Annotated in this window: 43 protein-coding genes, 3 tRNA genes and 2 rRNA genes (2 of these 48 running past the window's edge); 27 read left to right on the top strand and 21 right to left on the bottom strand. The window is 37.4% G+C overall.

The features are described from left to right. The 3 genes in view from EG346_RS03085 to EG346_RS03075 are tightly spaced (at most 53 nt apart) and all read left to right on the top strand, a layout consistent with a single transcriptional unit that may run on beyond the window. On the top strand, positions 1-931 hold the 3' portion of the coding sequence (locus tag EG346_RS03085) for a DUF4153 domain-containing protein (RefSeq protein ID WP_123876957.1). 443 nt of this gene lie to the left of the window's left edge; only the last 931 of its 1,374 coding nucleotides appear in the window; its start codon lies off the left edge, out of view; the stop codon is at positions 929-931. A gap of 5 nt (positions 932-936) precedes the next feature. Further along, positions 937-1,476 (top strand): hypothetical protein, encoded by a 540-nt coding sequence (locus EG346_RS03080; RefSeq protein WP_123876956.1) that lies wholly within the window; start codon positions 937-939, stop codon positions 1,474-1,476. A gap of 53 nt (positions 1,477-1,529) precedes the next feature. Continuing rightward, on the top strand, positions 1,530-2,042 hold the full coding sequence (locus EG346_RS03075; protein ID WP_073335546.1) for a hypothetical protein: 513 nt from the start codon (positions 1,530-1,532) through the stop codon (positions 2,040-2,042). Between the two features lie 66 nt (positions 2,043-2,108). On the opposite strand, the gene EG346_RS03070 is transcribed toward EG346_RS03075, so the two are convergent. From EG346_RS03070 to EG346_RS03055, 4 genes are all read right to left on the bottom strand, one after another. Beyond that, positions 2,109-3,764 carry a S8 family peptidase gene (locus EG346_RS03070; RefSeq protein WP_123876955.1) on the bottom strand — a complete coding sequence of 552 codons (1,656 nt, stop codon included), beginning with the start codon at positions 3,762-3,764 and terminating at the stop codon, positions 2,109-2,111. 237 nt (positions 3,765-4,001) lie between these two features. Continuing rightward, a complete protein-coding gene (locus tag EG346_RS03065) occupies positions 4,002-5,129 on the bottom strand; it encodes a serine hydrolase domain-containing protein (RefSeq protein ID WP_123876954.1) in 1,128 nt (375 codons plus the stop codon). A 74-nt stretch (positions 5,130-5,203) separates the two neighbouring features. After that, positions 5,204-5,653: a D-aminoacyl-tRNA deacylase gene (dtd, locus tag EG346_RS03060; protein WP_123876953.1), complete on the bottom strand. Its 450-nt coding sequence runs from the start codon at positions 5,651-5,653 to the stop codon at positions 5,204-5,206. A 1-nt stretch (position 5,654) separates the two neighbouring features. Then, positions 5,655-6,110, bottom strand: coding sequence for a Rieske (2Fe-2S) protein (locus tag EG346_RS03055; protein WP_123876952.1), 456 nt, complete (start codon positions 6,108-6,110; stop codon positions 5,655-5,657). A gap of 109 nt (positions 6,111-6,219) precedes the next feature. Between EG346_RS03055 and greA the strand changes: the two genes are divergently transcribed. The 7 genes from greA (at position 6,220) to EG346_RS03020 (ending at position 12,078) form a co-directional block, all read left to right on the top strand. Then, a complete protein-coding gene (gene greA / locus EG346_RS03050; protein WP_073335551.1) occupies positions 6,220-6,690 on the top strand; it encodes a transcription elongation factor GreA in 471 nt (156 codons plus the stop codon). 37 nt (positions 6,691-6,727) lie between these two features. After that, positions 6,728-7,117 (top strand): HIT family protein, encoded by a 390-nt coding sequence (locus EG346_RS03045; RefSeq protein WP_073335552.1) that lies wholly within the window; start codon positions 6,728-6,730, stop codon positions 7,115-7,117. A 60-nt stretch (positions 7,118-7,177) separates the two neighbouring features. After that, complete coding sequence (gene clpX, locus EG346_RS03040; RefSeq protein WP_073335553.1) at positions 7,178-8,368, top strand: ATP-dependent Clp protease ATP-binding subunit ClpX; 1,191 nt, start codon at positions 7,178-7,180, stop codon at positions 8,366-8,368. A gap of 76 nt (positions 8,369-8,444) precedes the next feature. Continuing rightward, the gene (locus tag EG346_RS03035) at positions 8,445-10,379 is read left to right on the top strand and encodes a T9SS type A sorting domain-containing protein (protein WP_123876951.1); all 1,935 of its coding nucleotides are present in this window, start codon (positions 8,445-8,447) and stop codon (positions 10,377-10,379) included. Between the two features lie 5 nt (positions 10,380-10,384). Continuing rightward, a complete protein-coding gene (locus EG346_RS03030; protein ID WP_073335554.1) occupies positions 10,385-10,606 on the top strand; it encodes an Fjoh_0651 family PID-CTERM protein in 222 nt (73 codons plus the stop codon). 61 nt (positions 10,607-10,667) lie between these two features. Continuing rightward, positions 10,668-11,960: a TlpA family protein disulfide reductase gene (locus EG346_RS03025; RefSeq protein ID WP_073335555.1), complete on the top strand. Its 1,293-nt coding sequence runs from the start codon at positions 10,668-10,670 to the stop codon at positions 11,958-11,960. A 44-nt stretch (positions 11,961-12,004) separates the two neighbouring features. Beyond that, positions 12,005-12,078 (top strand) — tRNA-Met (locus EG346_RS03020). A gap of 184 nt (positions 12,079-12,262) precedes the next feature. On the opposite strand, the gene EG346_RS03015 is transcribed toward EG346_RS03020, so the two are convergent. The 9 genes from EG346_RS03015 to EG346_RS02975 all read right to left on the bottom strand — a co-directional run bounded on the left by EG346_RS03015 (position 12,263) and on the right by EG346_RS02975 (position 23,543). Further along, the gene (locus EG346_RS03015) at positions 12,263-14,464 is read right to left on the bottom strand and encodes a peptidase domain-containing ABC transporter (RefSeq protein WP_073335556.1); all 2,202 of its coding nucleotides are present in this window, start codon (positions 14,462-14,464) and stop codon (positions 12,263-12,265) included. A 5-nt stretch (positions 14,465-14,469) separates the two neighbouring features. Beyond that, entirely contained in the window at positions 14,470-15,510 is a 1,041-nt protein-coding gene (locus EG346_RS03010) for a hypothetical protein (protein WP_123876950.1), read from the bottom strand. A gap of 4 nt (positions 15,511-15,514) precedes the next feature. Continuing rightward, positions 15,515-16,708 carry a lanthionine synthetase LanC family protein gene (locus EG346_RS03005; RefSeq protein WP_123876949.1) on the bottom strand — a complete coding sequence of 398 codons (1,194 nt, stop codon included), beginning with the start codon at positions 16,706-16,708 and terminating at the stop codon, positions 15,515-15,517. Beyond that, a complete protein-coding gene (locus tag EG346_RS03000) occupies positions 16,705-19,878 on the bottom strand; it encodes a lantibiotic dehydratase (protein ID WP_123876948.1) in 3,174 nt (1,057 codons plus the stop codon). The genes EG346_RS03005 and EG346_RS03000 overlap by 4 nt, the downstream gene beginning before the upstream one ends. A gap of 65 nt (positions 19,879-19,943) precedes the next feature. Further along, positions 19,944-20,183 (bottom strand): class I lanthipeptide, encoded by a 240-nt coding sequence (locus tag EG346_RS02995; RefSeq protein ID WP_073335560.1) that lies wholly within the window; start codon positions 20,181-20,183, stop codon positions 19,944-19,946. A 63-nt stretch (positions 20,184-20,246) separates the two neighbouring features. After that, positions 20,247-20,468, bottom strand: a complete 222-nt coding sequence (locus EG346_RS02990) for a class I lanthipeptide (protein WP_073335561.1) — start codon at positions 20,466-20,468, stop codon at positions 20,247-20,249. Positions 20,469-20,625: 157 nt separating this feature from the next. After that, positions 20,626-20,853, bottom strand: a complete 228-nt coding sequence (locus EG346_RS02985) for a class I lanthipeptide (RefSeq protein ID WP_073335562.1) — start codon at positions 20,851-20,853, stop codon at positions 20,626-20,628. Between the two features lie 85 nt (positions 20,854-20,938). Continuing rightward, entirely contained in the window at positions 20,939-21,142 is a 204-nt protein-coding gene (locus EG346_RS02980) for a class I lanthipeptide (RefSeq protein WP_073335563.1), read from the bottom strand. A gap of 49 nt (positions 21,143-21,191) precedes the next feature. Continuing rightward, entirely contained in the window at positions 21,192-23,543 is a 2,352-nt protein-coding gene (locus EG346_RS02975; RefSeq protein WP_123876947.1) for an outer membrane beta-barrel family protein, read from the bottom strand. Between the two features lie 535 nt (positions 23,544-24,078). Between EG346_RS02975 and EG346_RS02970 the strand changes: the two genes are divergently transcribed. The 4 genes from EG346_RS02970 (at position 24,079) to EG346_RS02955 (ending at position 29,872) form a co-directional block, all read left to right on the top strand. After that, positions 24,079-25,593, top strand: a complete 1,515-nt coding sequence (locus EG346_RS02970; protein WP_123876946.1) for a tyrosinase family protein — start codon at positions 24,079-24,081, stop codon at positions 25,591-25,593. Beyond that, the gene (locus EG346_RS02965; RefSeq protein WP_073335565.1) at positions 25,590-26,357 is read left to right on the top strand and encodes a DUF2182 domain-containing protein; all 768 of its coding nucleotides are present in this window, start codon (positions 25,590-25,592) and stop codon (positions 26,355-26,357) included. The genes EG346_RS02970 and EG346_RS02965 overlap by 4 nt, the downstream gene beginning before the upstream one ends. 408 nt (positions 26,358-26,765) lie before the next feature. Further along, entirely contained in the window at positions 26,766-28,502 is a 1,737-nt protein-coding gene (locus tag EG346_RS02960; RefSeq protein ID WP_123876945.1) for a DUF8225 domain-containing protein, read from the top strand. Further along, a complete protein-coding gene (locus EG346_RS02955) occupies positions 28,499-29,872 on the top strand; it encodes a hypothetical protein (RefSeq protein ID WP_123876944.1) in 1,374 nt (457 codons plus the stop codon). The genes EG346_RS02960 and EG346_RS02955 overlap by 4 nt, the downstream gene beginning before the upstream one ends. 100 nt (positions 29,873-29,972) lie before the next feature. Here EG346_RS02955 and EG346_RS02950 read toward each other — a convergent pair whose 3' ends face one another. The 8 genes from EG346_RS02950 to EG346_RS02915 all read right to left on the bottom strand — a co-directional run bounded on the left by EG346_RS02950 (position 29,973) and on the right by EG346_RS02915 (position 40,290). Continuing rightward, the gene (locus EG346_RS02950) at positions 29,973-31,271 is read right to left on the bottom strand and encodes an HlyD family secretion protein (RefSeq protein ID WP_123876943.1); all 1,299 of its coding nucleotides are present in this window, start codon (positions 31,269-31,271) and stop codon (positions 29,973-29,975) included. A 43-nt stretch (positions 31,272-31,314) separates the two neighbouring features. After that, complete coding sequence (locus EG346_RS02945) at positions 31,315-33,507, bottom strand: peptidase domain-containing ABC transporter (protein WP_073335569.1); 2,193 nt, start codon at positions 33,505-33,507, stop codon at positions 31,315-31,317. Positions 33,508-33,670: 163 nt separating this feature from the next. Beyond that, positions 33,671-33,865, bottom strand: a complete 195-nt coding sequence (locus tag EG346_RS02940; RefSeq protein ID WP_123876942.1) for a bacteriocin-like protein — start codon at positions 33,863-33,865, stop codon at positions 33,671-33,673. Between the two features lie 65 nt (positions 33,866-33,930). After that, positions 33,931-35,475, bottom strand: a complete 1,545-nt coding sequence (locus tag EG346_RS02935) for a vitamin K epoxide reductase family protein (protein WP_123876941.1) — start codon at positions 35,473-35,475, stop codon at positions 33,931-33,933. 764 nt (positions 35,476-36,239) lie between these two features. After that, the gene (locus EG346_RS02930) at positions 36,240-37,199 is read right to left on the bottom strand and encodes a DUF3810 domain-containing protein (protein WP_228426565.1); all 960 of its coding nucleotides are present in this window, start codon (positions 37,197-37,199) and stop codon (positions 36,240-36,242) included. A 91-nt stretch (positions 37,200-37,290) separates the two neighbouring features. Then, positions 37,291-39,060, bottom strand: a complete 1,770-nt coding sequence (locus tag EG346_RS02925; protein ID WP_073335572.1) for an MFS transporter — start codon at positions 39,058-39,060, stop codon at positions 37,291-37,293. 39 nt (positions 39,061-39,099) lie between these two features. Then, on the bottom strand, positions 39,100-39,828 hold the full coding sequence (locus tag EG346_RS02920) for a lysophospholipid acyltransferase family protein (RefSeq protein ID WP_073335573.1): 729 nt from the start codon (positions 39,826-39,828) through the stop codon (positions 39,100-39,102). Between the two features lie 3 nt (positions 39,829-39,831). Continuing rightward, complete coding sequence (locus EG346_RS02915; protein WP_073335574.1) at positions 39,832-40,290, bottom strand: GtrA family protein; 459 nt, start codon at positions 40,288-40,290, stop codon at positions 39,832-39,834. A gap of 514 nt (positions 40,291-40,804) precedes the next feature. Here EG346_RS02915 and EG346_RS02910 point away from each other — a divergent pair. The 13 genes from EG346_RS02910 to EG346_RS02855 all read left to right on the top strand — a co-directional run. Beyond that, the gene (locus EG346_RS02910) at positions 40,805-41,068 is read left to right on the top strand and encodes a hypothetical protein (RefSeq protein ID WP_073335575.1); all 264 of its coding nucleotides are present in this window, start codon (positions 40,805-40,807) and stop codon (positions 41,066-41,068) included. A 75-nt stretch (positions 41,069-41,143) separates the two neighbouring features. Then, on the top strand, positions 41,144-41,995 hold the full coding sequence (locus EG346_RS02905) for a BadF/BadG/BcrA/BcrD ATPase family protein (protein WP_123876939.1): 852 nt from the start codon (positions 41,144-41,146) through the stop codon (positions 41,993-41,995). 16 nt (positions 41,996-42,011) lie between these two features. Next, complete coding sequence (locus tag EG346_RS02900; protein WP_123876938.1) at positions 42,012-44,300, top strand: NADP-dependent malic enzyme; 2,289 nt, start codon at positions 42,012-42,014, stop codon at positions 44,298-44,300. Between the two features lie 232 nt (positions 44,301-44,532). After that, positions 44,533-44,730, top strand: coding sequence for a bacteriocin-like protein (locus EG346_RS25515; RefSeq protein ID WP_407919916.1), 198 nt, complete (start codon positions 44,533-44,535; stop codon positions 44,728-44,730). Positions 44,731-44,916: 186 nt separating this feature from the next. After that, the gene (gene ruvA / locus EG346_RS02895) at positions 44,917-45,501 is read left to right on the top strand and encodes a Holliday junction branch migration protein RuvA (RefSeq protein ID WP_123876937.1); all 585 of its coding nucleotides are present in this window, start codon (positions 44,917-44,919) and stop codon (positions 45,499-45,501) included. 57 nt (positions 45,502-45,558) lie between these two features. Next, positions 45,559-52,527 carry a T9SS outer membrane translocon Sov/SprA gene (gene sov, locus EG346_RS02890; RefSeq protein WP_123882549.1) on the top strand — a complete coding sequence of 2,323 codons (6,969 nt, stop codon included), beginning with the start codon at positions 45,559-45,561 and terminating at the stop codon, positions 52,525-52,527. A gap of 128 nt (positions 52,528-52,655) precedes the next feature. Then, on the top strand, positions 52,656-53,858 hold the full coding sequence (locus EG346_RS25020) for a hypothetical protein (RefSeq protein WP_228426563.1): 1,203 nt from the start codon (positions 52,656-52,658) through the stop codon (positions 53,856-53,858). A gap of 130 nt (positions 53,859-53,988) precedes the next feature. Next, entirely contained in the window at positions 53,989-54,366 is a 378-nt protein-coding gene (gcvH, locus tag EG346_RS02880) for a glycine cleavage system protein GcvH (RefSeq protein ID WP_073336995.1), read from the top strand. A 25-nt stretch (positions 54,367-54,391) separates the two neighbouring features. Next, entirely contained in the window at positions 54,392-54,718 is a 327-nt protein-coding gene (locus tag EG346_RS02875) for a VanZ family protein (RefSeq protein ID WP_262487943.1), read from the top strand. Positions 54,719-55,299: 581 nt separating this feature from the next. Then, positions 55,300-56,816 (top strand): 16S ribosomal RNA (locus EG346_RS02870). Between the two features lie 218 nt (positions 56,817-57,034). Then, positions 57,035-57,108: transfer RNA gene (locus tag EG346_RS02865), tRNA-Ile, on the top strand. 86 nt (positions 57,109-57,194) lie between these two features. Beyond that, positions 57,195-57,268 (top strand) — tRNA-Ala (locus tag EG346_RS02860). A gap of 158 nt (positions 57,269-57,426) precedes the next feature. Continuing rightward, a 23S ribosomal RNA gene (locus EG346_RS02855) occupies positions 57,427-57,671 on the top strand; it runs 2,517 nt beyond the window's last position. Together the 16S and 23S rRNA genes with 2 tRNA genes alongside form the textbook arrangement of a ribosomal RNA operon.

The raw sequence follows: 57,671 nt of genomic DNA, 5'->3' as shown, positions 1-57,671 counted from the left end.
AATTTACTCTGCGGGAAGTGATCACTTTGCAGCACTTTTCAGAGATTATGAGTTGGATATTAATGTATGGCAACTGTTATGTATTTCGGTGCTGGGCTTTTTTATTGCGTTCAATTACTGGAATTATGCAGTGGAAAGATTCATTTATAAAAAGAATCATTGGCTGGATGATGACTTTCAAGATCAATCTAAAATTCAGAAGTCTACCTATTCCTTCCTTGATCTCGATTCAGAAAGGACAAGTGGGGTTATCTCTTTCTTTTGCCTGAATATTTTATTGGTGTTTTTTATTATCACTTACAATTATGAACAGTTTTATGAGGTATCGAAAACTCCCGTTCAGCTTTCCGAAGAAACCCATGAAAGAGTCAATGCGGTGATCCTATCGATTGTGATGGCGGTTTTGGTCATTATGTTCTATTTTAAATCAGGTTTTAATTTTGATCCTAAGGCAAAGCTGATGAAAATGCTGGCCGGAATCTGGATTGTTTTAAATGCAATTCTTGTTCTGTCCGCAGTCGTAAAAAACTACGAGTATATCATCAGTTACGGATGGACTTATAAGAGGCTGGGCGTATTTGCTTTTCTCCTTTTGGCCCTCATTGGTCTGGCTCTTACCTTTATTAAAATTCAGAGGAAAAAAAGAAATGCATTCCTGTTCAATGCCATGACCTGGTATTTTTATGGAACAATTTTGGCTTGCAGTTATGTCAACTGGGGTGGAATCATTACCTACCAGAATATGAAACGTAAAGATTTTGTGATGAACTATCACCTTGAGCAAATCAGTTTCAGTGAAAGAGGGCTGCTGAAGTATGCGGATGAAAAGAAAGATCCGCAACTTAAAAAGAAAGTACTGGTAAAAATTAAAGAAGAAAAGTCCAGGCCCTTCCTTTCAAAAATCCTTTACTATGAAACATTAAAAGATTAGTTATTATGAAAAAATCCTTATTGTTAATTCCATTGATTATTATTTCGTGTAAAAAAGAGGTGAACGTATCCGAAACTCCGAACAGGGACTCTGCTGTGGTCACAGAAATGCCTGATTCCGCTACAAAAACAGATTCAGCTCAACTTAGAAAGCAAGATTCAATTATTAACAATGCTCCTGTTACCAAAGAAGTACTCCGCAAAGGAGTTATGAGAAGCGAAAAAGAAGGTCAGATTATCCGTACGGCAGATGCAACTCAGCTTCCTTTTACCCTGGGAGAAGAATTCACAAAAGACGGTCAGGAACTTGTCTTAAAACTGACTCACTATGACAAACCTACGATTAAAGCAAAAATTTCAACAAATGAAAAAGACTTTAATATCAGGTTCAATCAGATCAAGCTTCCCAACGGAGATTATGATGGCCCTTTTAGCAGAGAAATTACTTACCAGACCAAAGGAAAAGGAGAAGTATGGCTGATTATCGGGAAAAGCAATATGGCTTCAGGCAATACCATCGGAAGTTTTAATGTAAGTGTAGAATAAGTTTTATCCATTTGGTATAATTTGTGCAAACTCATTACTAAAGTTTAAAAGTTATGAAAAATATATGGTTAATGACGGCGGCAGTTTCAGCAGTAGTAGTAAGCTGTGGAACAGTACAGTCGCTGGTTCAGAATACATTCCCTTACACCGCCAATGTCCTGGTATCTACGGGAGTTCCGGCTGATAAAGAGGTTTCTTCCACATCTACGGCTACCAATGTGCAGACATGGTTTGGAGGAAATAATAATGCAAAAATCAAGGATGTAAGAATTTCTGATGCTAAAATTTCTGTAGTTTCTCCTTCAGGTGGAAATTTAAGTGCGGTGAAATCCGTAAAAGTATATGTTTCTTCCAGCGGAACAGGGGAGAAGTTGGTCGCATCACGTTCCAATATTACAACAGACTCCTCAAGTTTAAATCTGGATCTTAATGATACGGGGTATTTAGATGAGGTAGTAAAAAGTTCAGGACTTACTGTAAGAACAGTCTACGAGTTGAAAAACCAGACGACTTCAGATATGAATCTTAAAATAGCGCTTAATTTCAACAGCGTTCCTGCAAACTGACTTTTTTATAAAATAATCAAAAAACGTCTTTCAGGAGCTGAAAGACGTTTTTCTATTGATATTGGATTATAATTTCGTGAATTTCTCAATCACTCTTCGTTGTCCTTCGGTAATATTAATGATATATTGTCCCGTAGGAAGATTTGAAGTATTGATCTTTTCATCAGGGGAAACAGATCCTTTTGTCAAGGTTCTTCCATGCATATTGATTATTTCGAAATCAAGTTTTTTATCCTCATTGCTGTGAATTGCGACAGAGCTGGTAACAGGATTAGGATAGATTTTAATTTCCAGAGGAGCCTGCACCTTAGTTTTAGCGGCAAAACTGCCTTCCAGCTGTAATATGGCATTTTTTACATTTGGAAATGGGCCTATTTTCTGATTGACAACAGTTCCGCCCTGAGGGATTCCTGTAGAGATCAATAAGTTTTTCATCGCAGCCGGAGTCAGATACTGACCCGTATTCTGATAATAATAAGACTGGATCAGTGTGGCTGCAGAAGCGACTACAGGAGTTGCAGAACTTGTTCCGCTGAAATAATTATAGGTTCTGTTGTTATCGTTATCATACTTTTGGTAAGAGCCATATCCTGCTGCAAGAACATTGCTTCCCCAACCCTGAACATCCACTCTGTTTCCAAAAGTACTGAAGCTCAGTTTGGAGTGGGTTGTATTAGGAGAACCTGCTCCCACAATGATGGCGCCACTGTTTCCTCTTGCTCTGTATGCCGCATAAAAAGGATCATCAAGATTTTGATTTCCGTTTCCGGCTGCTGCAATGACGATGATTCCGGAATCAGTAGCTGCTTTCGTTAGATCCCAGATCACACTGTCATATTCAGCAGGACAGTACTGACCATCTTTTCCTCCCGTCTGCATTTCATATAAAATGATATCACCGGCCTGAGAGGCATTGATTGATCTGCTCACTGCTGAAGCTCTGTTATATCCAACTGTAGTCCATTCCATATAGCCTTTGATTTGGGAAGCACTGTAAGCCGCTCCTGAAAGGCCAATATTATCCTTTACAGATCCTAAAATACTTACCACAGCCGTTCCGTGATCGCGGTAATTGTTATTGGCCAATCCTGCATTAGGACTGTATCCGGGTTCCAATTGTATAGAATTTTGATTGGAAAGCATTTCGTGAGTTTTATAAAAACCATATTCTACATCACGGATTCTGATATTTTGCCCTGTAATTCCTCTTGACCAGGCATATTTGGCATTGATTCCGGGATTGTCGTTGAGGTAGGTTTGAAGACTCTCTAAATCGGGAGTTGCAACAAATGCTTTAACCAATGGAGGTTCGATAGGAGTACTGCTCATCACAGAAACATACTCTACCTCAGGAAATTTTTCAAGGGTACTAGCCAGTCTTTCTGCTGCTTCTGTGCTTTGATGGGGAATATTGACCCTGAATATTCGTTTTAATTTTTCAACAGATTCTCCCGAGTTACCGTTTGCTCTGCTGTCTTTGATCATTTCTTCAAGTTTTTGGTCACTAAAACCAAGATCATTAATCAATGAAATGTCATTGATTTTTATAAACTCTGCTAATTCCGGATTTCGGCTGAGGGCTGCCTTCTCAGAAGTAATGCTTTTTGAAAAGCATAAATAAATGTTTGCGCTAAGCTTATCACTTTTATCTGACGGATTCTGGCCCAAAGAAAGGAAAAAGCTGAAAATAAATAAGGTGAAAAGTCTAATTTCTGTTTTCATATTATTTTATTAAATGGTTGTAAATCAAATTTATAATTTAAAATACAAAAAACATAGAATAAGAATATTAATAAACATATTTGCTTGCGAGGTTGATAATTATAAATGGTGAATAGTGTAAATGTGAATAATATTAATTTAAATCACGTTTTTGTGAAATTAAATTCTTGCTGAAATTAAAAGCGCTTTATCTCACATCATAAAAATTATCATAAAAAAGAGGATGTCGAATGCTGTTTAGTCAAGATATTTCATCTTAAGAAGGATTCTCCTGATGTGGCCAGTAATAAATTTGTTATTGTTGGTCAGCCAGATAATGGAAATATTTTTTTCAGGAATCATGATGAGGTGAGATTTGAAGCCTCCCTGATCACCGGCATGCTCAATCACATTCACCGTTTCTTCTGTTTTGGTATCCGCATAGAAACCTTGATGAACAAACCAGGTTCCTGTATGATAGATTGGTTTTTCACCCTTCCAGCCGGATGGATTATATATCGTTTCTGAGGCTTTAATAACCGAACAGTCCGTAAATTTACATTGGTTAATCGCGGTAATGTATTTTTTCAGGTCCTCAATAGAACTCCATACCCCTCCGTTGCCTGCTGCTGCAAAAGTAGGGCATTCGCCATAATCATATTCCTGATAGGTCTTATCCTTCAAAATATAACCGTGAGCTACATTTTTATCAGGAAAGCTGCCATCTGTAATCCGGCTGTTTTTCATTCCCGAAGGTTTAAAAATATTTTGATCGACGAAGCGCTGCCATTTCATCCCGCTTGTCTTCTCAATGATCATTGCCAGACCGTTGTACGCCGGATTGGAATATTCGAATTTCGTGCCCGGTTCAAAATCCAGCGAGTCCGCGGACTTTAATGGTGTGAAATTTTCTTCATCCTTTGCTGTAAGATAAAATAGACTGTCCTTCTCCACATTTCTCAGATCAGGAAGCCCGGAACTGTGGGCGAGAATGTGACGGAGCTTAATCCTGGCAGCAATATCCTTATTCTTGAAATCAGGAAAGAATGTAAGCAGATTGTCATCCGTTGAGAGCTGATGTCGGTCCTGAAGGATCAGGATTCCGTATGACACAAAGGTTTTAGAAATAGAACCCAGATTTGAAACGGTTTTGCTCGTAAACTTATTTTTGGTCTTCAGATCAGCCAGCCCGAAAGCATTTTCATACAAAACCTTATTTCCCTGTTGAATTAAAATAGCACCTCCCGGTTCATCCGCTTTGAATAATTCTGAAAAGGCTGAGTCTAGTTTTGATTTTAAAAGTTCGTCACGACTCTGTGTGTGGCCTGTGAAATAGATACTCAACGTTATTAAAAATCCGGATATTAATTTAAAATTCGGGTGCATGATTAGGAATTTTTATTTCAAATAGGAAGGTTCTTGAAACCTTATTTAGAGAAGTATTTCTTTTCGTTTTAGCTTTAGCTTTTTGTGATGGAATCCATGACGATCGTTACAGGTCCGTCATTGATGAGGGAAACATTCATATCTGCCCCGAAAATTCCACTTTCTGTTTTCAGTCCTGATTTGGCTAATTCTTCTCTGAAATAATCGAACAGGGGAATTGCCTGATCCGGTTTTGCGGCTTTAATAAAAGAAGGACGGTTTCCTTTTCTGTAATCAGCAATCAGCGTAAACTGACTGATGCAAAGGATTTCTCCCGAAATATCCTTTACTGAAAGATTAAGTTTGTCATCTTCATCACCGAATATTCTTAAGTTTAAGATTTTCTGTACAAGCCAGTCTGCATCAGCTTTTTCATCATTCTCATCAATTCCGGTCAGCAGCATTAATCCTTTTCCGATTTCCCCGACAGTTTTTCCATCTACTTTTACGCTGGCCTCAGAAACTCTCTGTATAACGATCTTCATTTTAATAGTAAATATTTAGATTTTTAGTGGCAAAGTCATAATTGTAAGGATAGGTTTTAGGCGGAAGGGATGTTTTCGCTCCTGTTTCCGGCTGACCTGTTCTCAGGATCCATCGGGTATTGTCCTTAGGGCAAAGAACACTGATATTGTCTTTAACTTCAAGCGTTGTATTGGCATCCGGGCAAATGTGGGGTGCATTTCTGTCGTATACTTTGAAGGTGTCTCCCGCACGGACTACAATAAGTCCTCTTGTTCCGGACTGCTGCTCATTCACATAAATCCAGCTTCCGTCATAGTTAAGAGCATTATAAGCAGGAAGGTTAAGGTTTAAAGATACATTAATAGGGTTGTTGGGAAAGCAGCTTACGGTGTCTTCTCTGCTTCCACATGAGTTTATAGTTAAATTACTGAAAATCAGTAGAGTTAAAATAGAGACGATTGAAAAAGTTTTTTTCATTTCAATTTAAATTTTTATATATTTGTAAAAGTTAAACGATATAACACGTAATACATTGTCCGGCAAATGTCGGATTATTTTTTTATACCAAACCTAAATTTTGAAAATTATGGCAAGCTATGTAACAAAGGAGGGACAAGAGAAAATGAAAGCTGAGCTGGAACAGTTAGAAACTGTGGAAAGACCAAAAATCACCCAGCAGATTGCAGAAGCAAGAGATAAAGGAGATTTATCTGAAAATGCTGAATATGATGCGGCTAAAGAGGCTCAGGGTATGCTTGAAATGAGAATTTCAAAGCTTAAAGATATTATTTCAACTTCCAAAATCATAGATGAAAGTCAATTAGATACTTCAAAGGTTTCGATCCTTACAACGGTAAGACTTAAAAACAATGCAACCAATCAGGAGCAGGTGTTTACCTTGGTGCCTGATAATGAAAGCGACCTTAAGACAGGAAGAATTTCTGTGAATACACCCATCGCAAAAGGATTGCTTGGAAAAGTAATCGGTGAAACAGCAGATATTACATTACCAAACGGAAACAAACTGTCTTTCGAAGTATTAGAAATTACTCTATAATCTAAGTAAGAAATCCGGAATTTTAACTTCTAAAAATATGAGCAGTATATTCACAAAAATCATTAACGGCGAAATCCCCTCATACAAAATTGCAGAGGATGACAATTTTATAGCATTCCTTGACGCAATGCCTCTAGTGAAAGGACATACGCTGATTGTTCCTAAAAAAGAAGTTGACCTGATCTTTGATCTGGAAAACGAAGAATATAAAAACCTTTGGGGATTTGCACAGCAGATCGCCAAAAAGATTAAAAATGCAGTGCCCTGCGTAAGAGTAGGAGTGGCTGTAGTAGGACTTGAAGTTCCTCATGCCCACATTCATCTTATTCCCTTAAACAATGTGGAAGATATGAACTTCAAAAATGAAAGATTGAAATTAACAGACGAAGAATATAAAGAGATCCAACACTCAATTATTAATTCTTAAAAAGCATAAAATCGTAAAAAAGAAATTTTTTACGATTTTCTTTAACCTATATAATATAGTATGAATTCAAATCAATGTTCATTCTGCGGCAGAAAAAGAAATGAAGTGCAAATGCTTATTTCTGGGCAGAGCGGATTTATCTGTGAAAACTGCATAGAACAGGCACACGTTATTGTAAAAGACAGTGTTTCCAAGCCAGGATCTTCTGGTCCTGCAGAAAGTATAGAAGAACTTAAGAAACCGAAAGAAATCAAGGAATTTCTTAACCAATATGTTATTGGACAGGATCAGGCAAAAAAACAGCTTTCGATTGCGGTATACAACCATTATAAAAGACTGCTTCACGCCAAAGATGAAAACAGGGAAGTAGAGCTGGAAAAATCCAATATCATTATGATAGGAGAGACCGGTACAGGAAAAACTCTTTTGGCAAAAACCATTGCAAGAGAGCTTAATGTCCCTTTCTGTATTGTAGATGCTACGATTCTTACGGAAGCAGGTTATGTAGGAGAGGATGTGGAAAGTATCCTTTCAAGACTTCTTATGGTGGCTGATTATGATGTGGAAAAAGCTGAAAGAGGAATTGTATTTATTGATGAGATCGATAAAATTGCAAGAAAATCAGACAACCCAAGTCTTACAAGAGACGTTTCCGGAGAAGGAGTACAGCAGGGATTGCTAAAACTTCTGGAAGGAAGCATTGTCAATGTTCCGCCTCAGGGAGGAAGAAAACATCCGGATCAGAAATATATTCAGGTGAATACTCAGAACATCCTTTTTATTGCAGGAGGTGCTTTTGACGGGATTAAGGAGATCATTGAAAGAAGGATGAACAAGCAGGCGATAGGATTCAGTTCTGAAAAAATCAATAAAGCGGATGAAGACGAATATATCCTGACCCATATTAATGCCATTGATCTTCGTACTTTTGGATTAATTCCAGAGCTTTTAGGTCGATTTCCGATCATTACTTACCTTGATAAACTCACTAAAGAGACCATGGTAAGAATCATGAAAGAACCTAAGAATTCGATCATCAATCAATTTGTAGAACTGTTCAAAATGGACGGTGCCCATTTGGTTTTCACAGACGGTGCCATTGAAAAGATCGTAGAAGAAACAATTGAAAAGGGCTTAGGCGCCAGAGGATTAAGAGGAACCACTGAAAAGGTACTGGAGGATTATATGTTTTCAATAGGCGAAGAGAAAGAAATAATATTAACGGAGGAGAATATTTTTGTTAATAAATAAAATATTTTTTTTTCTAATAAAAAAAAATCTTACCTTTGCGGGTGAAGATTGTATTAACACACAAATAATTTATACAATGAGAAAAAGTTTATTTGCTATAGGTCTTTTAGCAATTAGTTATTCTGTTCAGGCGCAGATACTATGTCACGTTGACACTAATGCTAATATGTATGTGAGCGAAGGCACCCTTGTTTATAGTGGTGGAGGTGTTCAGACAAGAGGCAGTGGCCTTTTGGATGTACACGGAAACGTCATGGTTGTAGGTGCAGCTGGAGATGCTTTTAAAACAATAGACACTGGCGGTGGAGATAAAACCGACGGTGGAAATATTGTTTTAAGACTTAATACTCCAACGGCTACCGACGACGTATCTACTTACGGACAGTTATATGTTGATGGTTTAAGCCAGGGACAGATTACTGGAATTGTAAGTAAAGAATTCAGAACCAAGAAACATGGTAATGGAGATTTTTATCAGCAGGTAGCGATGCCTTTTTCTGGTAAAGTCTTGAACACTTTATCTACTGAACTTGGTAAAACATTTGGAACAGTACGAAGAAGTAAAAATGAAATCTTAAAAGCAAACAACACAGCAGCTGTTGCAGATTTTACGGATTTATCTATTCCTACAAGTGATGCTACCGCATATTATATGCTGGGATCTGCCAATAATAATTTGGACACAAGCAGCGCGCTTCATACGATTAATGGTCGTCCTTATACTACACTGGCAAGCAGCACAACTCTTCAAAACGGAGGAAATGTTAATTTCGGTGCAGGGGGGAATGCCATCAATGGTTATAATGAAAGATATAATACCTATCTACAGGATCAGTTTGAAGTTTCAATTACGCCTTGGGGAAACACGTATGGTAAAAATATTTATCAATTTGGAAACCCGTTCTTAACCAATCTTGATTTATCGAGAATTGGATATGTAGAAAATGTAGGAACTACTGATGGAAATAACATCTCTAATATCTGGGGTGTAAGATACGATCCCGGAACTGTTACTGTAGGGTCTCAGGGAAATGCATACAGTTCAGGAGCATTAATTCAGACTTATACTACTCCAGCAGGAGTTCCTGTGGGAGATATTGGTATGATTATCAAGCCAATGCAGACTTTTGTGTTGAAATTAAGAACATCTGCTGCACAGACATTGAACTTTAATACCCTTAGAAGATTTAATCAGACCGTAAGAGCTGCAGCAACTGATTACAGCGTTACTGCTGCTAAAAACGGGATGAAAAGTATTGAAGGAACTGTAAAGCAATTGGGGGTAATTGGTTTAGATGCTAATGGGAACGAAATTGCAAGAACATATTATGTCGTTTCACCTAATTTTACTACAGGTCACCAGACTTCTGTAGCAACGACTGTTCAGGCAACATCTACAAGCGAAAATATGATCGGTACATTTGAAGAAGCTTTAAATGGAGGATATGATACAAACTATACAGGTCAGTATTGGTTATATATCAATGAAGCCAATGAAAGTAACTTTAAAGGTAAAAATGTTAAACTTGTAAATTATAAGACTGATAAAGTTAAATCTTACAAGTTCGAAATAAGAGAAAATGGAGAGTTAGTTCCAGCTGGAACTCACTTACTGTCTGCAGGTGTCGGCTTCTACTATAAAGCATCAAACGGTACTGTACAGCAGGCAACACAAGGCGGTATTGCCCCTAACGCTGTTGCATCTTATGATTTATATTACGGTGAACCCAATAATGTGGTGTTAGCAACTAAAGACGATAAAGCTACACCTTCAAGAACAATGGTAGTATATAATCCTGAGATTACCAACTACATTGTTAGATTTGATCCAAACTGGAAAAAAGCAGATATTGAAGTTTATGATATGAGCGGTAAACTGGTTATCTCTAAAAAGGCAGTTGATGCATCTAGGGATTTTGTAATTGAGCTTAACGGCGCTGTTAAAAATTCTTATGTTGTAAAAATTGTCTCTGATAAAGGAGAAACCGTTAACACTAAAATCTTAAAATAAATATTATGAAAACTATTAATAAACTAGTATTCGCTCTTTTCTTATTCGGAACATTTCTGGTCAAGGCTGATGATGAAATTCCACCGGTACCGGGAGGAGGTGGTACGGGAACAGTAGGACCTGGAGGTGCCGCATCACCTATTGATATGTATGTATATCTGCTATCTGTAGTTGCCATTGCACTTATTATATTCTATACAAAGAAATTAAAAAGCGTAAAAGCCTAAAATTTTATTAAAATAACATTAAACTCTCTGATTAATCAGAGAGTTTTTTTATTTTTACTCTATGAAAAAGATATATATATTATCTGCAGTATTAGCTGCATTTTCTTTGCAGGCCCAGTTTACAGTTACAGTACAGGCTCCTGCCGAATTTAAAGATAAGGATGCCATTCTATATACATTAAACGGTTCAAAAGATATAATCGTTACCAAAGAACAGAATAAGAATAATACATGGACCTTCAAGTACCCAAGCCATTATATGGGGATGATGAAAGTGTATTTTCCTGATTCAAATAATGCGGTGAGCTTTATTTCCGAAAATAAAAACATCAGCGTAAAACTTGATGTGCAAAATAATAAGATCAAAGACGTAGCTTATCTTGATGAAGCCAATGATCTTATGAGCAGACAACAGGAAGGTTCTCAAAAGAAAGAACTTATTCTTCCGGCATTAGCTCAGATCAAAGAATATTATAAGGACAATACTGATTTCGGAAAGGCACTTAAAATAGAAATAGAAAGACTTTCCGGAACAAACAATACTATTGATGCGTCAAAGCATCCTTTTATTTCTTATTACAATACCAATTATAGCAAGTTCTTATCTAATTCTACAGATCCTGCTAAAAAGGTCACTCCTGATGATATTGTCAACTTCCTGGATAAGTCTAATGATATGCTTGAGTCTTCGTCCCTTTTAAGGCCTGTTTTGGTATCCTATCTTAATTCGGGAGGGAACACGAATGTTGCAGGTTCAGTAGATACCCTTTTAGACCGTTTAAAGGTTGAAACTCCAAGAGGTCAAACGGTGCTTTCAGAACTTATTGATATTTTTGATGCATACGATATGGAAGAGTTTAAAACCAAATATCTTACACTGGCAAAAAACCTTAAGTGTACCATTAATGACAGATTGGCGACGACATTAAAATCTAATGCTAATGTTGAAATGGGAGCCACATTTCCTAATGTGAAATTTCAGTCGGCGGCCAATACATCTGCCAAGTCTCTGTATGACGTGAAAGCGGATAAGAAAATTATTGTTTTCTGGTCGTCCACATGCTCACACTGTGAAAGCGAATTGCCGAAACTATTGGAAAAATACAATGAGTTAAAAGCGAAGAATATTCAGATTGTCGGTCTTTCTTTAGATACCGACAAAGCTTCATATACTCAAAAAATTGCTGCGTTTCCCTGGATCAATGATTCCGAATTAAGAGGATGGAACAGTAGCTACGTCGATACTTACAATGTTCATGCAACTCCGACGTATTTTATTTTAGATGCTAACAATAAGATAATCAATAAACCAGACCACGTGGGGAATGTTTTAGAATATTTTAAGTTAAAATAATTTTGGTGGTAAACAAATATTTTCTATATTTGCACCACCAAAACGGCGAGGTAGCTCAGTTGGTTAGAGCGCAGGATTCATAACCCTGAGGTCACGGGTTCAATTCCCGTCTTCGCTACAATAAAGGGAAAGTAATATCTATTACTTTCCCTTTTTTATTTTTGTGATTTATCATTTAAAATTTTAGAATGGGTAAATAAAGGTTACTTACGATAAGTCTATGTAACTTATTTTGCACATTAAATTTTCAATACTGAACATTTTGTAATGAGATTAGAATCTGATAATGTAAGAAATCTTTCTTATAACCCAAGCTCTAATTGATTTTTTACCAGATTGAAATATTCAGTCCTTTCACTCACTAATTGCTGATGGTTTCCTTTTTCTATAAGTTCTCCGTTTTTAAGCACCAAGATCTGATCTGCATTCTTTACAGTAGAAAGTCTATGAGCAATAATTACAACTGTTTTTCCTTTAAAAAATTCCTGAAGATTATCATGAATTATTTTTTCATTTTCTGAATCTAGAGCTGACGTAGCTTCATCGAAAAATATATAATGAGGATTTTTATACACAGCACGTGCAATAAGAATACGCTGTTTCTGTCCACCTGAAATTCCATTGCCGGAAGCTCCGATCTTGGTTTCGTATCTTAATGGAAGGGATTCAATAAACTCTTCTATATTGGCCGTTTTTACAGCCTGTCTCAGTTTGCTCTCATCTGCATTTTTTTCACCGGTTATAATATTTCTTTCTATACTGTCAGAGAATATATATCCATCCTGCATTACCACACCACAGCTGCTTCTTAAATTTTCGGGAGATATATCATTAATATTGATATCGTCGTATGAAATTTTACCTTCAGTGGGTTCATAAAACTTTAACAGAAGCTTCATCAAAGTTGTCTTCCCACTGCCGCTTGCGCCTACGATGGCTGTTATTTTTCCTTCGGGAATAAAGAGATTGATATTTTTTAATACATAGGGAGATTTACTGCCCGCATATTGAAAACTTACATCGTCAAATCTGATTCCTTTAAATTCATAATTATTTTGTGTATACAATGGTAAGGCTACCTGTCCAGAACTCTCTTCAGCAGGGTAGCTTTGTACTTCGTTCAGTCTTTCTAAGCTGAGTTTTGCATCCTGAAGTGACCGGAAAAAACTGATAAGTTGATTAACGGGTGAATTCATCTGCCCGATAATGTAGGAGACGCTGAGTAATCCTCCTAAAGTCATTTTATCATTTACCACAAGAGTTGCAGCCAGAAAAGTAACAAGAATATTTTTCAACTGATTCATAAATTCAAAACCGGATAACTGAATCTGATTCAGCTTGAGAATTCTGATATTTACTTTAAATAATTTTTGTTGTACTTCTTCCCATTGACTGCGTTTGAAATCTTCAAACTGGTTGAGTTTCATTTCTGTAACTCCCTTAATGATTTCAAATACGGATTCCTGATTTTCTGCCCGCTGCTGGAAACGAAGATAATCTAAAACTTTCCTTTTTTTCAGCCAGTAATAAGACCATCCTATAGAGAGCACCGTAAGAATAAGGTAAACAGTAAGAATTGTATAATTATAATAAAGAAGAACGCCAAAGAAAACCGAAAAGTTAATAATGGAGAAAAAGGTAAGTAAACTCTGAGAAGTAAGAAATTCTTCGATTCTCTCATTATCCTGTATTCTCTGATTAAAATCGCCCATTTTTTTTGTGTCAAAAAACCTTATGGGAAGCTGAAGCATCTTTTTTAAATAATCGGAAATAATGGTAATACTCAGTTTGGTACCTATAAAAAGCATAAGCCAGTTTCTGACCACTTCTATTGTTATTGATCCCAGAAATAATCCTAATTGTGAAAGAAGAATTAATGCAATAAGATTAAGATTTTTGGCGCTTACTCCATCATCTATCAATGCCTGGGTTAAAAATGGAAAGGCAAGTGTGACAGCACTTCCTGCCAGCAATAAAAAGAACATTAATATCAGTTGCCTTTTGTAGGGAGTAAGATATTGCAGGATATAATTCAGCGTTATTTTCTTTTCTTTAGGGACCTGGATGTTGAAAAATTCTTCTGAGGGCTTTAAAAACAAAGCTATTCCCATACTATCATTAGAGATCCAGTATTTTTTAAATTCCTGTTCTTTGATAGAGATCAATCCATGTGCCGGATCTGCAATCTGAAAAGTATAGTCTGAGGATAAGAATTTTTTAGATACTTTCTTTAGTACAACAAAGTGATTTTTACCCCAGTAAAGGATACAAGGGAAAGATTCATGTGAACTGATCAGTTTCTCTATGGTTAGTTTTACCGGAAATGTTTCAAAACCGATCTTTTTTGCTGCTTCAACGATACCGAACATAGATACCCCTTCTTTCGTGATAAATGAATTGTCACGAAGGTATTGAAGGCTGTAGTTTTTTCCATAATTGCTGGCTACCATAGCAAGACATGCCGGGCCGCAATCCATCTGATCATGCTGAATAATAATTTTCATATACGTTATGCTTTGAAAATATTTTTTATAAGAAGTGAACGGATAGACTGGTTGAAGTATAATTTATTTTCCATAAAATCAATTATTCCCAGGGTCAGAGTTGTAGTGTAGGCGGGGGTATTTTTCTCTACAAATTTATAAAGATCGAGAAGCAGAGCGATTTTCAGAATATCATAAAACTGATTATACGGCTGCTGGAAATAATAAATTAAACCTTGAAAGTAATCTGTATAATTAGAATCTCGAAGCTGTTTGTTTATATAGATCCAGTTATATATAATTTGTCTGTCCGGAGTGTTGACCTCAAAGTCTAAACCTGAGTACCAATCATCGGGCAGAAATTCTGTGCTGTGAATATTAAATCTGATCATATCTTCAGTAATCATCGTGAAAAGCTCATAGGCATAAGTTTCTCTTATAATGGGTACTTTCATCCAGTACTCCTTTTGGCTGAAAATATTTCCAAAAAGATTTTCATTGACTCCGTTCAGCAAATAGTTAATAAGGTTAAATATGAGCTGGTATCCCGAATCTTCCTGATGATTTCTGAAATATATTCTTGAAATGTTTTTATTCTGCTCAAAGCATCTCAAATTTAACGTATAAATACCCTGCTGAACAAGATAGTCATTCAGAACCAAACATTCTAAAGTGAAGGTCACAGCTTTGGGGAAATCTTTTATTTTATAGTAATAAAGTGATTTCACAGACAGAGCCCCTTGCTTGGCATACATATAAAGATTTCCTGAAAAAGAGTTTTCAATCTTCTTTTCAATGTCTAAATACTCTTTTAATGACTGATCAAGATCAGTTTCTTTAAGCAGGTCGGAAACAATTTTTCCTAATTCGCGATCGGTACGGTCTATTGAATCAAACTGTTCTTCATCTGTATTGCATATTTCGAATACTTCCTTTTTTTGTAAGATTTTAATTAATTTACCAGTGTCATACTCAAACGTTGAATTGAAAGAGGATGCCGGGAAAGAAGACATCGCATTTGCAAATTCTTCCAGTTCTTTATAATAGGTTACCATTTCTTTTTCCATAACATTATGCGATAAAGGTTAAATCTGCAAATGATGGCAGGGAGGCATCATCAAAATACATGAGCGTCATACCAATTCCTAAAATTCCCCATCCAAAAGATACCTGCCATAGAATATTATCTTCAAGCAGGCGGCTTTTGAACCCTGCAAAATCATTGGAATGCGTTGCATATGTCAGAATCTGTTGGTTCCAGTAATCTGCTCTTTGGACATATCTGATATCACCAGATAGTGTTCCCAGTTTATCAAATGTAATGGCAAGACCGGAAGCTCCATAAAATATTCCTGCATCCAGCGTGAGATTATCTTCTTTGGTCCTCAGCAGACAGTCATTTAATATGACATTGGCAAAGTCTGCAGTATCGCTGTCTTTCAGTAGTTGTGAAGCTCTGAGAAGCGCATATCCGATTCCGAGATCTCCATAGCATAATGCAAACTGCATCGGTTCTATCGCATCTCCGATCATGTTGGGAAATAGTCCTTTATAATCTGACTCTCTATATTGTTTAATAAGAAATGCAGTTGCTTTTCTGATGATCTTTTCACATAATTGGATTTCTAATCCTGCTTCATATACTGAAGTAAGAAATGAAATGATCAGTGATGAACCATGCGAAATTCCCAGATATATCCTGTCATACAAAGATGGACATTTCCAGTAATAATCTCCCGTATCATCTTGAAATGCAGCTTCATCAATACTGTTAATAAGAAATATGAGCTGTTCCTGAACATCCGAGCCACTTTTTAAACGCGCCAGATAATAGTACCCTGCGGCAAGAGCTCCCGTACCCGAATCGAAATCTTTAATATTGATTTTACTCTTCATGAGACCGAAAAGGATCTGGTCCAGATTTAAAAGATATTCTTCACTTGAAACAGATAACAAACCGTTGTTTTCGCAGAAAATTAAATACCTCCCGATATGAGCAAGATGAGCATCCAACGAATCGGTACCATGTACCCTTTGAAAGGTCTTGGGATTAAAACTGGCCAGGCCTTTGTTAAAATATTCCTCAGCAGTAGTGGTGTATTTTTGATCACCGGTATATTTGGATAAGTATAAATAATAAAGAGAATATCCTAACAGACCTGTTTCATAGGAAACATTTTTTAATACCTCTTCGTCAGAATACTTGTCCAGAGATTCTGTTATTTTATCAATGAGTTGTCTATGTTTAGTTTGATCTTTTATCATATGGATATATTATTTTTTGCTTTCGCAATCTCCGATTCGTAAAACTTCTTTAAGAAATAATAGATAACAAGCTCATGTCTTCGCTGATTTACCATAAATAAACGGTTTAAGGTCATATGAATATAGCTCATGATCAGATGGTCTTTAGTTTCCTGTGGCAGTTCAGGATACCGGGATAATTCAGTGGCAATATTTTCACTTCTTTTGTTGAAGCATTCGTATGCTTCATGATATTCAACTTTGTCTTTTTCAAAAATAATATCAGAAATTTCTTTTTTAAGTTCCCTGTGTCTGGTACTCAATGTTCTCGACAGCGCTACATAATTATCAGCATTGTTGAAACTGAATTCATTAGTAAAATTCTCACATAAAGTACCGATGACTTTGATTTTATCTTTTACAGAATATTTAAAATCATCCAGGAGCTTGTCTACATTAACTAGTGCAAACTTCCATCTTAATTGTTCGCCTTCATTACCATGAATAAGATTGAGAAACTCAGAAACGGCTGTGCTGTCATAGTAAAAGATATTTTCGCTCAGTTCCATGGTATGGTCACCGTATCTTTCCAGTTCTCTTACATAAGTATCTATCGTTATTCTTAAAGCTTGCTCTTCAGGGATAAATTCGTGGATAGCCTTTTGTAGGTTTTCTGATATAAGATACCATTCTTCCTTTTTCTTGTCGGGATTAAAACAGTGAAATCTGACCCGTATATGATGGTCGGGATCATTATATTTGATAAAGAACCACTTGTCAATGATTTTTTTGTTTAAAAGGTCAACGGCAAAGTCGGAAATTACTTCTGTAAGGATGTCCTCAACATTTTTACTTCCTGAATAGATTTTTATGTAAAACCACTCGCTTCCTGGAGGGAATATTCTTTTAATCTTGGGGATTGAGACATGCTGGATGGATGGCAGATAAACTGTCCTTTTGTTAAGAAGCGGAATTACTACTTCATTCGCGTAGCTGTTATCCCCTTCCTTGATAAAACAATTTTCTTTAGTATGAATATTTTCATATACAATAACATTTTGCTGGCTGATTTCTTTCAGCAGAATAGCCTGGCCTATTTTATTGTCCAGATCTATAAGAAGTTCGTTGTCTCCGGAGGATAAAACGACATACTGGGGCAGATTATATTGTATTTTTAGATCTGCTATTGCTGCTTCTGCAGCTTGTTCATTTCTGTAATCTGTTTTTATTTTTTTCATGAACCAGCGTGCCCGGCTGATGATGATTTTTTTGTATTCAATTCTGGGCAGGAAAGGTTCATTCTGGTATATTCCCCAATCCCAAAAATAACCCAGTCTCATATTTTGACTTCCCACATCGGCAAGAAATTTATACAGTGGCTGTGCAAGTGTCGTATTATATGTATTGGAAAGGCATGGAATAATTTCTTTATTCAGTTTTTTTGATCGTAAGACTACTTTTCCGTTTCTTACAGAAACCAGAAGGTCATCGGCATGGATCTGGTGATCTTTGCTTAATTTTGAATTGGATAGAAATGGGATTTCATAATCCCTGATGGTAGAATATAAGGTGATATTGGCATAGTTGTCATCCGGAATGGTGAGTACCTCAGCCATAATAACATCGGGATTTGTTTTTTGCTCAAAATCGGCTATTTTTTTTACCTGGTTTTTCAGCTGATTATTTCCGTGGGTGAAGCGTGTCAGTAATCTGGCAGCAAAAGGGGCGTGGCATTGAGTTGGGAAAAATTTATAATCACCATTATCCAGTGCTTCTGCAGATGGGGATAGAATTCTTCCGAATATGTAAGCACTCGGAGCTTCTCCTTCACGGGAAAGTTGTGGTTTTTTGGATAAGTAATTTTTGAAATCTTCATCAGCATAGATAACACTTTCGCCTGTTTTACAATATTGTTTGAATATTTTGTCCCTAAGCATTTCAAATCCACCATAAATGATTCTTGTCTCGCTCCGTGAATCAGACATTACAGGAATGCCGTCTAAAAGAGGAGTGTATTCAGCGTTGCCGGATACAACTTTTTCATATCCAATACCATAATTAGTATCTAATACCTGTACCAACGGGAGTTCCCTATCTTCATATCTCGAGGCAAAGGCGTTTACAAAATGGCTCAATGCTAAAGAAGTTCTCTGCGAAAACAGATGCATGACCTCATAAGATGTATCATTGATCTCGTTCAGGATTTTTTTATTTAAATTTCCCTTTTGCAGATTGTAAAAAAGGTCCAGCTTGTAGAAGTCCCTTGATATGATATTACTGTCTGAATTATTTTTAATATAAGTCCTGAAAAGATCAATATCATCAACAGAAGATATATTTCTGATAATATGGTCGATCTCTTTTAATTCATTGATCTCCTCAATATTTATTTCTTTTTCGTCTATAGTATTTATTAAATCTTCAATGAAATTTTCTGTAGAAACGCTTGGAAGGAGCTGGCTCACTAGGATTTGAGACTGGATAATATTTTTTATAAAATTTTGTTTCTGTTCCAGGGTGATTGCAGGATTTGATATTTTGTCAGCCATTTCAGCTACTGTTGCTCCCTGTTCTGCACATTGCAGAATAATCTTTACATATTCACTGAGTCTTATGGAGGTAAGATTGGATGCTATATATCGGCCATTATCAAATTGCTCAACAAAATAAGCTTTGTTTCCTAAGGTATAAAGGGTATTGTTTTTGTAGTATTTGATTTTGTTGATAAGCTCATTATTCAGGGGGTCAATACTGCGGATCAGTTTGGTCAGGCTATGAATATTGAGCTGGCATACAAGTCTGTATCTGTTATTATCAAACTTGATATTAGTGGGCTCATCAATTATACCTGCTGAAGATGTGCCGGAAAAAAGGCCGTATGGGGTAGACCTGTTCGACATTCTTGAGAAGTATTTATAGAATGTAATTAGGAAGCGCTTAGCTGCATCTTTGTTGGCGAAATTATTTTCTTTCAGTTCTAAAAAAGTTTCATATAAGTCTTTGGAGGCAATGTAAACTGCTTCTTTGTAATAGGTATTTGAAAAAATATGATTTAAAACTTGTACAAGTTCTTCATGATTTTCCAGGCTAATATTTTTAATATTCTCATTAAAGTCCAAAAAGGCTTCAATAGAATGAGAAGGGATTCTCAGACAGCAGTGATCAAGTAAAAAATATTTGTTATTCTCCATTAGTGTAGACGCGATATTAGGTAATTTAAAGAAAAGGGCTGTAAAAAATACAGCCCTGCTTGTTGTTATCCAGCTGTTGACTGTGCAGAACAAGTACTACCTCCGGAACCGCATCCTGTAGATCCTCCTCCGGTGCTAATAGTTGTTGTTTGTGCAGCACCGCAAGTACTGCCTCCTGTACCGCATCCTGTGGATGTTCCCGGAGCTACAGCTTTACCGCCGATAATTTCCATCAACTGCTTTTCATCTAATAAAGCAATTGTTTCCTTGTCTAATGACAATGGGTCTAGTTCTAATTTTTTCATAATAAAAAAGATATGATGTTTTGTTGCCTACTCTTTAAAGGTTTTTCGGCTTCCCCCTTGTCTTTATTTTATAGCTACTTCTGCCTGTGATACACAAGTACTTCCTCCTGAACCGCATCCTGTAGAACCGCCGCCGGCACCACATCCGCTACCTCCTGATCCACATCCTGTAGATGTTCCCGGAGCTGCAGCCTGTCCGCCAACGATTTCTTGCAGTTGCTTTTCATCTAGTAAAGCAATGGTTTCCTTGTCTAATGATAATGGGTCTAATTCTAATTTTTTCATAATAAAAAGATTTAATTTTTCTGTCTGTTTTAAAGATTTTTTCAGGAATTATCTCTTTATACTTACTGGAGATTAAAATAATCCCTGTATTTTCATTGATTAGAAGAATAAGGGCAATTTTTATACATGAAAAATTACCCTTATGAAAATTCGAAGATTAGTTTGCGCTGATCGTATCTGTAACACTGCAGGTACTGCCTCCTGATCCACATCCTGTAGATGCCCCTGTTCCGGTATTGTCACAAGTACTACCTCCGGTACCACATCCTGTAGATCCTGCCGGGGCAGCTCCTTTTCCTCCAATAATTTCCATTAACTGCTTCTCATCTAATAAAGCAATGGTTTCTTTGTCCAATGACAATGGGTCTAATTCTAATTTTTTCATATTAAAAAAGTTTTTATAAGCGCCTACTCTTTAAAGGTTGTTCGGCTTCCACCTATTTGTATCTCGGTTATTGATAATTATGATTTTAGCTTTGTACAGGACATGCAGAGGTACCTGCTCCACATCCTGTAGAACCTCCCCCGCTACCGTTTGGGTCGCAGGTAGTAGCTCCTGCCGGACACGGAGAAAATCCGGTTTTGCCACCTTTAATTTCCTGAAGCTGTTTTTCGTCCAATAAAGCAATGGTTTGCTTGTCCAGTGACAACGGGTTTAATTTTAATTTTTTCATGGTATTAATATTGAGTATATAGTTTTTTTTGTTTTTGGATGTCCACCCTTTAATTTGCCCTGCTTTTTTCCTCCAACTGTATCTGTTTGTTATTTGTTTTTACATTCTTGTTTCCAAACGTATAAGTCATATTCAGAGTGAAACGTCTGGTATCATAATAATTGTTGTAGAATTGCGTAAATTCATCGTAAAAGATCTTGCCTTTGCTTTGGGTTCCTCTGAAAATATCTTCTACCATCATGTTGACTCTCAGCTTTTTTTCCATTAATGAAAACCTAAAACCGGCAGAAAGGTTTGAAATATTTCCGATATAGGTATTGCCTTGTTTGTTAGGTAAATAGTGGTAAAAATTTAATAAAAACAACACCGATTTTTCTTTATTTATCGTGAAAGTATTATTGATGGTATAGTACATTGATACGCCTTTTTGAGGAACAACTTCAGGAATGGATGATTCTGACTCAGAATAAAAGGAAACAATGTTGGTATTGTTTTCCCACCATTTGGTCACATTGGTATAAAGGCTTGCATTTAACCCTGCATCATATTGTGTAAGGTAATTTTTATAATTTACTTCTTTAATTCCTTGGGTTAAAGAAGTAATCCTTCCATACCCGTTAATCAGCTTCTGCCCATATACCGTAACGGAAAATCTGTTTTTATAAAGATAGGAGAGCTCTACATTATGATTGTAGGATGGAGAAAGAAATGGATTTCCTGTATAAAAAGAATAAGGATTAGAATACCACCTGAAGGGGTTTAAAGCAGTAAAGTTAGGACGATTGATTCTTTTTGAATAATTGATTGATAAGGTATTATTCTCATTGGCTTTGTACTCCAGATAGGCTGAAGGAAACAGACGTCCGTATTCATTTTTATTTCTTTCGCCTGCAGTTTCTGAATACCCGTCAATGGTTGAATATTCGTAGCGCAGACCTGCTTTTGCAGACCATTTTTCGCCCAGACTTTTATAAACACTCACATAGGCAGCAGCATTGTTTTCTTTATATTCGAAATAATTACTTCGGCTTGGGTCTATAGTATATTCATCATTTTTAAATGAAAAATATTTGATATTGGAACCATTCAGAAAATGAGTGAATTTCAGTCCGGTTTCGAGAGTTCCCCATTTGAAAGGAAGATAAAGATCTGCCTGACCTGATAATATCTGATAATCCAGATTGCTCAGGTTTCTGATTTTCTGAGTACCGGGAGTATAGTCGGAAATGGTCTGAAAATTCACCTCCGCATCTGGACTGTTTGAAAAATAATTTCCGGCAATATTCAATTTTTTTCCTAAAGAATCAATTTTATAATCATAGTATGCATTTAATGAATGGGTAACTATTGGTTTTCTATGTTCCGAAGAAGTAGTTAATAGAGAATCCTGAATACTATTTGTCTGGTAGATGGATCTATTAAAGATATCCATATCAGAATGAGATTTGGAAATATCGTAGATGACTCCGATATTGGAATTTTGATTCAGTTTGTAATCAAAACTGAAATTGGCTCCCGCTCCTTTGAATTTATCTTTTCGTTTATCTGCACTTAAAATGGAATTGGTTCCGATAATATCGATAAGTTCCACGGCTTTTGATGGTCTGTCAAACTGTCTCAATCGTAACGAACTTGTAATTTTGTTGGAATTGTAGTTTAAAGTAAGGTTATTGGCATTTCCTACATAGGTAGTCTGTATATATGAGGAACTTAGGATACCGTTCCATCCTAATTTTGTGTTTTTCTTCAAGATAATATTGAGGATTCCACTATTTCCCTGTGCTTCATATTTTGCCGGTGGAGTAGTTATAATTTCAACTCTGGAAACATCATCAGAACGGAGTGAGCGCAGATAATTGATCAAATCTGTACCACTAAGATTCAGAAGTTTGTCATTGACCATTACTGCAACGCCGCTTTTCCCAACAATGGAGACCGAATTATCGCTAACTGACAGCATTGGAGTCCCAGATAAAACCTGTGCCAGATCTGCACCGCTGGAAAATATAGAATTTTCAACGTTGAATACGGTCCTGTCTATTTTTTTCTCAATCAGCTTCTTTTTCTTTTCAATGATAACCTCTTTAATCTGTTGTATATCTACAAGCTTTATTTCATTTAAACGGAGATTGTTTTCAAGTTTTATCTTTTTGGAGTATAAGATACCTTTAAACCTTTTTACCTGTAATATATATGAATCTTTGGGAGCATCGATAGTGAACATACCATTAGCATTGGTAATTTCACTTCTTATTTTGACAGAGTCATTTTTCAGAAGAATTACTTCAGCAAACTCTACAGGAGAATTTTCATTGTTTAAAATTCTTCCTGTAATTTGGACGTTTTGTGATAAGAATATTTGGCTGCAAAAGATCAAGACAACCAATATTATATTTCTCATGGATTAGAATTATATAACGTAAATATAAAAATAAATCAAAAATATTCATCTAGTAGAGAATAATATTTTTAATTTAGAATCAATATAAATAGAGGATTTATGGAACTTAATAATTTATTTTAAAGAATTTAATAATGGCCTCTTTTTTAAATTTTAGGCCCTTATAAATTTAATTTTTAACTAATGTTTTGTTATTTATTGTAATGTTAATCAGTGTTTTAATATTTTATTGGGATTGTTTTTTTTATTCAATACATAATTTAACCGAATGAAAATAATTTTATAATTTTAAATGAAAATATATTATTTTTTCAAATTGTATATTTTACAATATTGAACTTTATGGTGACTTCAATTATACTTTTTTACGATCTTTCAAGGTTTAATTTTCACTTTAAAGGGATAATTACGTATAAATACGTAATCCTTTTTCCTTGCATGTTCCTAGATTTGTGGTATACATCAAAAACTGTTTTTTAAAACAATCGTTTTTGATAAAAAATGTATAATAACCAGAAATCAAAAAATTAATTTTATGGCTAAGTTTACAAGAAAAAATGCGTGGGAAGAAAACGGAACTTTTGATAATCCGGATCTTCTCTGGTATGCAAAAGCAGTTGGCGTGATGCAGTCACGGGCTTTAAATGATGAGAACAGCTGGTGGTTTTTTGCAGCGATGCATGGTGAGCAAATGGGTGGAGAAAAATTTCCTAATTGGAATGTTCTTCCCGGCCCTCCCAATGTTCCTACAACTCCGCTTCCTGATTCAGCTACTGTTGCTAAATATTGGAACCAGTGCCAGCATCAGAGTTGGTATTTCGCACCCTGGCATCGTGGTTATCTTATTGCTCTGGAAGAACAGATTCGCCAGGCTGTGATCAGCTTAGGAGGACCCGCTGATTGGGCCCTCCCATATTGGAATTATCTTGGTTCAGGAGATCAATATAAAATACCGCCCGCTTTCACACAGAAAACCCTTCCGGACGGAACTCCTAACCCTTTATATGTAACCGCAAGATACGGTCCTAAAAATGACGGAAACATTTATGTTGAAATTCCACCGCTATCAGAGGCTTGTCAGGGAAATACGATCTATACGGGAAGTAACTCTGCTACATCTAAACCTGGCTATGGCGGACCGGAAACCAGATTCTCACACGACGGAGCATTGAGTGGTAACCTTGAAAGTAATCCTCATAATCTGGTGCATGTACAGGTAGGCGGACAAGACGGATTAATGTCAGATCCCGATTCTGCAGGACTTGATCCTATTTTCTATCTTCATCACTGCAATATAGACAGAATGTGGGCTGCCTGGAATGTGAAAAATCATAATCCTATCAATCCGCTGTGGCTTGGAGGACCTGCACTCTATGGTGAAAGAGAATTTATTATGCCTTTACCGGATAACAAAGCCTGGGTGTATACTCCTGAAGAAATGACTAGCTTAGCGAAGTTAGATTATACCTATGATGATTTAGCACCAACAACAGCTCCTCTGGTTGAAAAAACACTTTCTCAAAGATTAACTAAACTAGGAGCAAAATCAGTAGGAACAGAACCTTTGGAAGAACAGAATATGGATTTAGGAAACAACTCAGAACTTGTTGGCGCCAATGCGGGACAAATTCTATTAGATGGGTCAGGAGCGAAAACCACTGTAAAGTTAGAAAGCAGCTCCTGGAAAAATGTACCCAACAGCCTGATGAAAGCATCTTCTACCCAATTACCGGATCAGGTGTATCTTCAGCTGGAGAATGTAAAAGGAACCAGGGATGCCAATATTCTGAGTGTTTCTGTCAACCATCAGCTTGCAGGACATGTTTCTCTGTTCGGACTGCGAAACGCTTCAGATAAAGAGGGTCATAATGGTGGAACAGGATTGACATTTATCCTTAATATTACAGACATTATAGATAATCTGTTTATTAATAATGAGCTTGATATTAATTCTCTGGACGTCACCATACTTCCTGATAATGTCATTCCATCGGATGAAAAAATTACGGTAGGCCGCGTCAGCATCTATCGTGAAGAACAACAGCTATGAAAACCTCGAAAAGGATCCGTTATTCAATAAGTATATCGATTCTGGCAGTAAGTGCTGTATTTTGGGTGATCCTGTTATTTAATCCAGGGGGCATTATGACGGTAAAACATTGTCATGTAACTCTTGAAGGTCCATCGAAGGCATCTCTTCAGATGATGCTTCAGATGAATCCTGTATCCGATCTTATGATCGGCTGGACATTGATGGTGCTTGCCATGATGCTTCCGAAATTGATTACGCCCGTTCAGTATATTTATGACCGAAGTTTCAAAAGCCGGCGTTTAGGGTCTGCATTACTTTTCATATCAGGATATACTGCAGTATGGATTGTTATGGGATTTTTTATGAATGCTTTGATCGTTGGATTGAATCTATTGTTGCCCAATTCTTACATTCCGGCTATAGCAATTGGAGTTATTGCAGTGATATGGCAGTTTTCTCCAGTTAAACAGCGCTGTCTGAATCGTGGACATGATCATGTTTCACTGGCTGCTTTCGGTTCCGAGGCAAATCGGGATGCCTTCATGTTCGGAATGATGCACGGAGTCTGGTGTGTAGGAGCAGGGTGGGCACTGATGCTTTTCCCTATGCTACTTCCTTCGGGACATAACGTGGCCATGATGGTGGTTACCTTCATCATGATCAGCGAACATATGGAGCACCCAAAGTTTCCAAAGTGGTATTTCACTTTTCGGCTGAAGCTTCTGCGTGTTATCATTGCCCAGACAAAGGTCAATATGAAGAAAGCATTGAATTTAAACTGAATACTTTTGTTTTCTACTATATTCTACTTCACCGGACTTATTTAAGAAGTTAAAATAAGGGTGAGCAACTACCGCACTTGAGGGTGCGGTTTTTTTGTGTATAAAAATAATCAGTACATTTTTAGGATTTTAATTTTTTTTCTTAACTAAAAGGGACGCAGCTTAAGTATAAACTTTGAAAAATAAAAATGCGTAGAAATACGTAAAGAATATCAAAGGATTAGATCTAGCTTTGAGTATCATCATTTATTTTTCATATAAGCATCAGTAAGAACGATTACTTTTTAATGATGCTTTTTGACATCAGACCTTCACTGCACGTTTCCGTGCTGATATATTGAGGATGCACATTCCTACTGTCATGACTTCAATTTCATAAAAACCGATACCCTATTAAAAATTAACACCATGAAAAAATTTGACACACCTGCCTATCAGGCGGAAAAAGATTTTAAAGACCAGCCGGATCTGAAAATCCAGATTGAGAATGCCTGGAGTGATTATGTAAAATACTGTACGATTAATTCACAAATGGGAAATCCATGGTCAAGCAGCTATGACCATCCCAGAAGCTGGTACTATAATCCTCTTGTAACGCCTGTGACTCCCATTAAAAATAATACAGTTCCAATACAATGGGGTGCTTTTCCAAATAGAATCAATCATTATTTCACGGATTTATTTACTCAGAAGTTTGGAAAAGCTGATGCTACAGACAAATTGCATGAACTTGCCGATATAGGCCCGGATGCTTTCAGCAAAAAATATGACATTACATTAACGGTTACTAAAAATCCATGTGATCCCAATAATACTGCTACAAAACCTTTCGGACCTTCCGGCCCCAGAGGCTGGCAGGATGAATACTGTGAATGGGCAGTGACAAGAGATACAAACGGAGATATCATTGCAGTAGATTTTACCCATGAAAATCCGGAATACTGGTTTCACATGTGGAAAGTATCTCCGGATATGGTTGTTTCACTTTATCAGGAAATTCTGAACAATTCAAATGTAAAGAAGGAAGATCTTTATCTTTTAGACGAGCAGAACAATCCGGTTATTGTAAGAGAGACAGGGCTGCCTGCATATAATCCCATCAATAAGTGGAACAATGGTTCATCAGCAACTACAGCGGGTGGGGGAGCAGTGCATCTTACAAGTCCGCCCAATTCTTTAGGTGCAGAAATTTATCTTGGAGCCGCGGCAACAATTTTAAGAGCAGTCAATGGAAAGGTAATCACAGATGCCAATGCACTGATCTGTGCTGCACAATACGGACAGATCTACAGAAACAGTGATCCACGCATCGGGCAGAATGTCAATTCACTTGTTTATCATAATAAAGTTAAAATATCGTTGACCAATCCTATTGCATTGTATGGTCAGTTACCGGATTTCACCCAGTTTACAATGCCGGCTTCAGCGGAAGGTTATAAGATTGAAGACTGCTATAAAATTATCAGAGGAAGAGATATCAATCCGGGAACTGCTTTTTATCCTAATAATATGGTTCTGCACTCAAGATTTGAGGTGCCAGCCGGGGCTAATTTCAAACTCAGCGAGATTCTGGTCCAAAATCAGCCTCTAAAATGGGGTTCTCAGATTGCAGATGTTTTTAAAGTACAGTTGGCAGGAACGGGAATTCCGGGAGGTGGAGAAAAACCTCAGGAATATCCTCCGGTTGGAGATCCGGATGTGACTTTACCAAGCGTGCAGTATCTTCTGGATAATAGTTTACTTCAAGCCAGTCTTTACAATAAGTTGAATACATTTTCTAACTTAACTTCATGCATTACACAGATTGAAGCAGGAACTACCACAATGGGGATTGCCGTATTGGCCAGTGATGCAAACAAGGAGACCGAATTTGACTTTGGAGCGGGAATCAATGCTTCTGTAACGGATTTTCAGGATCTGGGTAATGATAATCAGCTTTTCATTATAGATATTACAGCGCAATCCGATGCAGTATTAGGTGAAAAACCACTTGCGCTCTACAATAGTGCTTCAGACCCTAAATATACGATATCAGGTGTGTTGGAAGTTGTAGCAGCGGGTTCACTTCCTAAGCTGAATATGATGCCCAACCATACACTACTTTCTGATCAGCAAATCCAACAGGTTCAAAAAATACTGAAATGAGAACATTATTATTTTCCTTTTTTCTATTGAGTTTAATTTCAATTTCATGTGAATCCGGAAAAAAGGATAAAAAATTAAACTCAAGATTGGGCTTTTCCAAAGAAATGGCAGATATAGATTGTGGTGCTTTTTGTGATCCGCCTACTGTGGGGTATCAATTGCCCGCTGACTCAACCTGTGGACATAGTTCTCAAAGTGTGCTGAATTGTTTTGCTTGGAAAAATTTTCTCGCACTAAACTGGAGAGCTTCAGATGAAAGAGGTCTTCCTGATACTACTGCCGTTGCTGCTGATTATGGGATGCCGGGAGATTACAGTCCCACCGTATGGGAAAGTTACTTAAGTGCAGATGATGTATTTGCTGCCAAACAACCGGAACAATGGAATCTTAAAAGTAAAAACGGCTACATAAAATACATCAATGAAATCAATAAGTTCACTGATATAAATGCAAGTCTTCCAAAACCGAAGCTGAGAGCAATGCTCGGGGGTAATGTAGATGAAATCATGCAGGCTAAAGGAGCGTGGCTGACAGATCAAAGTGGAAACATCGTTTGGTATGAAATCAGAATGAACAGCATTGAAAGTGATTTTATAAGGAAAAATAAACTCTATAGTTCTGAAAATTTAAATGCTTTTGCAGCCAAAAACCAGGGCGTCTGGCTTCCAATGGAATCTATTGAGATCAAAGCAGCATGGCGGGTTATTCCTGAGAATCAGTTGGAATCATTAAAGAATTTTTATAAAATATCTAAAGCTATGGTTCCGGAAATTAAAGGTTTTGATAAAAATAACCAGCCGATCTATGGAAAATACACGCAGAAATATTTAGGATTGGTAGGCCTTCATATCATCCGAAAAACCAATCAGTCACCCCAGTTTACCTGGATGACCTTTGAGCATGTGAATAATGCTCCAACAGAAGGGCAGGTAGATCCTTCCGTTAAATACTGTTTTTATAATCCGAAAAGTACGGATAAACCCAACCAGTCTCCGGTACCCGGCAAGGACAGTTTGAGTAAGCCGGTCCAGGTCATACGTATTGCCAACAATGCCATTACGCCGGAGATACAAAATCTGAATAAGCAAATCAGAGATATGATTAAAGCCAGCAATCCTAAATCCGTATGGCAATATTATCAGCTGGTCAATGTACAATGGCCGGAAAACCCAATTCAGGACGGGAATAATAATAAGACAGCTCCGCTGATGGATGGTGGGATCACTCCGAATAATATAGCCAATGTTACCATGGAAACCTATATTCAGGAGAAACAATGTATGGATTGCCATAAGAATGCTTCAGTAGGAGCACAGAAATATCCTACGGATTACAGTTTTATATTTTTAAAGGTTAAACAGGCGAAATAAATGGTAGGTTACAATCTATCTGCAGTAACTTCAATGGTATAAAAGGCAAAACCGCAGCTTACATGAGCTGCGGTTTTATTTGATATCTGTATGGAATATATTAACTCTGGTATCCCAATAATTTTCTGATTTGGTAGAAGAATCTTTCGATAAGTCGGAGATCCTGAGTTACAATCTCCGCATTACCTCTTAGTTCTTTGTCAAAAACCAATTTTTTATTATAGCTGGTTTTTAATCCTTTAGGAAGAGTAATATCAACATAATAGTTTCCTTTATCATCGGGTATTAGAGATATGTTCTGTACTTTCCCTTCTACAATACCATATTCCTGGAAACGGTAGTTATCAAGTTTGATCAATACCTTCTGACCGGTAAGGACTTTTCCTGAATTAACGGTAGGGACAGACATTCTGCCTACCAGCTTCTCTTTGTTTGTCGGAAGTATGGAAAGGATAGGCTCTGCCGCTTTTACAAACTGGTTTTCACCGAAGAATTGTTGAAAACTGGCCATCCCATCTGTAGAAGAAATCACAAGATAATTCTGTTCCCATTGTTTCAAAGATTTACGAAGTTGCTCGAAAAGCTGTAAACTCTGCGAAGAATAGGTGATCTTATCTTTTTCTGTATTAATGGCTGTTCCGCTTTTTGTTTTATTAAGATTAGAAATACCTTCATCCATTTGGGAGATAGAAATATTAAGATTTTCAAGATTTTGCTGAGCCTGAAGATATTTTATTTTTTCGTTTTCAAGTTCCACAGATGCAATTACTCCCTGGTTGAATAATTCCTGAGATCTCTGATAGCTTTTCTTTGATAAATCATATTTAGCCAGTTCCAGACTTTTCTGCTGTTTTAGTGTAGCAATTCTTCCCCTGTATTCTGAAATACTTTGGTTAGCAGCTATATTTTCCGGTGCATACGGCTGAAGTCTTGTAAAAAGTTCCTCATCCTGAAAAGCTTTTGCAAAACTGTTATAATCTCCCTGCAATTCACCAAGTTTAAATCTTGAGGTCTTAGCAATCGGGAAATTTTGCAGCTGTTGAGGCGAAATAGAATCCACCAGCTTTTTCAGTTCCAAAACATCTTTATAATTGGCCGTAGACTGCATGACCATCAGGACATCATTTTTCTTCACTTCCTGATGATCCTTGATAAAGATTTTTTCAATTTTTGAGCTCATCCGGGCCTCAATTTTCTCAGGGGGATTTTGTGAGGTAACGATCACCGGAGCAGAAACAAATTCCGGATATTTGATGATGTAGCTCATCACAAGGATAAGCAGAAGGATAACTAAAATAACGCTGTTTCCCCAGCGTATCATCCAATGAGGAGGCTGGGTGAGGATGTCCTGAACACTTTCCGAGCGGAGTTCAATATTGTCTAAGATGTCTTCTTTCATGTTTCTAAGATAGAATTTCCTCCATGTTTCAGAGGAAATAAAATTAATTTCCTAATTCCAGTTGATTTTTTACCAATCTGTAGTATTCTCCTTTTAAAGCCACAAGGTCAGCATGGCTGCCTTCTTCTACTACTTTACCTTTATCCAGAACGATAATTTTATCAGCATGTTTTACCGTGGATAATCTGTGGGCAATGACGATAGCTGTCTTACCTTTAAAGAACTGCTCCAGGTTTTCCATAATGACTTTTTCATTATTGGCATCCAATGCTGAAGTCGCTTCATCAAAAAATATAAAATCCGGAGATTTGTAAACCGCTCTGGCAATGAATAGTCTTTGCTTCTGACCACCACTGACTCCCACACCCTCGTTTCCTATTTTTGTATTGTAGCTTAAAGGCAGACTCTCAATAAAATCTTTAATGTTGGCAATTTCCACGGCACGTCTCAATTTCTGTTTATCAACGTAATCTTCTCCTACCGCCACATTATTGGCTATCGTATCATTAAATACATATCCTTCCTGCATCACCACTCCGCAATGATCTCTCCAGAATCTTGGGGAAATATTTCTGAGCTGAGTATTTCCAAGTCTGATTTCTCCCGCCGTTGGTTCATAAAATTTCATCAGAAGTTTGAGTAGTGTTGTCTTTCCACTTCCGCTGGCCCCTACAATCGCCGTTGTCTTTTGATAAGGGATGCTGAGACTGAGGTCTTCAAATACAGGAACATCAGATCCTATATACCTGAATGATATATTGCTGACGTCAATGTCTTTCTGCGGAATTTCTCCGGCATACTGCTCATTTTTGTCCTCTTCATCTTCTTTGTCGTGAATCTCTCCCAATCTTTCAAGAGAGATTTTAGCATCCTGAGTTTGCTTGATAAAATCGATAAGCTGTAACAACGGACTATTCAGCTGGCCAATGATGTACTGTACAGAAAGCATCATCCCTAAAGTCAGATTTCCTTCTAATACGAGTTTGGCTGAAAGGAAACTTACCAGAATATCCTTCATCTGATTAATGAAGTTTCCTCCCACAGACTGCCACTGTTCAAGAGAAAGAGATTTTATTCTTATTTTAAATAATTTTACCTGCAGGAATTCCCAGTCCCAACGCTTCTGCTTTTCCGCGTTGTGCATTTTAATTTCCTGCATTCCGTTAATTAACTCGATGACTTTGCTCTGCTCCTGTGAAACCTGAGAGAATCTTTTATAATCCAATTCCTTTCTCTTGCTAAGGAAAAAGCTGATCCATCCAATGTATAGTGCTGCTCCTATAAGATAAACAACAAATAACCTATAGTCGTAAAATAACAGGACAATACTAAAGATTACCAGGTTGACCAAAGAAAATAGTGTATTTAACGAGGAACTCGTCAAAAGCTGTTCGATTCTGTGGTGGTCATTGATTCTTTGCATGATATCTCCCGTCATTCTCGTGTCGAAAAAGCTTATAGGAAGCTTCATCAGCTTGATAAAGAAATCTGAGATGATAGAAATATTGATCCTTGCTGACAAGTGGAGAAGAATCCAACTCCTAATCACTTCAATACCCATCCTTCCCAGAAACAACATGATCTGAGCTAAAAGGACAACGTAGATAAAGTTGAGATCCTGATTCTGTATCCCGACGTCTACAATACTCTGGGTAAGAAAAGGGAAAATAAGGGAAAGTAAACTTCCCGCCAGAAGGCCTACTGCAAGCTGTATGACAAGAGATTTATATTTCAGCAGATATTTGGATAGGAAAGAGAAGCTGGCTTTACTTTCCACTGTATCAAACTCTGTCTGAAAAAAGGCAGGTGTTGTTTCCAGAATAAGGGCAATTCCCTCTTCTGTGTTTTCATTAGCATTTTCCCCAATCCACAATTTGATAAATTCGTCCCGCGAATATGTGATAAGTCCGTAACTAGGATCTGAAATATAGACTTTATTGTTTTTATCTATTTTATAAACAACAACAAAGTGGTTCTTGTTCCAGTGGACTATGCAGGGAAAAGGAACTTCTTCTGCAAGGGTATTAAAATTGATCTGGACTCCAAGGGAACGGAATCCCAAGTCTTCTGATGCATCGCTCAGCCCTAAGAGGCTGCTTCCTTCACGGGTGGTTTCAGAAAGGGTACGGATCTGCTGCAGGGATATACTTCTGCCGTAATATTTACTTACAATTCTAAGGCAGGTAGGGCCGCAGTCTTTAGCATCCGGCTGTTTATAAAAGGGAAATTTCTTCAAAATTGATACTCATTATAAAATGTCGCCAAAATATGACGACATTTTTACTTATTCAAATTAATATTCAAATTTATATCGTTCATTTTATGATGCATCTTTATTGCATGCATCGATACAAAATAAAAGATCATTAATAGCTCACGCAGCTGGTATAAATGTTTTTTTAACCTTGCGGTGTGAAACCAATACCAGTATAGGGAGTACAATAATAAGTGTTTGGTCCTGCTCCTGCTATTGATCTGCACACCCCGTTGGCACAACACTGATCTCCACCACATTCTCCATCGTCCGGACATCTTCTAAATCCTCCTTTAATCGATTTTAAATTTTCTCTTGATATTTTCTTTAAGTTTTTCATAGTGCTATTTAGTTTTTTATTTTCCTACTCTTTTAAAGCTTTTCGGAATCCGCTTAATTTTTTTCCTAAGATAGTGAATTTTTCAATTCTTGAACATTTTCTTGTTGAAAGTCCTCATCTTCCATTAATTCATCAACGAAAAACCAAATGTCATCACGATCATACTTATCCGGAAATTGGTGCCCGTTAAGAATGAAAATGGGGGTGAAATTCAATCCTGAGCTGTTGTTATCTTTCGTCATTTCAACAAATGATGTCAGATCTTCAGGTGCAGATGATCCTGATAGGGAAACGATTTTGTTCTCGTCTCTGGTTTCAAACCAATCTTCTACTGATTTCAGGAACTCTTTCTGTGACTTATGATCATAAATATGTTTAAAAGCTGAAAGTAATTTGGTGTACTTTTCATCAGCTCTTTCCGGTGAATAATTGAAACGGATCTGTACAGAAATATCATCAGGGTATTTTTCAAGTAATCCTTCCATGATTTTATGACCATCTTTACAAAAACCGCAATAAGGATTCGATACGATGGAAAGACGAAGTTTGGCGTCCTCATTTCCAAGTGAGAAAGTTTCAGTATCCTGGAATTCTATTTTTTCATTTTCCAAAAGCTGACTTTTGAAAAGTTCGTAATTTCTTTTAAATCTAAGGTTTTTAGCATTTGATTTCTGTAGGCTTTCTTTTTGAGAAAGAATGTTACTGAAGTATAAAACTGCAGAGAAAACAAGGATCCACAAAACAACTGTTAATAATAGCATTCCTATACTAAGGGGGGTATTCTGGAAAAAGAAGATGCTGAGAATCAACTGTCCGATAAGGATTGAAATGATCAGAAGACAAACTCTACAGAATGCTTTTTCTACGAAAGCCTGAATGTATAACGAATAGCCAATAGCCAATATGGAAACCAAAGTAAATCCTTTTACGATATATGCTGTCGCAGGAAGGAAAAGTCCCAATATGGCAAGCCCAGCAAAATAAATCAGAGAAAAGTCTGAAAACTTTAAACCTAAAATACTTGTTTTATCCTGCTTAATAATCTTATCACATGAATTGGTAACCTGTTTGGCAGAGGTATCTCCACAAATACTTCCTATCACAGTAGACGTAGCCCCGAATTTCTGATTGAAAATCTCCATAGAAATATAGACTCCCGCGAGGGAAAGAACATTAAAAAAAGCTTCGTATAGGTTTTGCGTGAAAAAAGAGTAAACAGTGATGATGGCAAAAACAACATATAAAAGAGGGGTAAAATTGAAGGCGACCTTGCTTTCGGCATTTTCGCTTTTTTCAAACAACAGTACGAAATCTGTAGATTTTTGATGGAGCTCTTCTTTATTTAGTGTTTTGGCTTTTTCGGAGTAAACTGAATAACTGGCTCCTGATTTTTTGACCAGAGAAAAGGAATTATCTACAATCGCGATAAATTCTTCCGGCAGCTCATCCCAATATTCCTTATCCAGTTCATAGGCATCATTTTTTACACCCATAAAGTTTAGAGTATCACTAAAAGCTAACGCAGAAGGGTAGTTAGGATGGGAATTGAACTGGAACGAAAATTCCTGTTTATCGAGTTTTAGATAGTTAATTAGTTTGTCAAAAATCATATTAATATTTTTAACTAAAATACGCAGATGTTTTAAAAAAACAAATTTTTTTCTTTTCTTAGTGATATAGTATTGTTAAATGCTTGATTATGTGAAAATATTATTGTGTTTTTTGCTTTATTTAGGTTAAAATGTAGCTGATTTCGCAATAGAATTTGAGACCTGTCATTCTTAATTTTGGATAAGATATTTCTTCAGAAAACTCAACTGGATAATTTTTGCTCCCTAAAAAAGTTCACTGTGAATTTCAGTAATTTTTTGAAAATGTGGATAATCTCCTTTTCGCTTTGATCAACAACTTCTTTTTCTTGTCCGAATTTAAGCATATCAAAAATCTTCTAAGTGAGTAAAAGAGAACTAATTTATAAATAGAATTATTACTCTTTTAACAGTCATTTGTATCTGTTAAAACAAGAATAACTCTAATTTTTTGATATTCAAAATCGAATGGAAATGCAATACGATATTATTAAACAATTGTTTAGTTTTATGGGGTTTTAACGCTCTGGAACATGATTAGGTAGCGAATTATTGTTGAATTGGTTGTTTTTGTAAAATTATAATTTTTGAAGATAAACTCAAAAAAACTTAAAAAATCATAAAGTTTTCTTAAAGTTTTAAAAAAGGAGGGAAATGTTTTTGTATTTATAAAATATGTTGTACTTTTACATCTCCTTGAATGAGGGAACAAGTCAAGGTAATAAATTTTTTTTCATCATTTGTGTTTTTAGAATCGTATCGCCTGATACGATTCTTTTTTTTGTTTATGACTTTTCGTAGTTCAGTAAGAGATCAATAAAGTAAGAATAAGTAACAGCTCCTTCCTGCTGATTACTTTTTAAAAACAGGTTATTGGTAAACCCAAAGAAATCATCAAGCCAGCCCTGGTGTCTGAAGATAAAACTTCTTTCATACCTTCTGTCTCTTTTCATGGCTGGAGAATATTCGTTGAGAATATTTTTGACAAAGGCAGGATCTTCCTCAGCAATAAATCTTAAAAGGCTTTTTAAAGTAAAATATTCAGTGCTGTATCTCAGATCATTATTTTTAGAATTGACACCAATCAGATAACCCACAAAATTGGCTTCCTGTTCTCTTGCAAAACCCAGCTGGTGTGAGCTTTCATGAGCAGAAGTAAATGGAATAAAGGTATGGGGAAGCTCAGCATTGTATTGTGCTTCTGCAGTAAAAGGATTGTAATACCCTAATATTCCGGTAAAATTCATCACACTTTTAAAAAGACTGGGTTTGAAAGCATTGATCTGTGGTGCTTCTTTATCGGAAATATATTTTGGAAGTTGCGCCTGTTGGCGAAGAATTTCAGTTTGTATAGCATTCAGATCAGTAATAATGAATACTCCATTTTTATCTTCCCGTACAGATTGCCTGGTCGCTTTGCATTTTTTAAGATAGAGGAGAGCCAGTACTTTTGCTTTACCAACTTCCGGTTCTTTCTGGCTGGACAGTTTCTTGATAACAGGAGTCTGAAAGTACAGCATGCCCCAACAGATCTGATAAATGAAGTAGAAGATATTAAGGACGGTAAGAAGCCTTAAGATCGATCTGTTTCTGCTTGTCTTTTTAAAACATAGAATAAGGGAGTATAAAAGAAAAACGCCTAAAAGGATATAGATAAGATCTCCGAAAGAAAATGGGATCCAGCTAAAAAGCAGTTGATGAATTTTCTTCTGCATTTCAAAGAACCATTCAAAAAATGCAATCATTACTTTCATTTTAGAGAAAGCATAGAACAAAAGAAATTGGGCAAGTAATGCACCTGCCCAAAATCTTTTCTTATTTATTGTTTTTGTTGTATTAGTGACCTCCATCAGATTCTAAAATATCAACATTAATTCCCTGTTTAGACAAAGCCTTCTTGGTGATGTATGCGAATAATGCAATATATGCAAAACAAAGCACAGGAATAAAATAGGAATTATGGATTCCGATAATATCAGATAATTTACCCTGTAGCGGTGGAATAATACCTCCCCCTAGAATCATCATCACAAGGAATGCTGACCCCTGAGCAGTATATTTTCCTAAGCCGGTAATTGCTAAAGTAAAGATTGATGGCCACATGATGCTACAGGCAAGACCTCCGGAAAGGAATGCATAAATAGCTATATTTCCAGTGGTAAGAAGTCCTACGATCATGGCTGTTACTCCAAACAATCCGAAAATAGTAAGTGTTGCAGCTGGTTTGTTTTTGCTGATCAGGAATAAAATAACCTGAATCGCAATACAGATAGCATAGAAATAAAGGTGTGACATGTCTTTCTGAGCAACCGTATTGATTCCGATAATCACTAAGAATGCCACAAAAGGCACAACAATGGTAGCAATGGTTTGCTGCTGTTTGTTCAGATTAAATACAGCAATGGCACCAGTCCATCTTCCGATCATTAAACTTCCCCAGTACATCGAAATATAAGGAGCAAGGTCCGAAGACTGATGTCCGCCGAATGCCGGTGTACTTAATAGCTCTCCCAGATTACTTCCTATTGCAACTTCTACTCCCACATAGCAGAGAATGGCGATCATTCCCAATACAAGCTGTGGATACTTCATAGCGCCCCAGCCCTCCGGATTCTTTTTCGAACGGGTGTTGGCAAAAAGAAGACAAACGATAACAGAAAGCAATGCCCCTCCCAGGTAAATCATTCTTTCTTTTTCAAGAGGATGTTTTATCGTTTCAAGTTCTGTTTTTTTATGATCGATCTGTGTTTTGAATTCAGCCGTTTTTGTAGCATCGGTCTCTTTTTTCAAACTAGAGTCCAGCACTGAAATCTCACTGCTTAATACTTCAATTTTTTTAGCTTCTTCAGAATTGTAGCTGCTGAATACCGGAATGAAAAATAAGATAACCAATATCGTCATGGCGATCAAAGTTTTTCTTGCTTTTCCAGCTTTTTCCATGGGCTCATTAGAGATTCCGTCAGGAAGTTTTTTAGAGAAATAGAAAACTCCGGCAGCAATTAAAAATAAAGCTCCTACCGCGGTATACAGTAAAATTACTTTATCCAGCGCCAGATGTTTGATCTGATCGTCATCTACGGTGGCCGTTGTTCCAAAAAGAGCAAGTCCTACGATAATGGGCCCGATTGATGTTCCAAAGGAATTGATTCCTCCAGCTAAATTCTGTCTGCTGGCCCCTGTTTTGGGATCTCCCAAAAGTACTGCAAAAGGGTTGGCAGCAGTTTGCTGAATGGAAAAACCTAGGGCCACAACGAAAAGTCCAATGAGCATTCCGTAATAGACATTGGCTTTAACGGCCAGAATCATAATCGCAGCTCCTACAGCTGACAGAAGCAGTCCGTAGACAATACTCCTTTTGTATCCCCATTTGCCTATAATATCAATCCCTTTAATTGTACTGGATATGAACAGCAATAACGCTCCAAGAAAATAGGCTGTATAAAATGCAAAGTCTATTAATTGGGACTGAAATTGGTCAAGGGAAAAATAGTTTTTACAAAAGGGGATGAAAATACTATTGCCGGCTGCAATAAAACCCCAGAAAAAAAATACAAGCACCAGGGTGTATAGTGCAGGGTAATTAGTCGGTTGATTTGTTTTAGACATGTTTGTTAAAAATTTCGCAAACAAATATAACTATTTCTTTTATATAGAGTGTTCCAGCAGCGTTTTTTTTATCTCCTCAAAAGCTTCTGTTTTTAGATCTTTCGGAGAACCTGAGGGTTGCAGGATTCCGTTGAAATATACCTTGACCCGTCCCGGATAGCCTTTTGAACTGTCGAAAGGGAAAATTTCTTTCAGACCCACAAAGGTATATACTGCGATCGGCGACTGGTGTTTGAAAGATAAAGTAAATGCTCCGTCTTTAAATTCATCAAGAATAATAGTAGTATCATCCGGGACGCCCCCTTCAGGAAATATAGCAATACTGTTTCCTTCTTCCATTTTTTCAGCGCATCTTCTGTACACATCTGCACGGCTTCTGGCACTGCTCCGGTCTACCATCACGCATATCCTTTTATATATGGTACCGAAAATCGGTATTTTCACCAGTTCTTTCTTTCCCACAAAACAAATAGGGTGATCAGGCATCAGGATACAGGTGAGCATAATATCCATAATCGATGTGTGGTTCGAAATGAAAACGTATGGTTTGTTTCTGTCTTTTTTCTGATCAGAAAGATTGATGAGATCATACCTTAAACCCATCCCGTAAAACATCCCGAAACACCAGATGCGGATAAACCGGTAAGCGTATTTGTAATGCTTTTTATTGAAAGATAAAATGTAAACAGGGATTCCCATTGTAACTGTTAAGACAAATGCCAGTAGCAGCAACCAGAATCTCCAGAGATAATTTAAAATTTTTGTCACAGCCTAACCGTTAAAAATTACTTTCTTTTTCACTGAATAATTAAGAATGGAAACCAGCAGGATTGCCGCAATCTTACTGATCATTTCCGGGCTTAAGGTATAAAAAATTAAATTGATATTGTCCTTAAATATAAAGCTGTAAAAAATCTGGAAAAATCCTAAACTTACCAATGTTGAAACAAAAGAAACACCCATAAAGTATGCAAATTCTTTTTTCTTAGAATGCTTTCCTCTTTCAAAGACAAACCAGATACTTAAAAAGTAATTCGTGATGATCCCGCAGCTGGTGGAGAGAATATTACTTAAAGGATAATGAATGCCATGAAAATTGGTTTCTCTGGCAAAAAAGTGGGGAAGGTAAGTACTGAATGCCTTGAAGCTTCCAATTTCTACAACAGCACTCAGCCCTCCGGCTATAATGAAGAACAAAACCTGTTTCTGGCGTATTAGTAATTCTCTCATTCAATAGATATGAAGATGCAAATTTATAATTATATGTTAATAATGTAAGAATAAAAGGTCATTTTAAAATAGAAATTTACTTCATTGTACTGACAGGTAATGAAATAGGTGTTTTTTTAGCCTTCGATAAAACAGATTTCGGTAGTTAAAGAGGAGATTTAGTCTTGCAAAAACTTTGTGTAATGAGTTAAAAAAAATGAGAGAAATTACTTTATGAAATTTTATAAAGTGATCAAACATCATGACAATCGGTCTAGGCTAAAGGCATTCACATTACTAAGTGATTTTTAGCTCTACGGTATTGTGATAAATAGATGTTAAACATTGAAAAAAGTTGTTAATTTTTTTTTTTGAATCAAAATAATTTCTAAATTTAATATTCAGAATGATGTGATTATAACCTGATAATAAATTCATTTTCAACTTCTTGTGTTGATGGTTTTTTCTATCTTGTAATGCGCACTATAACGCATACTACCTTAATTTTTACGACCCAATTTATAACAATATTTGTATGAAAAGTCAAAACAAATACAGAAAATTCCAGCTTCAGCAAAAAAATATTGAGGCTCTTGAGAGAGAGAATTCCCGCTTCAAAAGAGTGTATTCAGAATATGAAAATATGGCAGACGAATTGTGGAACCTTGAAAACTCCACAGACCAGCCTGTTCCAGATGATTTTATCAATGCCATTATGCTTCAGAGTTCTTATCTTGAGGACGAAATTGAAGACTGGCTGATCAAGTTTAATAATCAAAAAGCTGATATAAAACATTAGAAGCTTCCAGTCTGTTTTTAAACGCTATTTGAAGATAAATTCATAATTTAGCATCCTTAAACTAAAATGTAAAATATGGTTGCTATTGTTGATAGTGGTTCTACCAAATCAGATTGGGTGATCCTGGATGACTTCAAAAAAGTGTTTTTAAAAACAGAAACTATCGGCTTTAATCCTAATTTTATCAACAGGGAACTTATCGTTCCTGAAATAGAAAAGAACAGCAGCCTTATATTGGTCAGAAATTCCATAACCAAGATTTTCTTTTATGGTTCAGGATGTGGTGTGAAAAAAAACTGCGAAACTATAGAAGAAGAGCTGAAAAAGATATTCACAAAAGCTGAAGTTGTAGTGAAAGAGGATCTTATGGCTGCAGCGTATGCTGCTTACGGCGGGAAACCTGCCGTAGTTTGCATTTTAGGAACAGGCTCAAATTCATGCTATTTTGATGGCGAAAACCTTAAAATAAAACTTCCTTCCCTTGGTTTTCTTATTGGAGACGAAGGAAGCGGAAGTGCTATTGGAAAACAGCTGGTACGCAGATACTTTATGCAAAAGCTGCCTTCAGATCTTCTTGCAGAATTTGAGCAGAATTATACACTGACTGTGGAAGATGCATTGCAAAATATGTATCACAGTCCGAGGCCTAATGCCTATCTTGCCGATTTCAATAAATTTGTCATCGAAAGAAAGGATCATCCTTATTTTAAAGATATGGTATATAAAGAGATGAAAGATTTCTTTGAATACCAGGTGATTCCCTACGAAGAATCAAAAGAGGCCGAGATCAATTTCATCGGCTCTATCGCTTATTATTACGAAGATATTCTACGCTCAGTGGCGGAAGAATTACATTTAACTGTTGGGCATGTTGTCCAGAAACCAATCGAAAGTTTAGTAGATTACCATATTAAGTATATACTTTAATAAAAAACAAAATTCTATGTCAAGTAAAACCCACCGCGACGAAAAGAACTTTAATCAGGCCGCGTTAGATTATCATAAAGCCGAACCTAAAGGAAAAATCGAAGTGATTCCTTCGAAGCCTCACTCTTCTCAAAGAGATTTATCATTGGCATACTCACCAGGGGTGGCAGTTCCTTGTATGGAAATCCACGATAAGCCTGAAACCGTTTACGACTACACAGGAAAAGGAAACCTTGTGGCAGTAATTTCCAATGGAACGGCTGTTTTAGGTCTTGGTGATATCGGAGCTGAAGCTTCAAAACCGGTAATGGAAGGAAAAGGTCTTTTGTTCAAGATCTTTGCAGATATCAACGTCTTTGATATTGAAATCGATGAAAAAGATCCGGACAAATTTATTCAGATTGTAAAAGGGATTGCGCCTACATTCGGAGGAATCAATCTTGAAGATATTAAAGCACCGGAAGCTTTCTACATCGAGCAGAGACTGAAAGAAGAGCTTGATATTCCTTTAATGCACGATGATCAGCACGGAACGGCTATTATTTCAGCCGCTGCACTGATCAATTCACTGCAAATCGCCAATAAAAATATCGCAGAAGTAAGAATGGTCGTGAACGGAGCCGGAGCGGCTGCCATTGCATGTACCAACTTATACATTTCTTTAGGTCTGAAGAGAGAAAATGTTTTAATGTGCGACAGTAAAGGAGTGATCAATCATAAAAGAGAGAATCTTACCCCTGAAAAAATAGATTTCATTGCCAATACCGATATCGATACACTGGAAGATGCCGTAAAAGGTTCTGATGTTTTCATTGGTCTGTCAAAAGGAAATGTAATGACTCCGGAAATGCTTTCCAGCATGAAGGAGAATCCTATCGTTTTTGCTTTGGCTAACCCGGATCCTGAGATCGCTTATGACGTGGCTCTTGAAACCCGTAAAGATGTGATCATGGCAACAGGAAGAAGTGACTATCCTAACCAGGTGAACAATGTATTGGGATTCCCTTACATTTTCCGCGGAGCATTAGACGTTCAGGCAAAAGGAATCAACGAGGAAATGAAGCTGGCGGCCGTACATGCTATCGCTGATCTTGCAAAAGAACCGGTACCGGAAGCTGTAATCTTGGCATATAATGTTCAGAACTTACAGTTTGGAAGAGAATATTTTATTCCAAAACCGTTTGATAACAGACTGATCACCAAAGTATCCAGTGCTGTAGCAAAAGCAGCTATCGAAAGTGGTATTGCCAGAAAAACCATTGAAGACTTCGAAGAATACGAAACCCAGCTGCTAGACAGAATGGGAAGAGATGAGAAGCTGGTAAGAATGATGCAGAGCCGTGCCAAATCGAATCCGAAGAGAATCACTTTAGGAAATGCTGAAGAATACAACGTATTGAAAGCAGCGCAGATTCTTTACGAAGAAGGAATTGCATTCCCAAGTCTTTTAGGAGATAAAAAATACATCAAAGAACAGATGGAACGTTTCGGCATCAATCTGGATATTCCGATTATCGATCCAAGTGATGACGATCAGAAAGAGAACAGAAAAAGATACAGAGAAACACTTTGGAAACTTCGTCAGAGAAAAGGCATGAACGAGTACAAAGCGAAAAGATATGTACGTCAGAGAGATTATTTCGGTCCTTTAATGTTGAGACACGGAGATACAGACGGACTTATTGTAGGTTTCTCTAAAAACTATACCTCAGTACTTCGTCCAGTTTTAGAAGTGATTGAAAAAGATAAAGGAGTAGATAAAGTGGCAGCGATGATGATGATTCTTTCAGAGAAGAAACCTATTTTCTTTGCAGATACATCCATCAATCAGAATCCTACCGCTGAAGACCTTGTCAATATTGCTAAAATGGCAGAAATCACAGTAAAATCTTTTGCAATAGAACCTAGAATTGCCATGCTTGGTTTCGAAAACTTTGCGGCAATCTCTGAGACCTCCAAAAAAGTAGCCAAAGCGGTAAGCATCCTTCACGAGAAATATCCTAAAATGGTTGTTGATGGGGAAATTCAACCCGATTTTGCAATGAATGCAGATCATTTGAGTGATTATCCATTCTCAAAATTAGGAACAACGCCTGCCAATACCTTTGTTTTCCCAAATCTTGAAAGTGCCAACCTTTCTTACAAGATCATCAGAGGAATGAAAGTAGCACAGGTGATAGGACCAATCTTAATGGGACTAAAACAACCGGTTCACGTTTTACAGATGCGTTCAAGTGTAGATGAGATCGTAAACCTGGCCACTGTAGCAGTACTTGATGCCCAAAGAAGAGAAAATAAGAAGTAATAAATAATCATCTTTTATAGATAAAAAGCAGTACACAAAATTGAGTGTATTGCTTTTTTTATTGTTTAAACATCCTTAAAGATGCGCATATAGACTTGTCTGAAAATGCAGATTCAGCAGCTGTAATCTTTCATTACTCCTAAAAAAGTGAAATAGTAAATAATTTATTGAAATATATTTATTATTTTACAGAAAAATAAATATATTTACTTGTAATTAAAAACTATTTACAATGAAAAACATTCAAAAACTATCAAGAGAAAATTTGAAACAAATCAATGGCGGAGGACCAAGAAGTCAGCCTATTCAATCTCCGGAAGGAGGGTATTATTGCCTTCCGTCTCAAGGACAGCTGTGTTTAGTAGGGTGCTCACCAACTTGTGTGAATGGGGCATGTAATATAAGTATGTGTTTGGATATAAATCCTTAGAATATTTATTGACCTCAATTCTATATTATTATAAAACCTGTCCACTTGGATGGGTTTTTTGTATTGATTGTTTTTGTATTAATTCATTGAATTTACGATCAAAATTTAAGTTAAAAATCATTCCTGCATGAAATGAAAATATTAATTAGTTTAAATTGCTATATTTGGGAGTTTTAAAAATTAATAATGATATTTTCCTTACAAGGCAGCGTTCAAGAACTTACGCCCACTTACGCAGTAATCAATGTACAAGGAGTTGGTTACTATGTAGGTATTAGTTTGATGACCTCCCAGGCCCTGGCCCTGAATAAGCCTGCATTCTTATATATTCAGCAGATCATCCGGGAAGATGCCCATCTTCTCTTTGGATTTAACACTCGTTCAGAAAAAGAAATGTTCAATCTGTTAATAAGCGTTAACGGAGTAGGAGCTGTTTCTGCTCTTATACTTCTTTCCACTTTAAGCCTTGAAGAGATCGCTACGGCCATCCTTTCCAAGAACAGCGCCCTCATTCAAAAGGCTAAAGGAATAGGAGCCAAAACCGCAGAAAGAATCATTGTAGATTTGAAGGATAAAGTCCAGAAATTCGGCATTGAAGCGGAAAATATTTCTGCATTCGTGGATAATAAAGTCAAGGAAGAATCGTTATCTGCATTAGAAGTTTTAGGCATCCCGAAGCGGATGAGCGAGAAGATTGCAGACCGGATGATGAAGCAGAATCCGGAGATCTCGGTAGAAGAACTGGTAAAACAAATTTTAAAAAACATTTAACATTTGGTGGCGAATAATAAGCATCTTAACATATTTCTGTTCCTGTCGTTCCTGTGCATGTCAGTAAATGCCTTTGCACAACAGGTCCGTGATACTGCGATCATAAAAAAAGATTATCAACTGGCCGATCCCACAAGGTATGAGGCCTTTTATGACATAAAAACCGGAATGTATTATGTGTATCCTAAAATTGGAAATACCTATACCGGACCTCCTACAGCAATGTCTCCTGAAGAGTATAAAGAATTTATGCTCGCTACCCAGACCAAAGCTTACTACAAAGAAAAATCCGATAAATATAGCCTTCTTTTCAGAAGAGACAGAACGGATGCCCGGAAACAAGGGCTTATTCCGTCCTTAATGATCAACAATAAGTTGTTTGAAACTATTTTCGGAAGCAATAAAATTGAGATCATCCCTTCCGGATATGCTTCCTTAGACTTTGCCGGACTCTACCAAAAAATTGATAATCCACTGATCCTGCCACAAAACAGGACCAGTTTTACTTTTGATATTGATCAGAGAATACAGCTGGGATTATTAGGTAAAGTAGGAGAAAATCTTCAGTTGAAAGCCAATTACGATACCCAGAGTGGTTTCGCATTTGAGAATAGAATGAATCTCGTTTGGCAGGCAAAAGGGAACTGGAAGGATCTTCAGTCCAAAGGTCTGGGAGATGTGGATAAACCTAGCGCAGGAGGAGAAGATAAAATTATAAAAAGAGTAGAATTCGGTAACGTAAATATGCCGCTTTCTACCAGTCTTATCCGTGGTTCTCAGTCATTATTCGGGGTGAAAACAGAATTCCAGCTTGGAAAAACTTACGGAACTGTCGTTCTTTCCCAGCAACAAGGGGAAGCCCGTAATATTGTAGTACAGGGTGGAGGGGTCATGAACAATTTTAAAGTCAATGCGATTGACTATGAAGACAACCAGCACTTCTTTCTGGGACACTATTTCCTGGACCGTTATGACAATGCATTAGCCAATTATCCACAGATCAATTCCACGGTAAACATTACCAGATTGGAAGTCTGGGTACTTGATCAGGGAAACAGTAATCTGGCATATCAGAAAAGTATTATCGGGATCAGAGACTTGGGAGAAGGGGCTTCCGGATTGCCGGACAACTCTCAGAATGGATTGTATCCCTCGATTAATGCAGCCATAGGGCCAAGAGAAGCAGGTAAAAACTATGCAACAACCTTTCAGGGGCAAAGTTTCCCTGGTAGTTTACAGCCATACGATAACGGAGAACAGTTTATTTTTAACACAAAAGCAAGAAGGCTGAATGCCAATGAATATACACTACAGCCACAGTTAGGATACATTTCATTAAATCAGAAGCTGAACGAAAATCAGCTTTTAGCCGTTTCATATTCCTATACAGATGGTTCCAATAAGGTGTATAAAGTCGGGGAATTCTCCGAAGAAAGCCCAGTATTGGTAACCAAAGTTCTTAGAGTAAACAACAAAGTGAATACAGAATCTCCAATGTGGGACCTGATGATGAAGAATATCTATTCTCTGGATGCAGGACAGGTAGCTCAGGATGGATTTATTCTTAATGTTTTCTACAGAGATCCCAAAACCGGAGGTAAAGTAAACTATCTGCCGGGGACCAGTGTTCAGGATAAAAATTTACTAAAATTACTGAACTGGGACCGTCTTAACATGAATGGTGATATTCAGGCCAGTGGAGGCGTACTGGGCGATGGTATTTTTGACTTTGTTAATGGAATCACGATACGGCCGGAAACGGGGAGGATTATTTTTACCAAAGTACAGCCCTTCGGAAGTTTTATGCAGAGTCAGGTCGGGAACGATCCTCAATTTGTTTTTACAGATCTGTACAGACAGCAAAAACAGGTCGCTACTTCCAGTAATCTTGCACAGCGTTATACCATAGAGGGACGCTACAAAGGAACACAGGGACAGGGAATTTCTCTTGGAGCCGTAAATGTTCCGCAGGGATCTGTTAAAGTTTCTGCCAATGGTGTTCAGCTGACAGAAGGAGTAGACTATACCGTAGACTATATGCTGGGTACAGTAACCGTAATTAATGAGAATGTTAAACAGTCAGGACAGGCCATCAATATCTCATTGGAAAACCAGCTTACCTTTAATACCCAGAGAAAAAGATTCTTAGGTCTGAACCTGGAAAGAAGATTCAATGAAAATTTTATATTAGGAGGAACCGTTGTTAACTATTCAGAATCTCCACTTACCCAGAAAGTAAATTATGGGCAGGAAGCTGTTAATAATACAATGGCAGGGATCAATATGATGTATAACAATCAGATTCCTTTCCTGACCAGACTGACCGATAAAATTCCATTTGTCAATACTGAAGCTCCATCCAATCTGAACTTTAAAATGGAAGCCGCTTACTTGCTTCCGGGATTAAATAAAGGAACAAATGACCAGTCTTATGTAGATGATTTCGAACAGACGACTTCTAAAATTTCCTTAAAAGAACCTGCTGCATGGAGCCTTGCTTCAAGACCTGAAAAAAACCTTGCAGCTCCATTTAATGGTGCACCGGCTAATGATGCTTTAACGAGTGGCTACGGAAGAGGACTTTTATCCTGGTATAACATTGACCCGAGATTCTGGGGAGTAGGAGGAAGAGCACCTGCAGGAATTACGGCACAGTCTGTGTCCAATCACGCCTCCAGAAGAGTTCAGTATTCAGAAATTTATAATAACAGAGATTTTGTGGCAGGTGAACAGACCTTCACCAATACTTTAGATATATCTTACTATCCGCAGGAAAGAGGTCCTTACAACGTAAACCCAGGATCCGAAACAGCCGCTGCCAGATGGGCTGGGATTATGAGACCCATCAGCGTTTCCAACTTCGTCAATTCCAATATTGAATATGTTGAATTCTGGATGATGGATCCTTATGCCGATGGCAATACCTTAGGAGACAGAGCTAGACTTCTACTTCAACTAGGTAACGTTTCTGAAGATATCCTGAAAGACGGTAAGATGCAGTATGAAAACGGACTTCCCACTCCGGGAGCACCTTCTACTACCACTACTTCTACCTGGGGAGTACAGCCAAAACAACCCCCTATTCTTTATGCCTTCTCAAGTGAAGGTGATGACAGAAGAGCCCAGGATTTAGGATATGACGGTTTAAGTTCCGATCAGGAATCTATGAGATTTGGAAATACATTCGTTAACCCGGTGACCAACTTAGTTGACCCTGCGGTAGACGATTTCGTATTTTTCATGTCCGATAAATTTACCGGTGGTCAGGCAGCATCTCTTGTTCAGAGATACAAATACTTCAGAAACCCGGAAGGAAACTCTCAGGCCAACTCTTTAGAAGTAGCATCTCAGACTCCTGATGCGGAAGATATCAACAAAGATTATAACCTTGACCAGACAGAAAGTTATAACGAATATGTCATCAAGCTTGATAAGCCGAGTCTTGCATTAGGACAAAATAATGTCGTAGATGTAAAAACGGTAAAAGCTACTTTCCAGAACGGACAGACTTCAGATGTGAAATGGTACCTGTTCAGAATTCCGGTTTCAAAATATGCAGAAACTGAAGCCGAAGGAGAGAGAAGTGCCTCTGTACTTAACAATGTAAGATTTGCGAGATTAATGCTTGCCGGTTTTGAGAATACGTCTACGATAAGATTCGGGACAATGGATCTTGTAAGATCAGACTGGAGAAGATATCCAAATCAGATTGCCAGCCCGACAGTAACTTCACAGCAGGAAGGAGTAGGAATAGCACAAAACAATAATTTCGAAGTTGGAAGTGTAAACATTGAAGAGAATGCGTTAAATCAACCTCCATATGTACTTCCTCCGGGAATCGACAGACAGGTGTTGAGTGGAAATGCTGGTGCACAGAGACAGAATGAAGCTTCACTTTACATGAAAGTAGAAGGACTTGCTGGAGAAGCAAGAGGGGTGTTCAAAAACACAACACTGGATATGAGAAGATATAAAAAGCTGAAACTTTTTGTACATGCTCAGGATCCAACCAGCAGAAACCAGGGTATTGACCCGGAATCTAAGTTTTTCATCCGTTTCGGAAGTGATGCTACAGATAACTATTATGAGTATGAATCTGAAATGATGTTGACTCAGAGCACAGCAACCACTCCTTTAGAAATATGGCCTGTTGAGAACAACGTTGATTTTGAAATCCAGAATTTTGTAGATGCCAAAATCAGAAGAGATAAAAGCTCATCGAATATTGTTGATCGAATAATGGATAATGTTTTTGGAGATAACTCCAAAAGAATTTATATCAAAGGACGTCCAAGTTTAGGAAATATTACAACGATTATGATCGGGGTAAGAAATACAGCCCGTTCCAATGCTATAACCAGAATCCTTTGGGTAAATGAGATTCGCCTTTCTGAAATTGAAAATGATGGAGGGTATGCAGGTAACGCAAGTTTGAACTTTAACCTTGGGGATTTTGCAACCGTAAATACAAGCGCTTCCTATACCTCTGTAGGTTTCGGAAATATAGATTCAAAACCATCAGAAAGAAATCAGTCTACTCAGTCTGCATTCAGTATTAATACGGCGGTAAACGTAGATAAATTTCTTCCTGAAAAAAGCGGAATGAAAATTCCTTTAAACTATTCTTATTCACAGACCATTGAGGATCCGAAATACAATCCTCTTGATACCGATGTGGAATTCAGTAAAGCAGCCAATAAAGAACAACTGAAGAAAGTAGCGAGAACTTATACCCAGCAAAGAAGTATTGGGGTAGTCAATATGCATAAGGAAAGGGTAAATCCAAATAGAAAACCTAAATTCTACGATATTGAAAACGTTTCTGTAACTGCAGTGTATAATGATGATTATTTTAGAGATATTTACACTTCAAGAAACTACAGACAGTATCTGAGAGGATACGTTGATTACAACTATACCTTCAAGCCATGGGTGATTAAGCCGTTTAACAAAATGATTAGCGATACGGCAAAATCTACAAAATATCTGAAATGGGTAAAAGAATTTAATTTCAATCCGATTCCCACAAGACTATCTTTCAGAACTGAAGTAGACAGAAATTACAACGAGCTTGAATTCAGAAATTTGGAAGCAATCTTAAGTGGAAATACAGGCGATAGTTTTGCAGCGATCAAAAACAGAAACTTCTTCTTCGGATGGCAGTATGGTCTAGGATTCAACTTTACAAAATCATTAAAACTTGAAATCAATTCTGCGACAAGAACCCTTAATGATAATATGGATGTTAATGGGATGAATGATAAATCCATTTTTGGAAATGTATTCAGAGCAGGAAGACCGGTATTGTACAACCATAGAGTACAGCTGAACTACAAACTACCGTTCCAGTACCTTCCCTATTTGGATTTCATCGATGCAGAAATAGGATATGGTCTTACGTACAACTGGAATGCGAGATCTACTGCACTCCTTTCAAGTCCGGAAGGAAGTCTGGGATCTATCGGGCAGAATACGAATGTCATTCAAGCCACAGCTACAGCAGATATTCCCAAATTCTTTGGACAGTTTAAATACTTTAAAAATATCTCTGCAAAACTGCAGAAACGCAAACAGGAAATCGATTCACTGAACAATGTATACACGCAGCAGTGGGAGAAGAAAAGATATAAATTTAAGGGTTATAAATTCAAGAATAAACTGACGATTCTTCAGAGCGCAGCTTTCGTAATGACCTCATTCAAACAGTTAGATATTAACTACACTGAGAATAATGGAACAGTACTTCCTGGTTTGCTTTCCGCTCCAAACCTTTATGGTTATGGTCAGACTCTGGGAGGTCCTACGCTTGGATTCCTTTTTGGATCTCAGGCTGATATCAGAAGAACGGTGTTAGAAAACGGATGGGTAAGTGATTCACCTTACATGACCGATCCTTATGTGAAAATGTCGACTAGGGAATTAAGGGCCAATTTACAGATCGTTCCGATGAATGATTTTAGAATTGATCTTAGTGCATTGCATAATTACAATAGAAACTTTTCACAGTCTGGATTCAACAACCGTAATAACCTTGGAACAGTCAATCACGATTATGCATTCGCGAATGATCAGGTGACTTATTCCAACTCTGTTGTGCTTCTTAAAACATCATTTAAAGAAACCCAGGCTGTTTACCAGGCGATCAGAGAAAATGCAGTGATCCTTTCGCAGCAACTTGGAATAGGTGAAGTATTGACCACTGATGGCTTTGCAGAACATTACAGTATTGCTAACGCTTATGTACTGATCCCTGCATTCAGAGCAGCTGTCGAAGGAAAAACTGTTAAACAAATCGGAAATGCGAAGAAAGCTGGAATTCCAATTCCAAACTGGAAGATTACCTATTCAGGTTTAAGAAATGTTCCGATGATCAATGGTCAGTTCTCAAAATTTGATTTACTGCACGGATATACGGCAACATATACTGCAACAGGAATTCAGTCAAGTATTGACTATTTTAACAGGATTTCGGGAGGAAATGCATTTGATGTAAACAACGATTATATCAACCCATTTACATTCTCACAGGTAGGTTACGTTGAATCATTCTCACCACTTATCGGGATAGATGTTACCATGAGAAACAATATGCAGTTCGGACTTCAGTATAACAGAAATAGAATGATGTTGTTAGGATTAGTCAACCATACCCTTACAGAAGATTCTAATTCGGAGTATGTTGTGAGGCTTGGATATATCGTGAAAAATTTCAGATTAGGAATGGCTAATACAAGAGGTTCCAGAGGAAAAGGCAGTGACCTTAACATCCGAGGAGATATCTCATTGAGAGATAGTAAAACTTCAATCATGAATATCTTGTTAAATGACTCCCAGATTACAGGAGGTCAGAAACTCATGAATATAAAAATTTCTGCAGATTACAATGTCTCTGAAAACTTGAACCTTAGAGTATTCTACGAGCAGATGACTTCAAAATATAAAATATCGACTGCATTCCCGCTCTCCACTATTAGAGCTGGTCTGTCAGCAACATTTACATTTGGAGACTCAGGTGGTGGTTTCTAAGAAAAAAATTAATATATAATTGCTAAAATTAAAATCCCTTTCTATACAAGAAGGGGATTTTAGTTTTATTTCACGTTTTTTGGAATAGCTTAGTCTATATGGTATCTTTGTTCATAATTTTTTAAAATATGAACAAAATTACTTTATCTTTTTTTAGCCTATTATCTATAGTGTCTGTAGCGCAGAGCTTGTCACCCACAGGGTCAATTACAGCCCCTGGTTCAGCTGATAATTTTAAGGGTGGTTACACTTTTGCCTATGCAACTTCTGGAACACCTTGGAATGGCTCACTCATAAGTTTTGGTGGCTTTACAAATCAGTATGATACACAAATCAGTTCCGCCTATAATGGAAACAGTATGTCTTTCAGAACAAGAAATGGGGATTTTAATGTTTGGAATTCTTGGAATGAATTGGCAACTAAAGGAGCAAATGATTTTATGGGTAAGCAAACGATTATGGGAAATGTAGGTATAGGAACTCAAGCTCCATCCGAAAAACTTACTGTTTCTGGCGACCATCAAAACTCTATCATTTTATTACATTCTTCTGGTGATGGAGTAAATAGTCCTGCTAATTTATCACTTTGGGCTTCAGAGCCTCAAGAAACATATACCGGTGTAGGAATCGGTAATAATGTTAGAAACTATGGTACTGGGCAATCATTTCCACGTATAAATACAAACTTAGGAGGTTCTTATATAAGGTTGTTGGAGAATCATATTAATTTTAACTTAATCTCTAATACTGGAATTAAAAAACAAATAGCCACTCTTTATAGCGATAGATTTGAGGTCAATACACCAATTTATTCTAAAGAAAGTTCCAATGAGGGAGGAGCTCTTGTTCTTGAAAACCCTTCAAAAACTTCTGGAAATATAGCAAGGAAATGGGCATTATACAATATGACAGGTTCTTATGGCAATTCACTTCAGTTTTGGAGTTATTCCTCTGATGGAGCATCCTATGGATCAAAGCTTAAGATTTCTGATGATGGAAATATGGCTCTGTATGGTAAATTCGAAGCAAAAGAAGTAAAGGTAACTCTTACTCCTACAGCTGATTTTGTATTTGATGAAAACTATAACTTACCAAAACTGGAAGAGATAGAAAAGCATATTAAAGAGAAAAAGCATCTTCCCGAGATTGCATCGGCAGCACAGATGGAAAAAGAAGGGGTTAATATTGGAGAGTTTCAGATTAAGCTTCTTCAGAAAATCGAAGAACTTACACTGTATACTATTGAGCAGAATAAGCAGTTGAAAAAACTTCAGGAAAATAATGACAAGCTCATGAATGAAGTAGAGGAACTAAAAGCCATGAAAAAATAGTGATTATCATAGATCCAATCGCTGCTTTTGTAGCGATCTTTTATTTTGACTCTAAAATTTGCTCAAGATATTCATTAGCTCTTTGAACCTTTTATTATTTTGAATACATTTGTATAAAATAAAAATTAAAATGAATACACCATCAGAATTAAAGTACACGAAAGATCACGAATGGATCAAGATCGAAGGTAATGTTGCGACAATCGGTATTACAGACTTTGCACAAGGAGAGCTTGGTGATATCGTATACGTAGATGTAGATACCGTAGATGATGATATTGAAGGAGGAGCTGTTTTCGGAAGTGTAGAAGCGGTAAAGACTGTTTCAGATTTATTCTTGCCTATTTCAGGAAAAGTGATTGAATTTAATTCACAATTGGAAGATCAGCCTGAGCTTTTGAATACAGATCCTTATGGAGACGGATGGATCATTAAGTTAGAACTTGCTGATGGCGCAGATCATTCGGAACTGCTTACTGCAGAAGAATACCAGGCAATCATTGGATAAGGTTTCAAAAATATTTAGTAAGATTTTGCCCATTTATTGGGCATTTCTTACTTATATGCTCCTCAAACCCGGTGAAGAGAACCAGGAATATTGGTTCATGTTCGACGGTATTGACAAAGTTTTACATCTTAGCATATTTGCAATGTTGGGTTTCTGCTTCATCGCCACCTTTCCTAAAATCAAATTTTCCTATTTCTTTCAGATCATTCTTATATATGCCTTTCTTACAGAGATCCTCCAGGAGGAGATGGGTTTGGGAAGATCCATGGAATCTCTAGATATTGTAGCAGATACTATTGGATGCTTAATTGGATACTATATATATAAGATCTTAATTAAGCGTTTTTTCTAGCTCAAAATACCTGCTATTTTGTATTCGTCCCTTGTGGATAAGTCCACTATTTAAATAAATAATTAGTAATCAAAATCTTACGGGTGTATTTATCCCCATTATGAGTGCTGTATGAATTTTATGTTAAATAAGTTTGTTTTGCGTTGTGATAAGTTGTTATCTTTGCCCCACTGAAAAACGAGAGTTGATTAGTAGCACAGAAGAGCTTTTAGGTAAGCGATACTATTTATGAAAAAGCTTTATAGGAGCTAAAAAATGATCTCATTTAATTTTTAGAAATAAAAGTTGTGGGGTTTAAAAATTTTAGTATCTTTGCAGTCCGGTTAAACGGAGCGCAGAAGCAGTAAGGACGGATGTTTGTCAGGGAGTTAAGGTTACTTAAAAAACTTCAAATTTTCTTTGGAAAACATTTTGTCATTTAGAAATAAATAATTACTTTTGCAACCGCAAATAGAGAACAGAACGACAGAAAAGCTTCTCTATGTTTTGCGGAAAGAAAAAAGATCATTGACATACAATATACAACCAAGTAAGAAAAAAACTAAAGCGTAAAAAAACTTTGAGTGGGTCAGGAAAAACATACAATGGAGAGTTTGATCCTGGCTCAGGATGAACGCTAGCGGGAGGCCTAACACATGCAAGCCGAGCGGTAGGTTTCCTTCGGGAGACTGAGAGCGGCGCACGGGTGCGGAACACGTGTGCAACCTGCCTTTATCAGGGGGATAGCCTTTCGAAAGGAAGATTAATACCCCATAATATATCAGATGGCATCATTTGATATTGAAAACTACGGTGGATAAAGATGGGCACGCGCAGGATTAGATAGTTGGTAGGGTAACGGCCTACCAAGTCAACGATCCTTAGGGGGCCTGAGAGGGTGATCCCCCACACTGGTACTGAGACACGGACCAGACTCCTACGGGAGGCAGCAGTGAGGAATATTGGACAATGGGTGAGAGCCTGATCCAGCCATCCCGCGTGAAGGACGACGGCCCTATGGGTTGTAAACTTCTTTTGTATAGGGATAAACCTACTCTCGTGAGAGTAGCTGAAGGTACTATACGAATAAGCACCGGCTAACTCCGTGCCAGCAGCCGCGGTAATACGGAGGGTGCAAGCGTTATCCGGATTTATTGGGTTTAAAGGGTCCGTAGGCTGATTTGTAAGTCAGTGGTGAAATCTCACAGCTCAACTGTGAAACTGCCATTGATACTGCAAGTCTTGAGTGTTGTTGAAGTAGCTGGAATAAGTAGTGTAGCGGTGAAATGCATAGATATTACTTAGAACACCAATTGCGAAGGCAGGTTACTAAGCAACAACTGACGCTGATGGACGAAAGCGTGGGGAGCGAACAGGATTAGATACCCTGGTAGTCCACGCCGTAAACGATGCTAACTCGTTTTTGGGTTTTCGGATTCAGAGACTAAGCGAAAGTGATAAGTTAGCCACCTGGGGAGTACGTTCGCAAGAATGAAACTCAAAGGAATTGACGGGGGCCCGCACAAGCGGTGGATTATGTGGTTTAATTCGATGATACGCGAGGAACCTTACCAAGGCTTAAATGGGAATTGACAGGTTTAGAAATAGACTTTTCTTCGGACAATTTTCAAGGTGCTGCATGGTTGTCGTCAGCTCGTGCCGTGAGGTGTTAGGTTAAGTCCTGCAACGAGCGCAACCCCTGTCACTAGTTGCCATCATTCAGTTGGGGACTCTAGTGAGACTGCCTACGCAAGTAGAGAGGAAGGTGGGGATGACGTCAAATCATCACGGCCCTTACGCCTTGGGCCACACACGTAATACAATGGCCAGTACAGAGGGCAGCTACACAGCGATGTGATGCAAATCTCGAAAGCTGGTCTCAGTTCGGATTGGAGTCTGCAACTCGACTCTATGAAGCTGGAATCGCTAGTAATCGCGCATCAGCCATGGCGCGGTGAATACGTTCCCGGGCCTTGTACACACCGCCCGTCAAGCCATGGAAGTCTGGGGTACCTGAAGTCGGTGACCGTAACAGGAGCTGCCTAGGGTAAAACAGGTAACTAGGGCTAAGTCGTAACAAGGTAGCCGTACCGGAAGGTGCGGCTGGAACATCTCATTTTAGAGCGTCTTAAAGACGTTAAACAAAATTAGTACAGCAATGTACATTGATTCTGCTTAAAGTAAAGCTTTAGTTTTTTATTTGGTTGCTATATATTATAAAAATACACAACCCACTAGAAATTAGTATAGGGATAGAGATACAAGAGCCGAGAGCCAAGAACCAAGACGAATGCAAAAGTCTTGTATCTAGGATCTAGGACTGTTAGTCTAAAAGACAGTCTCGTAGCTCAGCTGGTTAGAGCGCTACACTGATAATGTAGAGGTCGGCAGTTCGAGCCTGCCCGAGACTACTAATTATAAGACGGGAAGATGAAAGAGGCAAGAGCCAAGATGTAAATCTTTAATCTAGCATCTTGACTCTCTTAGTCTACTAGAGGGGGAATTAGCTCAGCTGGCTAGAGCGCCTGCCTTGCACGCAGGAGGTCAAGGGTTCGACTCCCTTATTCTCCACAGTTTTGGAAGTTTGATTTAAAAGTTACGGATAGAGCCAAAAAACAATATTCGTTCATCAGACAGAAGAAAAGACATTAAGATCATTGACATTAACGGTAAAAATATCACAAAGAAAAAACCGAGCGCATATAAGCGCTTGAGTAACCAAAAATAGGAAAGAAATCGTTAAGGGCGTATGGCGGATGCCTAGGCTTTCAGAGGCGAAGAAGGACGCGGTAAGCTGCGAAAAGCTGCGGGGATTGGCACACACGAATTGATCCGCAGATGTCCGAATGGGGCAACCCGGCATGTTGAAGACATGTCACTCTAATTAATTAGAGAGCAAACCAGGAGAACTGAAACATCTAAGTACCCTGAGGAAAAGAAATCGAAGAGATTCCGTAAGTAGCGGCGAGCGAAA

This window comes from Chryseobacterium carnipullorum (genome assembly GCF_003815695.1).
Lineage (GTDB): Bacteria > Bacteroidota > Bacteroidia > Flavobacteriales > Weeksellaceae > Chryseobacterium > Chryseobacterium carnipullorum.
This window is presented reverse-complemented; position numbering and strand designations above follow the sequence as displayed.

Excerpts from the sequence above, each read along its gene's own strand:
- sov (WP_123882549.1), top strand. The coding sequence starts at position 45,559 with ATGTCAGTAAATGCCTTTGCACAACAGGTCCGTGATACTGCGATCATA.
- greA (WP_073335551.1), top strand. The coding sequence starts at position 6,220 with ATGGCAAGCTATGTAACAAAGGAGGGACAAGAGAAAATGAAAGCTGAG.
- EG346_RS03045 (WP_073335552.1), top strand. The coding sequence starts at position 6,728 with ATGAGCAGTATATTCACAAAAATCATTAACGGCGAAATCCCCTCATAC.
- EG346_RS02975 (WP_123876947.1), bottom strand. The coding sequence starts at position 23,543 with ATGAGAAATATAATATTGGTTGTCTTGATCTTTTGCAGCCAAATATTC.
- EG346_RS03005 (WP_123876949.1), bottom strand. The coding sequence starts at position 16,708 with ATGATAAAAGATCAAACTAAACATAGACAACTCATTGATAAAATAACA.
- EG346_RS03075 (WP_073335546.1), top strand. The coding sequence starts at position 1,530 with ATGAAAAATATATGGTTAATGACGGCGGCAGTTTCAGCAGTAGTAGTA.
- EG346_RS02940 (WP_123876942.1), bottom strand. The coding sequence starts at position 33,865 with ATGAAAAACTTAAAGAAAATATCAAGAGAAAATTTAAAATCGATTAAA.
- EG346_RS02985 (WP_073335562.1), bottom strand. The coding sequence starts at position 20,853 with ATGAAAAAATTAGAATTAGACCCATTGTCATTGGACAAAGAAACCATT.
- EG346_RS02910 (WP_073335575.1), top strand. The coding sequence starts at position 40,805 with ATGAAAAGTCAAAACAAATACAGAAAATTCCAGCTTCAGCAAAAAAAT.
- EG346_RS03030 (WP_073335554.1), top strand. The coding sequence starts at position 10,385 with ATGAAAACTATTAATAAACTAGTATTCGCTCTTTTCTTATTCGGAACA.
- dtd (WP_123876953.1), bottom strand. The coding sequence starts at position 5,653 with ATGAAGATCGTTATACAGAGAGTTTCTGAGGCCAGCGTAAAAGTAGAT.
- EG346_RS25020 (WP_228426563.1), top strand. The coding sequence starts at position 52,656 with ATGAACAAAATTACTTTATCTTTTTTTAGCCTATTATCTATAGTGTCT.
- EG346_RS02965 (WP_073335565.1), top strand. The coding sequence starts at position 25,590 with ATGAAAACCTCGAAAAGGATCCGTTATTCAATAAGTATATCGATTCTG.
- EG346_RS02925 (WP_073335572.1), bottom strand. The coding sequence starts at position 39,060 with ATGTCTAAAACAAATCAACCGACTAATTACCCTGCACTATACACCCTG.
- EG346_RS02955 (WP_123876944.1), top strand. The coding sequence starts at position 28,499 with ATGAGAACATTATTATTTTCCTTTTTTCTATTGAGTTTAATTTCAATT.
- gcvH (WP_073336995.1), top strand. The coding sequence starts at position 53,989 with ATGAATACACCATCAGAATTAAAGTACACGAAAGATCACGAATGGATC.
- EG346_RS25515 (WP_407919916.1), top strand. The coding sequence starts at position 44,533 with ATGAAAAACATTCAAAAACTATCAAGAGAAAATTTGAAACAAATCAAT.
- EG346_RS02980 (WP_073335563.1), bottom strand. The coding sequence starts at position 21,142 with ATGAAAAAATTAAAATTAAACCCGTTGTCACTGGACAAGCAAACCATT.
- EG346_RS02960 (WP_123876945.1), top strand. The coding sequence starts at position 26,766 with ATGAAAAAATTTGACACACCTGCCTATCAGGCGGAAAAAGATTTTAAA.
- EG346_RS02970 (WP_123876946.1), top strand. The coding sequence starts at position 24,079 with ATGGCTAAGTTTACAAGAAAAAATGCGTGGGAAGAAAACGGAACTTTT.
- EG346_RS03025 (WP_073335555.1), top strand. The coding sequence starts at position 10,668 with ATGAAAAAGATATATATATTATCTGCAGTATTAGCTGCATTTTCTTTG.
- EG346_RS03015 (WP_073335556.1), bottom strand. The coding sequence starts at position 14,464 with ATGAAAATTATTATTCAGCATGATCAGATGGATTGCGGCCCGGCATGT.
- EG346_RS03000 (WP_123876948.1), bottom strand. The coding sequence starts at position 19,878 with ATGGAGAATAACAAATATTTTTTACTTGATCACTGCTGTCTGAGAATC.
- EG346_RS03055 (WP_123876952.1), bottom strand. The coding sequence starts at position 6,110 with ATGAAAAAAACTTTTTCAATCGTCTCTATTTTAACTCTACTGATTTTC.
- clpX (WP_073335553.1), top strand. The coding sequence starts at position 7,178 with ATGAATTCAAATCAATGTTCATTCTGCGGCAGAAAAAGAAATGAAGTG.
- EG346_RS02930 (WP_228426565.1), bottom strand. The coding sequence starts at position 37,199 with ATGATTGCATTTTTTGAATGGTTCTTTGAAATGCAGAAGAAAATTCAT.
- EG346_RS03065 (WP_123876954.1), bottom strand. The coding sequence starts at position 5,129 with ATGCACCCGAATTTTAAATTAATATCCGGATTTTTAATAACGTTGAGT.
- EG346_RS02995 (WP_073335560.1), bottom strand. The coding sequence starts at position 20,183 with ATGAAAAAATTAGAACTAGACCCATTGTCATTAGACAAGGAAACAATT.
- EG346_RS03010 (WP_123876950.1), bottom strand. The coding sequence starts at position 15,510 with ATGGAAAAAGAAATGGTAACCTATTATAAAGAACTGGAAGAATTTGCA.
- EG346_RS02900 (WP_123876938.1), top strand. The coding sequence starts at position 42,012 with ATGTCAAGTAAAACCCACCGCGACGAAAAGAACTTTAATCAGGCCGCG.
- ruvA (WP_123876937.1), top strand. The coding sequence starts at position 44,917 with ATGATATTTTCCTTACAAGGCAGCGTTCAAGAACTTACGCCCACTTAC.
- EG346_RS02950 (WP_123876943.1), bottom strand. The coding sequence starts at position 31,271 with ATGAAAGAAGACATCTTAGACAATATTGAACTCCGCTCGGAAAGTGTT.
- EG346_RS03035 (WP_123876951.1), top strand. The coding sequence starts at position 8,445 with ATGAGAAAAAGTTTATTTGCTATAGGTCTTTTAGCAATTAGTTATTCT.
- EG346_RS02935 (WP_123876941.1), bottom strand. The coding sequence starts at position 35,475 with ATGATTTTTGACAAACTAATTAACTATCTAAAACTCGATAAACAGGAA.
- EG346_RS03080 (WP_123876956.1), top strand. The coding sequence starts at position 937 with ATGAAAAAATCCTTATTGTTAATTCCATTGATTATTATTTCGTGTAAA.
- EG346_RS02915 (WP_073335574.1), bottom strand. The coding sequence starts at position 40,290 with ATGAGAGAATTACTAATACGCCAGAAACAGGTTTTGTTCTTCATTATA.
- EG346_RS03070 (WP_123876955.1), bottom strand. The coding sequence starts at position 3,764 with ATGAAAACAGAAATTAGACTTTTCACCTTATTTATTTTCAGCTTTTTC.
- EG346_RS02905 (WP_123876939.1), top strand. The coding sequence starts at position 41,144 with ATGGTTGCTATTGTTGATAGTGGTTCTACCAAATCAGATTGGGTGATC.
- EG346_RS02990 (WP_073335561.1), bottom strand. The coding sequence starts at position 20,468 with ATGAAAAAATTAGAATTAGACCCATTATCATTAGACAAGGAAACCATT.